This is a genomic window from Dyella sp. 333MFSha (genome assembly GCF_900102405.1).
Lineage (GTDB): Bacteria > Pseudomonadota > Gammaproteobacteria > Xanthomonadales > Rhodanobacteraceae > Luteibacter > Luteibacter mycovicinus.
This window is the reverse complement of the sequence record NZ_FNBR01000002.1, coordinates 400,512-456,522: the sequence shown is the minus strand read 5'-3', so window position 1 is coordinate 456,522 and position 56,011 is coordinate 400,512. Positions and strand designations below refer to the sequence as shown.

At 63.9% G+C, this 56,011-nt stretch carries 56 protein-coding genes and 1 tRNA gene (2 of these 57 only partly in view); 28 read left to right on the top strand and 29 right to left on the bottom strand.

All coding sequences use genetic code 11. The annotated features are described in order from the left end of the window. From BLT40_RS09395 to BLT40_RS09385, 3 genes are all read right to left on the bottom strand, one after another. A protein-coding gene (locus BLT40_RS09395) for a M20/M25/M40 family metallo-hydrolase (protein ID WP_043696059.1) crosses the window boundary here: on the bottom strand, positions 1–700 show its beginning. The gene continues 743 nt to the left of window position 1, outside the view; the window shows 700 of its 1,443 coding nt (coding positions 1–700); the start codon lies at positions 698–700; its stop codon lies beyond the left edge, outside the window. A gap of 107 nt (positions 701–807) precedes the next feature. Beyond that, positions 808–2,178: an ATP-binding protein gene (locus tag BLT40_RS09390; RefSeq protein ID WP_052191523.1), complete on the bottom strand. Its 1,371-nt coding sequence runs from the start codon at positions 2,176–2,178 to the stop codon at positions 808–810. Positions 2,179–2,222: 44 nt separating this feature from the next. Then, entirely contained in the window at positions 2,223–2,936 is a 714-nt protein-coding gene (locus BLT40_RS09385; protein ID WP_036117065.1) for a response regulator, read from the bottom strand. A 146-nt stretch (positions 2,937–3,082) separates the two neighbouring features. Between BLT40_RS09385 and BLT40_RS09380 the strand changes: the two genes are divergently transcribed. From BLT40_RS09380 to BLT40_RS09370, 3 genes are all read left to right on the top strand, one after another. Further along, positions 3,083–3,382, top strand: a complete 300-nt coding sequence (locus BLT40_RS09380; protein WP_090352752.1) for a hypothetical protein — start codon at positions 3,083–3,085, stop codon at positions 3,380–3,382. A gap of 23 nt (positions 3,383–3,405) precedes the next feature. After that, on the top strand, positions 3,406–4,392 hold the full coding sequence (locus BLT40_RS09375) for a helix-turn-helix domain-containing protein (RefSeq protein ID WP_176809136.1): 987 nt from the start codon (positions 3,406–3,408) through the stop codon (positions 4,390–4,392). A gap of 187 nt (positions 4,393–4,579) precedes the next feature. Next, complete coding sequence (locus tag BLT40_RS09370; protein WP_255363982.1) at positions 4,580–7,576, top strand: outer membrane beta-barrel protein; 2,997 nt, start codon at positions 4,580–4,582, stop codon at positions 7,574–7,576. A 186-nt stretch (positions 7,577–7,762) separates the two neighbouring features. On the opposite strand, the gene mscL is transcribed toward BLT40_RS09370, so the two are convergent. Continuing rightward, positions 7,763–8,173 (bottom strand): large-conductance mechanosensitive channel protein MscL, encoded by a 411-nt coding sequence (gene mscL / locus BLT40_RS09365; protein WP_036110199.1) that lies wholly within the window; start codon positions 8,171–8,173, stop codon positions 7,763–7,765. Between the two features lie 73 nt (positions 8,174–8,246). Next, the gene (locus BLT40_RS09360) at positions 8,247–8,933 is read right to left on the bottom strand and encodes a fumarylacetoacetate hydrolase family protein (protein ID WP_036110202.1); all 687 of its coding nucleotides are present in this window, start codon (positions 8,931–8,933) and stop codon (positions 8,247–8,249) included. Positions 8,934–9,055: 122 nt separating this feature from the next. Between BLT40_RS09360 and BLT40_RS09355 the strand changes: the two genes are divergently transcribed. From BLT40_RS09355 to BLT40_RS09340, 4 genes are read left to right on the top strand one after another with little or no spacing between them, the layout of a single operon-like run. Then, positions 9,056–10,312, top strand: a complete 1,257-nt coding sequence (locus BLT40_RS09355; protein WP_079520392.1) for an efflux RND transporter periplasmic adaptor subunit — start codon at positions 9,056–9,058, stop codon at positions 10,310–10,312. Positions 10,313–10,332: 20 nt separating this feature from the next. Beyond that, on the top strand, positions 10,333–11,019 hold the full coding sequence (locus BLT40_RS09350; protein WP_090352750.1) for an ABC transporter ATP-binding protein: 687 nt from the start codon (positions 10,333–10,335) through the stop codon (positions 11,017–11,019). 14 nt (positions 11,020–11,033) lie between these two features. After that, on the top strand, positions 11,034–12,200 hold the full coding sequence (locus BLT40_RS09345) for an ABC transporter permease (protein WP_079520394.1): 1,167 nt from the start codon (positions 11,034–11,036) through the stop codon (positions 12,198–12,200). Positions 12,201–12,211: 11 nt separating this feature from the next. Further along, positions 12,212–13,534, top strand: a complete 1,323-nt coding sequence (locus tag BLT40_RS09340; protein ID WP_176809135.1) for an ABC transporter permease — start codon at positions 12,212–12,214, stop codon at positions 13,532–13,534. A gap of 4 nt (positions 13,535–13,538) precedes the next feature. Here the strand turns inward: BLT40_RS09340 and BLT40_RS09335 are convergent, their stop codons facing one another. The 4 genes from BLT40_RS09335 to BLT40_RS09320 form a co-directional block, all read right to left on the bottom strand. Continuing rightward, positions 13,539–13,808 (bottom strand): hypothetical protein, encoded by a 270-nt coding sequence (locus tag BLT40_RS09335; RefSeq protein ID WP_143025862.1) that lies wholly within the window; start codon positions 13,806–13,808, stop codon positions 13,539–13,541. A 122-nt stretch (positions 13,809–13,930) separates the two neighbouring features. Continuing rightward, positions 13,931–14,845: a drug/metabolite exporter YedA gene (gene yedA, locus BLT40_RS09330; protein WP_090352749.1), complete on the bottom strand. Its 915-nt coding sequence runs from the start codon at positions 14,843–14,845 to the stop codon at positions 13,931–13,933. 94 nt (positions 14,846–14,939) lie between these two features. After that, the gene (locus tag BLT40_RS09325; protein ID WP_043696033.1) at positions 14,940–15,818 is read right to left on the bottom strand and encodes a methylated-DNA--[protein]-cysteine S-methyltransferase; all 879 of its coding nucleotides are present in this window, start codon (positions 15,816–15,818) and stop codon (positions 14,940–14,942) included. 73 nt (positions 15,819–15,891) lie between these two features. After that, a complete protein-coding gene (locus BLT40_RS09320; RefSeq protein WP_036110224.1) occupies positions 15,892–16,179 on the bottom strand; it encodes a hypothetical protein in 288 nt (95 codons plus the stop codon). 79 nt (positions 16,180–16,258) lie between these two features. Here BLT40_RS09320 and BLT40_RS09315 point away from each other — a divergent pair, with 79 nt between their 5' ends. Beyond that, a complete protein-coding gene (locus tag BLT40_RS09315; RefSeq protein ID WP_036110227.1) occupies positions 16,259–16,600 on the top strand; it encodes a Rieske (2Fe-2S) protein in 342 nt (113 codons plus the stop codon). Between the two features lie 26 nt (positions 16,601–16,626). On the opposite strand, the gene BLT40_RS09310 is transcribed toward BLT40_RS09315, so the two are convergent. From BLT40_RS09310 to BLT40_RS09285, 6 genes are all read right to left on the bottom strand, one after another. Then, complete coding sequence (locus BLT40_RS09310) at positions 16,627–18,444, bottom strand: SLC13 family permease (protein WP_090352748.1); 1,818 nt, start codon at positions 18,442–18,444, stop codon at positions 16,627–16,629. A 196-nt stretch (positions 18,445–18,640) separates the two neighbouring features. Beyond that, entirely contained in the window at positions 18,641–20,374 is a 1,734-nt protein-coding gene (gene poxB / locus BLT40_RS09305; RefSeq protein WP_079520401.1) for a ubiquinone-dependent pyruvate dehydrogenase, read from the bottom strand. 60 nt (positions 20,375–20,434) lie between these two features. Continuing rightward, a complete protein-coding gene (gene trmB, locus BLT40_RS09300) occupies positions 20,435–21,151 on the bottom strand; it encodes a tRNA (guanosine(46)-N7)-methyltransferase TrmB (protein WP_079520402.1) in 717 nt (238 codons plus the stop codon). Between the two features lie 2 nt (positions 21,152–21,153). Continuing rightward, positions 21,154–21,954 carry a thiazole synthase gene (locus BLT40_RS09295; protein WP_036110236.1) on the bottom strand — a complete coding sequence of 267 codons (801 nt, stop codon included), beginning with the start codon at positions 21,952–21,954 and terminating at the stop codon, positions 21,154–21,156. A gap of 27 nt (positions 21,955–21,981) precedes the next feature. Then, entirely contained in the window at positions 21,982–22,182 is a 201-nt protein-coding gene (gene thiS, locus BLT40_RS09290; RefSeq protein ID WP_079520403.1) for a sulfur carrier protein ThiS, read from the bottom strand. Between the two features lie 19 nt (positions 22,183–22,201). Continuing rightward, positions 22,202–22,906: a hypothetical protein gene (locus BLT40_RS09285; RefSeq protein ID WP_079520404.1), complete on the bottom strand. Its 705-nt coding sequence runs from the start codon at positions 22,904–22,906 to the stop codon at positions 22,202–22,204. 135 nt (positions 22,907–23,041) lie between these two features. On the opposite strand from BLT40_RS09285, the gene BLT40_RS09280 reads away from it, so the two are divergent. From BLT40_RS09280 to BLT40_RS09270, 3 genes are all read left to right on the top strand, one after another. Beyond that, positions 23,042–23,115 (top strand) — tRNA-Gly (locus tag BLT40_RS09280). A gap of 52 nt (positions 23,116–23,167) precedes the next feature. Beyond that, on the top strand, positions 23,168–24,496 hold the full coding sequence (locus BLT40_RS09275) for a hypothetical protein (protein WP_090352747.1): 1,329 nt from the start codon (positions 23,168–23,170) through the stop codon (positions 24,494–24,496). 44 nt (positions 24,497–24,540) lie between these two features. Next, positions 24,541–24,780: a hypothetical protein gene (locus BLT40_RS09270; protein WP_139382624.1), complete on the top strand. Its 240-nt coding sequence runs from the start codon at positions 24,541–24,543 to the stop codon at positions 24,778–24,780. A 3-nt stretch (positions 24,781–24,783) separates the two neighbouring features. Here the strand turns inward: BLT40_RS09270 and BLT40_RS09265 are convergent, their stop codons facing one another. Next, positions 24,784–25,503 carry a FadR/GntR family transcriptional regulator gene (locus BLT40_RS09265; protein ID WP_079520407.1) on the bottom strand — a complete coding sequence of 240 codons (720 nt, stop codon included), beginning with the start codon at positions 25,501–25,503 and terminating at the stop codon, positions 24,784–24,786. Between the two features lie 229 nt (positions 25,504–25,732). On the opposite strand from BLT40_RS09265, the gene BLT40_RS09260 reads away from it, so the two are divergent. After that, on the top strand, positions 25,733–26,518 hold the full coding sequence (locus BLT40_RS09260; RefSeq protein ID WP_090352746.1) for a hypothetical protein: 786 nt from the start codon (positions 25,733–25,735) through the stop codon (positions 26,516–26,518). 48 nt (positions 26,519–26,566) lie between these two features. Here BLT40_RS09260 and BLT40_RS09255 read toward each other — a convergent pair whose 3' ends face one another. The 5 genes from BLT40_RS09255 to BLT40_RS09235 all read right to left on the bottom strand — a co-directional run bounded on the left by BLT40_RS09255 (position 26,567) and on the right by BLT40_RS09235 (position 30,380). Next, positions 26,567–27,595: an aldo/keto reductase gene (locus BLT40_RS09255; protein ID WP_079520409.1), complete on the bottom strand. Its 1,029-nt coding sequence runs from the start codon at positions 27,593–27,595 to the stop codon at positions 26,567–26,569. A gap of 3 nt (positions 27,596–27,598) precedes the next feature. Then, complete coding sequence (locus BLT40_RS09250; RefSeq protein ID WP_079520410.1) at positions 27,599–28,222, bottom strand: hypothetical protein; 624 nt, start codon at positions 28,220–28,222, stop codon at positions 27,599–27,601. A 170-nt stretch (positions 28,223–28,392) separates the two neighbouring features. Beyond that, positions 28,393–28,899: a demethoxyubiquinone hydroxylase family protein gene (locus BLT40_RS09245; RefSeq protein ID WP_079520411.1), complete on the bottom strand. Its 507-nt coding sequence runs from the start codon at positions 28,897–28,899 to the stop codon at positions 28,393–28,395. A gap of 37 nt (positions 28,900–28,936) precedes the next feature. Further along, positions 28,937–29,551, bottom strand: coding sequence for a TetR/AcrR family transcriptional regulator (locus tag BLT40_RS09240; protein ID WP_079520412.1), 615 nt, complete (start codon positions 29,549–29,551; stop codon positions 28,937–28,939). 43 nt (positions 29,552–29,594) lie between these two features. After that, the gene (locus BLT40_RS09235; protein ID WP_079520413.1) at positions 29,595–30,380 is read right to left on the bottom strand and encodes an aldo/keto reductase; all 786 of its coding nucleotides are present in this window, start codon (positions 30,378–30,380) and stop codon (positions 29,595–29,597) included. 108 nt (positions 30,381–30,488) lie between these two features. Here BLT40_RS09235 and BLT40_RS09230 point away from each other — a divergent pair, with 108 nt between their 5' ends. The 3 genes from BLT40_RS09230 to BLT40_RS09220 are packed head-to-tail and all read left to right on the top strand — an operon-like array spanning position 30,489 to position 31,961. Continuing rightward, positions 30,489–30,794 carry a putative quinol monooxygenase gene (locus tag BLT40_RS09230; RefSeq protein WP_079520414.1) on the top strand — a complete coding sequence of 102 codons (306 nt, stop codon included), beginning with the start codon at positions 30,489–30,491 and terminating at the stop codon, positions 30,792–30,794. After that, positions 30,775–31,536 carry an SDR family NAD(P)-dependent oxidoreductase gene (locus tag BLT40_RS09225; RefSeq protein WP_217699731.1) on the top strand — a complete coding sequence of 254 codons (762 nt, stop codon included), beginning with the start codon at positions 30,775–30,777 and terminating at the stop codon, positions 31,534–31,536. The genes BLT40_RS09230 and BLT40_RS09225 overlap by 20 nt, the downstream gene beginning before the upstream one ends. Before the next feature lie 11 nt (positions 31,537–31,547). Then, a complete protein-coding gene (locus BLT40_RS09220) occupies positions 31,548–31,961 on the top strand; it encodes a GlcG/HbpS family heme-binding protein (protein WP_079520416.1) in 414 nt (137 codons plus the stop codon). Between the two features lie 17 nt (positions 31,962–31,978). Here BLT40_RS09220 and BLT40_RS09215 read toward each other — a convergent pair whose 3' ends face one another. Next, on the bottom strand, positions 31,979–32,593 hold the full coding sequence (locus BLT40_RS09215) for a hypothetical protein (RefSeq protein ID WP_079520417.1): 615 nt from the start codon (positions 32,591–32,593) through the stop codon (positions 31,979–31,981). An 85-nt stretch (positions 32,594–32,678) separates the two neighbouring features. Between BLT40_RS09215 and BLT40_RS09210 the strand changes: the two genes are divergently transcribed. After that, the gene (locus tag BLT40_RS09210) at positions 32,679–33,425 is read left to right on the top strand and encodes a siderophore-interacting protein (protein WP_090352745.1); all 747 of its coding nucleotides are present in this window, start codon (positions 32,679–32,681) and stop codon (positions 33,423–33,425) included. On the opposite strand, the gene BLT40_RS09205 is transcribed toward BLT40_RS09210, so the two are convergent. The 4 genes from BLT40_RS09205 to BLT40_RS09190 form a co-directional block, all read right to left on the bottom strand. Beyond that, a complete protein-coding gene (locus tag BLT40_RS09205; protein ID WP_090352744.1) occupies positions 33,415–34,131 on the bottom strand; it encodes a FadR/GntR family transcriptional regulator in 717 nt (238 codons plus the stop codon). The two genes, BLT40_RS09210 and BLT40_RS09205, sit on opposite strands and share 11 nt — an antisense overlap. Positions 34,132–34,214: 83 nt before the next feature. Next, the gene (locus BLT40_RS09200; protein ID WP_090352743.1) at positions 34,215–35,576 is read right to left on the bottom strand and encodes a metal-dependent hydrolase family protein; all 1,362 of its coding nucleotides are present in this window, start codon (positions 35,574–35,576) and stop codon (positions 34,215–34,217) included. 18 nt (positions 35,577–35,594) lie between these two features. Then, positions 35,595–36,374 carry an alpha/beta fold hydrolase gene (locus BLT40_RS09195; RefSeq protein WP_079520421.1) on the bottom strand — a complete coding sequence of 260 codons (780 nt, stop codon included), beginning with the start codon at positions 36,372–36,374 and terminating at the stop codon, positions 35,595–35,597. After that, positions 36,371–37,444: a fumarylacetoacetate hydrolase family protein gene (locus BLT40_RS09190; protein ID WP_255363981.1), complete on the bottom strand. Its 1,074-nt coding sequence runs from the start codon at positions 37,442–37,444 to the stop codon at positions 36,371–36,373. The genes BLT40_RS09195 and BLT40_RS09190 overlap by 4 nt, the downstream gene beginning before the upstream one ends. Before the next feature lie 124 nt (positions 37,445–37,568). Between BLT40_RS09190 and BLT40_RS09185 the strand changes: the two genes are divergently transcribed. Further along, positions 37,569–40,271, top strand: coding sequence for a beta-glucosidase H (locus BLT40_RS09185; RefSeq protein WP_176809134.1), 2,703 nt, complete (start codon positions 37,569–37,571; stop codon positions 40,269–40,271). Positions 40,272–40,394: 123 nt separating this feature from the next. On the opposite strand, the gene BLT40_RS09180 is transcribed toward BLT40_RS09185, so the two are convergent. Both BLT40_RS09180 and BLT40_RS09175 read right to left on the bottom strand, forming a co-directional pair. Further along, positions 40,395–41,114 (bottom strand): SDR family oxidoreductase, encoded by a 720-nt coding sequence (locus BLT40_RS09180; RefSeq protein ID WP_079520424.1) that lies wholly within the window; start codon positions 41,112–41,114, stop codon positions 40,395–40,397. A gap of 22 nt (positions 41,115–41,136) precedes the next feature. Next, the gene (locus BLT40_RS09175; protein ID WP_176167692.1) at positions 41,137–42,405 is read right to left on the bottom strand and encodes an MFS transporter; all 1,269 of its coding nucleotides are present in this window, start codon (positions 42,403–42,405) and stop codon (positions 41,137–41,139) included. Here BLT40_RS09175 and BLT40_RS19960 point away from each other — a divergent pair. The 3 genes from BLT40_RS19960 (at position 42,404) to BLT40_RS09145 (ending at position 46,296) form a co-directional block, all read left to right on the top strand. After that, positions 42,404–43,288, top strand: a complete 885-nt coding sequence (locus tag BLT40_RS19960; protein WP_176167693.1) for a LysR family transcriptional regulator — start codon at positions 42,404–42,406, stop codon at positions 43,286–43,288. The two genes, BLT40_RS09175 and BLT40_RS19960, sit on opposite strands and share 2 nt — an antisense overlap. 272 nt (positions 43,289–43,560) lie before the next feature. Then, positions 43,561–44,454, top strand: a complete 894-nt coding sequence (locus BLT40_RS09160; RefSeq protein ID WP_176809133.1) for an alpha/beta hydrolase — start codon at positions 43,561–43,563, stop codon at positions 44,452–44,454. 1,350 nt (positions 44,455–45,804) lie between these two features. Next, entirely contained in the window at positions 45,805–46,296 is a 492-nt protein-coding gene (locus tag BLT40_RS09145; protein WP_079520429.1) for a DUF4265 domain-containing protein, read from the top strand. Positions 46,297–46,366: 70 nt separating this feature from the next. On the opposite strand, the gene BLT40_RS09140 is transcribed toward BLT40_RS09145, so the two are convergent. Continuing rightward, positions 46,367–46,597 (bottom strand): AMP-binding enzyme, encoded by a 231-nt coding sequence (locus BLT40_RS09140; protein ID WP_036110247.1) that lies wholly within the window; start codon positions 46,595–46,597, stop codon positions 46,367–46,369. 98 nt (positions 46,598–46,695) lie between these two features. Here BLT40_RS09140 and BLT40_RS09135 point away from each other — a divergent pair, with 98 nt between their 5' ends. The 8 genes from BLT40_RS09135 to BLT40_RS09100 all read left to right on the top strand — a co-directional run. Further along, entirely contained in the window at positions 46,696–46,899 is a 204-nt protein-coding gene (locus BLT40_RS09135) for a hypothetical protein (protein ID WP_139382625.1), read from the top strand. Between the two features lie 221 nt (positions 46,900–47,120). After that, a complete protein-coding gene (locus BLT40_RS09130) occupies positions 47,121–47,786 on the top strand; it encodes a response regulator (protein ID WP_043695902.1) in 666 nt (221 codons plus the stop codon). Beyond that, a complete protein-coding gene (locus BLT40_RS09125; protein WP_090352737.1) occupies positions 47,783–49,195 on the top strand; it encodes an ATP-binding protein in 1,413 nt (470 codons plus the stop codon). Before BLT40_RS09130 ends, BLT40_RS09125 begins: the two co-directional genes overlap by 4 nt. A gap of 188 nt (positions 49,196–49,383) precedes the next feature. Beyond that, positions 49,384–52,623: an efflux RND transporter permease subunit gene (locus BLT40_RS09120; RefSeq protein WP_090352736.1), complete on the top strand. Its 3,240-nt coding sequence runs from the start codon at positions 49,384–49,386 to the stop codon at positions 52,621–52,623. Next, positions 52,613–53,800 (top strand): efflux RND transporter periplasmic adaptor subunit, encoded by a 1,188-nt coding sequence (locus BLT40_RS09115; protein WP_079520434.1) that lies wholly within the window; start codon positions 52,613–52,615, stop codon positions 53,798–53,800. Before BLT40_RS09120 ends, BLT40_RS09115 begins: the two co-directional genes overlap by 11 nt. Then, positions 53,784–55,247 (top strand): efflux transporter outer membrane subunit, encoded by a 1,464-nt coding sequence (locus BLT40_RS09110; protein ID WP_090352735.1) that lies wholly within the window; start codon positions 53,784–53,786, stop codon positions 55,245–55,247. The genes BLT40_RS09115 and BLT40_RS09110 overlap by 17 nt, the downstream gene beginning before the upstream one ends. 74 nt (positions 55,248–55,321) lie before the next feature. Then, a complete protein-coding gene (locus BLT40_RS09105) occupies positions 55,322–55,831 on the top strand; it encodes a hypothetical protein (RefSeq protein ID WP_079520436.1) in 510 nt (169 codons plus the stop codon). A gap of 122 nt (positions 55,832–55,953) precedes the next feature. Further along, positions 55,954–56,011, top strand: the 5' portion of a protein-coding gene (locus BLT40_RS09100; RefSeq protein ID WP_090352734.1) for a hypothetical protein. It continues 245 nt past the right edge of the window; only the first 58 of its 303 coding nucleotides appear in the window; it begins with the start codon at positions 55,954–55,956; its stop codon lies beyond the right edge, outside the window.

Sequence of the window (56,011 nt, the reverse complement as noted above, 5' to 3'; positions counted from 1 at the left end):
CATCGGGCAGGGAAAGCGCGGCAGCCGGGATCGCGTCCTTCGGATCCTTGAAGCCGGTGACGCCCGTGTGCGGCGTGCGGCTGTGCGGATCGGTGCCCGCCGACCGCAGCAGGAACGCGGCGGCGCCCATCTTCGCGGCCAGGACCGGGCCGCCCGTGCGCGTGGCTGAGCCCTTGCCGTAGTCGTGGCCGTCCTTCTGCTGCTGCATGTGCGTCGAGACGTAGACGATCTTGCCCTTCACGCTGGCCGGGTCGGCGTTCCTGAACGCATCGAGGTCGTCGAAGCCGACGACTTCGGCCGTGAGGCCACCCTGCGGGGTGCCGGCGGAATAGCCCAGCGCGGTCAGAGCGAGAGGCTGCGGAAAGGGCGACACGACCGCTGCGTGCTCGCTGCGGCGCTGCCAGAGCGGGTAGCTGACCTTCTCGGTGTAGACCTTGTCGAAACCCATGGCCTTGAACTTCGCCACGGTCCAGGCGACGGCGCGCGCGTCGGCGGCGCTGCCGGCCACGCGGGGACCCACTTCCGTGGTCAGGCCGGTCACGAATTCGTAGCCGGTGTCGTCGCTCATCGCGCGATCGCGCAAGGCGGTGGCGGCGGCGATCGCCTTGTCCGGAATGGTCGTCGCCTTGTCGGCGGCATGGGCGGTGAAAGCGAGCGCAAGGCACGCAGCCAGCGTGTGCAGGCGGAAGATATGACGCATGGTGACCCCCGGGACGGTAAAGGTCGATTATGACCATGGCGCGGGGTGCGGCCGCGTAGGTCGAAAGTCATGGTCCAGCCGTCCGGACGGCTGGACGGCTCCCGAAGTTACGGTTGTGGCAGGCTCACCACTACGCGCAGACCGCCTTCCTTGCGGTTGCGCAGCACGATGCTGCCGCCGTGATCGAGCACGATGGCGCGGACGGTGGCGAGGCCGAGGCCGATGCCGCCGGTGTCGCGGTTTCGCGAGGATTCCAGACGGAAGAACGGCGCGAAGACCTGTTGCTGCATGGCCTCGGGAATGCCCGGGCCGTCGTCATCGATTTCGAGCAGGCATTCGCCACGGACGGTGCGCAGGCGCATGCGCACCCTTTGCCCGTACTTGATCCCGTTTTCGACGAGGTTGACGACAGCGCGGCGCAGCGCCACCGGATCGCCGTCGAGCGTCACGGGCGGCCCGGAAAACACCGCCACGTCATGTCCCACGTCGACCAGGTCGTCGCTCACGCTCTCGACCAGCAGCCGGAAATCCAGCGGCTGGCGTTGCGTGCCCAGCGAGCGGTCGCGCATGAAATCGAGCGCGGCGGAGATCATCGTCTTCATCTCCTGGAGGTCGCCGTCCACCTTGGCGCCGAGCGGGCCGGGCAGGCCGTCGAGCCGGAACGACAGGCGCGTCAGCGGCGTGCGCAGGTCGTGCGCGATCGCGGCGATCATGTGCGTGCGCTCGTGGAGCAGACGATTCACGCGCCCCTGCATGCCGTTGAAGGCATCGACCGCACGACGCATCTCGGGCGGTCCCTCACGCGGCACCGGCGGCGCGCTGGTGTCCGCACCCAGACGCTGTGCCGCCTCGGCGAAACGATGGATCGGTGCCGACAGCGCCCGGGCGAACCACCATGCGAAGGGCAGCAGCACCAGCACGCTCACGCCGAACAGCAGGAACAGCTCCTGCTGAAGCATGGAAGGAAAGGGCTCCACGGGCACCGAGGCGACCCGCCATCGGCCATCCGCCTGTCGCCACCCGACCAGCGACCCCGCGCCCATGCTGACGCGCATCGCGCCGGGGTGGCGGTCCATGCCGCTGTCCACCGCATAGACGCGAAGGTCATCCTGGGCGACGCGCAGAAGGCCCGCCAGCCGCGGAAGGAGGTGTGCCGACAGGCGACTGTCGGAACCGTCCGGGGGCGTGGGCGCGTCGGCCTGGGTGCGCACATCGAGGTCGGCGGGGTTGGGCGGCATGAAGTCCATGCCGGGCGGGCCGCGGCGGTCGTCGCCGGGCAGCATGGCCGTGGCCTGGCCGTCGCGTGGCGCGGAGCCGGGCGGCCTCCGGTCGTCGAAGTCGCGCTGGCCGAACGGCGCTCCGTCGTTCCGCAGGGCGGCCGCCACGTCGAAGAGGCTCGCCATGGGCGGCAGCGTCGGCGGACGGAGGACGAGTACGCCCACCCCGATGCCGGAGGCGATCAGCAGCGCGCACACCATCAGCAGAAAGCTGCGGGCGAAGATCGACAGGCCGGAACGTCGCGTCACAGGCGGGTGACCTTCGGCAGGAGCATGTAGCCCTCGTTGCGCACGGTACGGATCATTTCGTCCTGCGCGCGGTCATTCAGTTTGCGCCGCAGCCGGCTGATCTGCGTGTCGATGGCGCGGTCGAACACGTCCGCGCGGCCCCGGTGAACGAGGTCGAGCAGCTGATCGCGGCTCAGGATGCGTTGCGGGTGTTCGACGAAGGCGCGGAGCAGGGCGAACTCGCCATCGGAAAGATTGATGAAGATGCCGGTCGGATCGCGCAGGTCGCGCCGCGTCAGATCGAGGCGCCAGCCGGCAAAACCGTAAGGACGGATCTCCTCGGCGGGTGAAGGCGCGTCCTGGCTGCTGCGCCGCAGGACGGCACGCACGCGGGCCAGCAGCTCGCGTGGGTTGCAGGGCTTGGCCAGGTAGTCGTCGGCACCGACTTCCAGCCCGATGATCCGGTCGGTATCGCTGCCGAGCGCACTCAGGATGATGACCGGGGGACCCTTCTCGGCGGCGAGGCGCCGCGCCGCGCTCAGGCCGTCCTCGCCCGGCATCATCACGTCGAGCACGATGAGGTCCGGTCGCTCACGTTCGATGGAAAGCGACATCTGGGCGACGTTTTCGGCTGCATGCACACGGTATCCGTGACCGCCGAGGAAATCGGTGATCAGCCCGCGCAGTTCGGGATCGTCATCCACGACGAGGATGAGTGACTGAAGGTCCATGGTCATGCTGCTTTAAATACCAGACCAGTCTACGAGGCGTTTGTCCCCGCGGCAAAACAGCCGACACAAAGCGGACACAAAAGGACATTCCCTCGTGACGGAAGCCACTTAGCGTGTGCAGACACCGCACACCACTAAGGATGGCCATGAAACCGTTCAACGCGCTGCCTTCGCTGCTCTTCTCCTTCGGGATCGCCCTGGCCGCCGCGGCGGCCGCCCAGGATCGGCCGCCCGGTCCCCCGGACGGTCGCCAGGCGCACCGCGACCCGAAGGTCGAGGCGGCGCTGGACGATTGCTGGAACGAACTCGGTGGCGAAGAGGACGACCCGGTGCCGCCGGACCTCATGGCTCAGTGCATGGATGAGAAGGGATTCAAGCGGCCTGTCGGGCCGCCCCCCGGCCCGGACGGCGCGCCTCCGCCGCCTCCGCCTCCCCCCGCCTCATAACCGGAATGACCGCCTTGTCGTCCATGTCGTATGCATTTCCTCCGCTGTCGCGCTCCGATGACGGTATCGAAAACAACCGGCTGCTTGCCCGGCGTTTCTGGCAGGCCTTTGTCGAGCGAGCACCCAGCCGCTTCGAAACCAGCACGCTCGTGGACGGCTACGCTGGCGATCGCCTGCGCCTGGGCGCGTTCCGGCACACGCCGCACGTGCTGACCGAGGCGGCGCTTCCGCGCGAGCATCGTCAGGCGGTGCTGCTGACCTTGCAGCTCGACGGACGGGCGCGTGTCGAGCAGCACGGGCGGCACAGCGACCTGGCCGGGGGCGATTTCTGCCTGATCGACCTGTCCCAGCCCTTCCGGCTGGAACTGGGGCGTTGCAGCGTCCAGTCGATCCATCTTCCGCTGTCGGTCCTGCGCGACGCCATCCCACGCCTGGACGATGTGGCGGCGGTCGGCCTGCCCGGACACCTGGGTCCCGTGGGCTACCTGCGTGTCCTCTTCCAGGAAATGTTCGCGCATCCCGCGGGCCTGTCCGAACCGGTAGCCGACCGGCTGGCCGATGCGATTCCCCATATGCTTGCCGCCGCGCTGGAATCCGTGGACGCGAGTGAATCGTCCCCCTCGCGCCTGCGGCAGTACCACAAGCGTCAGGTGCGTCAGTTCGCCCGCGAGCACCTCGCCGATCCCGAGCTGTGCATCGACATGATCGCGAAGGGTGTCGGTCTCTCGGCCAGTCATCTGTTCGAATTGTTTTCCGACGAAGACCTGACCCTCATGCGCTGGGTTCGACTCGAGCGCCTCGCACGGTGCCAGCGCGAACTGTCCGATCCCCGCCTTCGTCATCGCGGCATCGCGCAGATCGCCCACGCCTGGGGCTTCGGCGACATGACCAATTTCAGTCGTTGCTTCCGCGACCATGTCGGTACGTCACCGCGTCGTTTCCGTCAGGCCGCAATGGTCGGGACGTTGCCGCCGGTGGATCGTTCGGACGTCCAAACGTCCGACGAATGACCGAATGATGCGGCAGTTTCCGCCGTATGGATGCAGGTTCTTAACACTAAATTGAAGTCGTGGCCCCGTCGGCCACGCATCGACGAAGTCATAAAACGAATCACACGTCACGGGCAATTGGGGAAGGCGCCTTGCCAGGGTGCCGGCCTCGTGGCGTCGCGCATCCTAAATTTCGGGGAGTTTCCTAGTGAAGAATTCGACATCCATCCGCCTGAGCCGGATCAGCCTCGCGCTGGCCCTGGCGCTGGGCAGCACCGTGGCCATCGCGCAGTCGACCACCGGCAGCATCTTCGGCCAGGCGCCCGTCGCCGAGGGCGAGTCGGTCCAGGTCAAGAGCACCTCGGGTGTGACGCGTGAAGTCGCCGTGGGCAGCGACGGCCGTTACACGGTGGGTTCGCTGCCGCTCGGCAGCTATACCGTATCGCTCATGCAGGGCGGCAAGGTCGTCGACACGCGCAGCGACGTCGGCCTTCGTGTCGGTTCCGGTACGGAAGTGTCCTTTGCCGCGGCCTCGGGCGATGCGACGAGCCTGAGCTCGGTCACCGTGTCGGCCAACGCGCTCCCAGCCATCGACGTGTCCAGCGTCGACGCACGTACCGTCATCACCTCCCAGCAGCTGGCGAAGCTGCCGCTGGCGCGCAGCGCCGAAGCGATCGCGCTGCTCGCGCCAGGCGTCGTTCCGGGTTACAGCGGCTTCAAGAGCGGTACCACGGGTGGCTCGCTCGTTTCGTTCGCCGGTTCGTCGGTCACCGAGAACGCCTATTACCTCAACGGCTTCAACACCACCGACCCGCTCAGCGGCTTCGGCGGCATCAGCCTGCCCTATGGCGCGATCGATCAGCAGGAAATCCTCAGCGGCGGCTACGGTGCGGCTTACGGTCGCTCGGACGGCGGCGTGATCAGTCAGAGCGGCAAGCGCGGTACCAACGAATGGCACTTCGGTGCGCAGGTTCAGTGGACACCGGCGTTCGCGCAGGGCGTGAGCCCGAGCTCGTATTACGTGACCGGTGCCAACGCGGGCAATCTCTACCGTCGTTATTCCGACAACAAGTCCTGGGAAACCACCGAGAGCGCGTATGTCGGCGGCCCGCTGATCAAGGACAAGCTGTTCTTCTTCGCGGCGGTCGAAGGCGACAAGAAGGCCGGTAACAGTGTCGGTCCCGCGACGTCGTCGTACAACACCGATTACGAGTACAACAATCCGAAGTGGTACACCAAGGTCGACTGGAACATCAACGACAACAACATCCTCGAGCTGACCGGCGCGTCGACGAAGACGTCGTACAAGGGTAACGAGTACGACTACGACTACGCGACGAACCAGACGGGCGATCTGAACAGCTTCGACACTTCGACGAAGAACAGCGCCCGGGTCTCGATCGCCAAGTACACGAGCTACATCACCGACGATCTCACGCTGACCGCCATGTACGGTAAGCAGAAGATGACGTACTTCAGCCAGACCCCGGGTTACGACCCATCGCTGGAGTACATCAGTGGTTCGGAGTTCGAGAACCCGGCGATCACCGGCGGCAATTCCATCGTCAATTCTCAGACGGTGCTGACCGCGAACGATCCGAACCACCGCGCCACCAGCAGCAACCTGCGCGTCGATCTGGCGTGGAAGATCGGCGATCACACGATTACCGGTGGTATCGACAACCTCAACTCGCACGACGTCGACGATGGGGAGACCGGCTCGGCCTGGATCTACGGTTACGGCGATCCGGCGACCAACATCAGCGACAGTCCGTACGTCGCCGCGCCGAGCACCGGTGCGGGCGGTCAGGACGGCTACTACGTATCGAAGTACCTCTACAGCACCTCGGCGTCGGTGCGCGTGAAGCAGCGCGCCCAGTACATCGAAGACAGCTGGCAGGTGGACGATCGCTGGCTGGTGAAGATCGGCCTGCGTAACGACCAGTTCACCAACTACAACCCGAGCGGTGAAGCCTTCCTGCGCATGACCAAGCCGCAGTGGGCGCCGCGCCTGGGCTTCAGCTGGGACGTGAACGGCGACTCGTCGCTTAAGGTCTACGCGAACGCCGGTCGTTACTACCTGGCCATGCCGGCGTCCGTCGCGCTGCGCGCCGCCGCCGGTTCGCTGTACACCAACGAGTACTACACCTACACGGGCATCGACGCTAACGGCAATCCCACCGGCCTGACCCAGCTGGCCTCGTCCACGGGTGGCGCGGTGTCGGCCAATAACGAGTACGGCACACCGCCGGACGCGAAGACCGTGGCCTCCAGCAACATCAAGTCCGAGTACCAGGATGAATACATGCTGGGCTTCACCCAGCAGATCAACGCGGACTACGTCTGGGGCATGAAGGGTCAGGTGCGCAAGCTGCGTAACATCCTGGACGACATCTGCGACACCACCACGATCGCGAGCAAGGCGCAGTCGCTCGGCTACGACGTCGACGCCTCCACGCTCAACGGTTGCTACCTGTCCAATCCGGGTCGTAGCAACACATACCGCATCGTCAACCCGGCCGGCGGTTACTACAGCGTCTCGGTCTCCGCGGCCGACTTCGGCATGCCGAGCGCCAAGCGTAGCTACTACGGTCTGGAGACCTTCCTCGAGCATCCGTTCGATGGCAAGTGGCAGGCCAAGATCGACTACGTCTACTCGAAGAGCTACGGCAACACGGAAGGCCAGGTGCGCTCGGACATCGGTCAGACCGACGTGTCGGCGACGGTCGACTGGGACTTCGGCAAGCTGATGGAAAACTCCAACGGTCTGCTCTCCAACGACCGCACGCACCAGCTGAAGATCTACGGTTCATGGCAGGCGGCACCGGAGTGGATGCTCTCGGGCAACATCGCGCTGATGTCGGGCACACCCAAGACCTGTATCGGTTACTACGGCGCGGATGAGAGCAACCCGGTCGGTTACGGCAGCTATTACCACTACTGCGGTGGCGTCGCCTCGGCACCGGGCGACGCGGGTCGCCAGCCGTGGCAGCACATCATCTCGGTCTCGGCGGAATATCGCCCGATGTGGGCCGACCAGAAACTTGGCTTCAATGTCATGGTCTATAACCTGCTGAACGAGTCGGTGCCGACGTCGACGTATGCGATCTATGGCAGCAGCAAGGCGCTGAACACCAACTACGACCGCATCAACTACTTCAGCACGCCGCGCTACGTCCGCTTCGGTATCAATTACGACTTCTGATCGACCGATCCAAAACCATTCCAACAATAAGCGCCGTGAGTCTCCCGACTCATCTCCCGCGGCGCAACGTTCTCCCCGGATCAGGCCGCCGAGCTCCCACTCGGCGGCCTCTTTTTTTTCCAGACAGCAAAAAGGGACGAGGCAAGCCGGACATGCCGGTCACCTCGTCCCTCCGAAAGCGCGGAATCAGACGCGCGGCGGCTGCTGCCTGAGCAGGTCGCGGATTTCCGTCAGCAGCACCACGTCGGCGGCCGGTGCGGCCGGCTTGGCCTCTTCGCGATGCGTCAGGCGGTTGATCGCCTTGACCACCATGAAGATGGCGAACGCGATGATGACGAACTGGATCAGTACGTTGATGAACACGCCGTACTGGATCGCCACTTCGGCGGTCTTGGTCGCGGCGTCGGCGGGTTTGAGCACCCACTTCCAGTCTGAAAAGTCGATGCCGCCGATCAGCCAGCCGATGGGGGGCATGATGATGTTGTCCACCAGCGAGGTGACGATCTTGCTGAACGCCGCACCGACCACAACACCGACCGCGAGGTCGATGACGTTGCCGCGTAGTGCGAACTTCTTGAATTCCGCGACGATGCTCATCGTGGGTTTCTCCTTCTGGGTCTGGGCGTCGAACGTAAAAAACTAACGTTCCGGATGTCAGGACTTTGCGAAGTCAGACCACGCGACCTTCGAGCGTGGCGACGCCTTCGAGGGTCGCACGGAAACGATCGCCGCGCAGCAATGCCGATACACCGGCCGGTGTACCGGTGTAGACGATGTCGCCCGCCTTGAGCTCAAACAGCTTCGACAGCGCCGAGAGGATCGCCGGGACATCGAGCAGCATGTCGCCGAGGGTGGCCGCCTGCCGGGTCTCGCCGTTGATCTCCAGCGAGATCCGCGTCGCAGCGGTTGGCGTGACCTCCGAGGCGGGAACCAGGGCGGAGACCGGTGCCGAATGGTCGAAGGCCTTGGCGACGTCCCACGGCGAGCCCTTGGCCTTGGCCTGGGCCTGCAGGTCGCGGCGGGTCAGGTCCAGACCCACACCGTAGCCCCAGACCGTGGCGGCGGCCTGCTCGAGGGTCAGGTCCGTACCGCCCGATCCCAGCGCCACGACCATCTCCACTTCGTGGTGCAGATCGTGGGTGACGGAAGGGTAGGGCACGTCGGCTCCGTCGGTGACGAGGGCATCGGCGGGCTTGGTGAAGAACATCGGATTGGCCGTGTCGACCGACGCGCCCATCTCTTTGGCGTGGTCGGCGTAGTTACGGCCGATGCAGAAGACGCGACGGACCGGGAAACGCTCGCTGCGCCCGGCGACGGGGATGCTCGGCTGGGCCGGCGAAGGGATGACGGTATTCATGGGCGCCAAGACTATCAGGTGACACCTGTCACGGCAGATGACTGATGGGCGGAAGTGGCGCACGGTCCGCCCGGATCGCATGATCTTGCCGACGATCCGTATCGCCAGGGGACCACGGGGACATGAACTCGAACGCCGAACTGCTGCGGCAGCTGAAGATCGACAAGTCGCACAGGGAATCCCCAAGGGGTGGGAACGGCGGCGCCACGAAGATGGCGCTGATCGTGCTTGCCGTTCTCATCGTTCTGCTCGCCCTGGGCGGAGCGGCCTGGGCTTGGCTGGTGCATCGGCCCGTCGAGGTGACGGTAGCGACCGCGATCGCGCCGGCCGGTGCCGCGGAAGCCGGGGCGGTGCTGCAGGCCACGGGCTATGTCACCGCGCGGCGCCAGGCCACGGTCTCCGCGCAGATCACCGGCACGCTCACGGAGGTGCTGATCGAGGAAGGCGACCGGGTGAAGAAAGGCCAGGTGCTGGCGCGCCTGGAAGACAACGCCCTGCGCGCCGGCCTCGACGCCAACCGGGCGAACGCGGCGGCGGCGCGCGCCAGCGTGGTGCAAAGCCAGACCCAGCTCGAGCAGGCACTGCGCGACGCCGATCGGCAGGAGGCGCTGGTCGGCCGGGGCCTGGTCTCCAGACAGATCGCCGAGCAGGGACGTACGCAGGCCAACACCTATCGCGCCCAGCTCAACACGGCGCGTCGCCAGGCCGACGCCGCGGACGCTCAGGTCAGTGTCGGCCAGGTCAACCTCGACTACACGGTGGTCCGTGCGCCGTTCGACGGCGTGATCACCGACAAGGCGGCGCAGGTCGGCGAGATCGTGTCGCCGCTTTCGGCGGGCGGCGGTTTCACCCGTACCGGTGTCGGCACCATCGTCGACATGGATTCGCTGGAGATCGACGTCGACGTCAACGAGGCCTATATCGGCCGGGTCAAAGCCGATATGCCCGCCGAGGCGTTGCTCGACGCCTACCCGGACTGGAAGATCGGCGCGCATGTCATCGCCATCGTGCCCGCGGCGGATCGCGGCAAGGCCACGGTGAAGGTACGCGTCGCCCTGGAATCGAAGGACGCGCGGATCGTTCCCGACATGGGCGTGCGCGTGTCGTTCCTCGAACGCCGGGCGGAGCCGGTGGCCGACGCACCCAAAGGCGTGCTCGTCCCGGCCGGCGCGCTGGCGCGTCGCGACAACCGCGATGTCGTCTTCGTCGTCGCGAGCGACAAGGCGATGCGTCACGACGTCACGCTCGCCGCACGCAACGACGGCGAGCAGCGTCTGGTGACGCAGGGCCTCGCCCCCGGTGACAGCGTCATCGTGACTCCGCCCGACTCGCTCACCGATGGTGCCGCCGTCCGCGTCGCCACCCGCCCTTCGCCCTGATACGCAAGGAGACACGTCCCATGGCTACCCTGATCGACATCCAGGATCTTTCCAAGGTCTATGAGCGCGGCCGGCAGAAGGTCGAGGTACTGCATGGCGTGAACCTGAAGATCGAGGAAGGCGACTTCCTCGCGCTGATGGGACCGTCGGGCTCCGGCAAAACCACGTTGCTCAATCTCATCGGCGGTCTCGACACACCGTCAGGTGGCAGCATCGCGGTGGCCGGGGACCGCATCGACCGGCTGGGTGCCGGTGCGCTGGCGCGCTGGCGCGCGGCGCACGTGGGCTTCGTTTTCCAGTTCTACAACCTGATGCCGATGCTGACCGCGCAGCGCAACGTGGAACTGCCGCTGCTGCTGACCCGACTTTCCGCCGCGCAGCGCAGGCAGAACGCGTCGATCGCGCTGCAGCTGGTCGGTCTCGCGGATCGTTCGTCACACAAGCCGTTCGAACTCTCCGGCGGTCAGCAACAGCGCGTCGCGATCGCACGCGCGATCGTTTCCGATCCCACGCTGCTGGTCTGCGACGAGCCGACCGGCGATCTGGATCGCCAGTCGGCCGAGGAGATCCTCGGTCTTCTGCGCGAACTCAATCGCGAGCACGGCAAAACGATCGTGATGGTGACGCACGACCCGAAGGCGGCCGAGTACGCCAACCATACCCTGCATCTCGACAAGGGCAGCCTTGTCGGACAAGCCATGGCCTGACCGAGGACGCCCGCATGAAATACATGCATCTGATCTGGGCCGCGTTGTTCCGGCGCAAGACGCGTACCTTCTTCACCCTGGTGTCGATCCTGGCGGCATTCCTGCTGTTCGGCATGCTGGACGCGACACGTGCCGCGTTCGCCTCGGGCGACAGCGTCGTCGGCGTGGATCGCCTCATCACCACGTCGAAGTATTCGATCATCCAGTCGCTGCCGGCGAGCCTGTCCACACGCATACAGGCGATTCCCGGGGTGAAGGCCGTGGCCGCCGCCAATTGGTTCGGCGGCATCTATCAGGATCCGAAGAATTTCGTGCTGAGCTTTGCCGTCAGCGAGAATTACCTCGACATCTATCGTGAGATCGAACTGCCCGCGGACCAGCGCAAGGTCTACGAAAACACGCGTACCGGCGCGGTGGTCGGTGAAGCGCTGGCGAAACGCTTCGGTTGGAAGATCGGCGACAAGGTGCCGCTGCAGTCGACGATCTTCCCGCAGCGTAACGGCGACAAGACCTGGCCTTTCGATATCGTCGGCATCTACAAGCCGGCCAAGGGCGCGGCGAACGGTACGGACCAGCAGTTCTTCTTCCATCACAAGTATTTCGAAGACGCCAACGCATTCCAGAGCGTCGGTACGACGGCAGGCTGGTACGCGGTGCAGCTGACCTCGGCGGACAAGGCGGACAGCGTCGCCAGGGCCATCGACGCGCTCTCCGCCAATTCCGACCACGAGACCAAGACGCAGACCGAGCAGGCGTTCAACGCATCGTTCGCCAAACAGCTCGGCGATATCGGGCTGATCGTGTCGGCGATCATGGGCGCGGTGTTCTTTACGCTGATCCTGCTTACCGGCAACACGATGGCGCAGGCCGTGCGCGAGCGGACCCATGAGCTGGCCGTCCTGAAGACCATCGGCTTCTCCAGCCACAGCGTCCTCGGCATGGTGCTGGCGGAAGGCATCCTGTTGCTGGTGCTCGGCGGCGTGCTGGGTCTGGCACTGGCCGGCATCGTGGTCCCCATCGTGGCCAAGGGCAGCGGCGGCATGCTCAATCTGCCACCCATCGGTACCCAGACCTGGATTCTCGGCCTCGTGCTGATGGTGGTGATCGGCGCCCTCGTCGGTGCCTTGCCCGCCCTCCGTGCCATGCGCCTCAACATCGTCGACGCGCTCGCCGGGCGCTGAAGGAACTCACCATGAAACGCATGAAGAAGTTCGGGTTCGGCCTGCTGACCCTGCTGATCGTCGCCGCGTTCCTCGTCGTCTGGATCGCGTTGCCCTGGCAGGGCATCGTCGCCATCGCCGTCGTATTCGCGCTGTGGATGGCGCTGACCCGTCGCGGACGACAGACCTGGCAGGTGACTCGCGTGGGACTCGCCACGGTGGTTCAGCGGCTCGGCTCGTCATCGGTGGTGGTGGTGGGCATCGCGGGCGTGGTCGGTGTACTCGTCGCCATGCTGGCGATGAGCGATGGTTTCGCCGAAACCCTGCGCTCCACGGGTAACGACCGGACGGCCATCGTCTTGCGCGGCGGCTCGCAGGCGGAGCTCAATTCCATCCTCGATCGTGACAGCGCCAACGTGGTGATGCAGGCGCCCGGTGTGAAGAAAGATGCCCAGGGCCGGCCGATCGCCTCGGGCGAACTCGTCGTCGTCGCCAACCTGCCACGCAAGAGCGATCCCGGCAGCGATTCCAATGTGCCCATCCGTGGCGTCAGCGCGGACGTGTGGTCGCTACGCGATCAGGTGAAGATCGTCGAGGGGCGCAAGTTCACTCCGGGGCTGCGTGAGCTCATCGTCGGCAAGGGCGCGCGGGGGCAGTTCGCGGGCCTCGATGTCGGCAGAAGCATCCGCCTCGCGGGACAGACCTGGACCGTGGTGGGCGAGTTCGTGTCGAACGACGTGCTGGAATCGGAACTGTGGGGCGATACGCAGAGCGTCGCATCGGCCTACCGGCGTGGCAGCAGCGTGCAGTCGGTGACGGTCATGCTGGATTCGCCCGCGGCATTCGACACTTTCAAAGCGTCGCTGGCTGGCGATCCGCGCCTGAAGGTCGACGTCAGCACGACGCAGGAATACTTCAGCAAGCAGTCCGAAGGCCTGACCAGGGTGCTGCGCGCCGTCGGTATCACGGTGGGCATCATCATGGCGATCGGTGCCGTGTTCGGTGCGCTCAATACGATGTTCGCCGCGATCCAGGCCCGGGCTCGCGAGATCGCCACGTTACGTGCGATCGGCTTTCGCGGGATACCGGTCGTGGTGTCGGTGATGCTGGAGACGATGTTGCTGGCGTTGCTCGGCGGCGTGATCGGTGCGGGCATCGTGTGGATCGTCTTCAATGGCTACACGGCGTCGACGCTCGGGGCGAACTTCAGCCAGGTGGTGTTCCGGTTCCATGTGAGCACCGCGCTCCTGTGGACGGGGATCAAATGGGCGTTGGCGATCGGCTTTATCGGCGGCCTGTTCCCCGCCTTGCGTGCCGCCCGGGTGCCCGTGACCACCGCGTTGCGCGAGCTCTGATTTCTCACGGCGCATCCGGTGGAAGCGCGTCGTCGGTCAGTTGCGGGTGGTCCGCCAGGACGACGTCGATCGCGCAGCGAGCGCGGTCGACGTCCCAGCGGCCGCCCCGTTCCTCGCAGGTGTCGAGATCGGCGTACATCGATTCGGTGTCGGCCCGGAAGCGCTGGCATGACGCGATGGCGGCCACGCCGATGCCCAGTACCGTCGCGCCGCGCGCCATGCATAGCCGCCGCCGATGGGTTCGTTGTGTCGGATTGGTCAGACTGCCCGTCATACCGCGCTCCCACCTAAGAGAAAAGCAGCCTAGGTGGGCTTGAGATTCGCGGACATCGAATAATTCTCAAAAATCGGCGCGCAGGCCCGGGACGAGACCTGCGTCACACTTGCCAGGGCGTCTCAGGCCTTGCGGGTCCGCATCATGGTGATGATGCCGACACCGACGAGGATGATCGCCATGCCCGCCAGGTCGAACGTGCCCACGTGCTCACCGGCGATGGCGACGCCGAACAGCACCGCCACGGGCGGATTCACGTAGGCGTAGCTGGTGGCCAGGGCGGGACGAACGGTCTTGAGTACGTAGAGATACGCGCTAAAGGCGATGATCGAACCGAACACGATCAGGTAACCCAGCGCGAGGGTGGCGCCCAGTTGCGGGTGCGCGGGGAAGCGCTCGCCATGCAGCATCGCGATGATCGCCAGCGAGACGCTGGCACAGAGCATCTGCGCGGCGGTGTTCATGGGGCCGGCCGGCATGTCCTGACGCTTGGACCACACCGAGCCGAAGGCCCAGGCCATGGCGGCGCAGATCAACGCGATCGCGCCGATCGGCGAGCCCGACAACCCGGCGCCAAGGTTGAGCACGACCACCCCGACAAAGCCCAGCAGCAGACCGACGGTTTCGCCGCGCGTGGGCCATTCACGATAGAGGCCGCCGAAGACCGCGGCGAACAGCGGCATGCTGGCCACCGCGACGGCGGCGATGCCCGAGCTGACCGACTGTTCGGCGAAACAGACCAGCCCGTTACCGCCGGCGAGCAACAGCGTGCCGACGATGGCGGCGTTCCGCCACTGTCGCGGGGTCGGCAAGGCGACACCGCGCACGCGCAGGACGGTGAACATCAGCACGCCGGCGATGGCGAAACGGATCGCCGCCATCAGGAACGGCGGATAGCTGACCAGCGCATAGCGGATGCCCAGATAGGTGGAACCCCAGATCAGGTACATCGACATCAGCGACAGCGGCACCAGCCAGCGCGCGGCGGCCAGCGTGGTGGCGGGGACTTTTTTTTCGGTACACACGGCGTCGGACATGGGGAACCCGGGGGCAGGCACGCGTCGCAAGATGCGGCGCGAATCACGAACGATATCGCCGCCGTCGTGGCCTTGGTAGCGAAACCTTCGAGGGTCAGCCTTGAGCGGCGCTCATGGCACGTTCGGTGGCGAGCAACTGCTGCTTGATCTCCATTCCCCAGCGCCACCCGCCGAGGCTGCCGTCTTCGCGGATGATGCGATGGCAGGGCACCAGCAGCGCCAGCTTGTTGCTGCCGCAGGCGCGTCCGATCGCACGTGCCGCCTTCGGCACGCCAAGTCTGGCGGCGAGCTCGCCGTAGCTGAGGGTCTCGCCGAGCGGTATCCGGGTCAGCGCTTCCCAGACGCGCCACTGAAAGGCGGTCGCGGCGATATCGAGTGGCGGCATGTCGGGGGCGGCGCCCCTTTCCCAGCCCAGCTCGCGGGTGACCCGGCCGATCACGGCGTCCAGCCATTCGTCGCGTCCCTCGTCGACGCGTTCCCGGTCGGCGAGCGGGAATTCTCCGGCCAGTCGCGTTTCCAGCGCCTCATCGTCGGCACCGAGCGTCACGGCGCAGATGCCCTTCGCCGTGGTGGCGACGAGCAGCCGGCCGAGCGGGGTACCCGTCGTGGTGTAGCGAATGGAGGCGCCCGCACCGCCGGCCCGGTAGCTCGCCGGGGTCATGCCGAGCCGGCGGTCGCTTTCCTCGTAGACGCGGCTGCCCGAGCCGAAACCGGCCTGATAGACCGCATCGGTCACGGCCGATCCTTCGCGAAGCGCATCGCGGAGCTGGCCGAAACGGCGGGCACGGGCGTACTCGGCCGGGCTGACGCCAAACCGGCGCCGGAAGGCGCGTTGCAGATGCGTGGGGCTGAGCCCGGCGATCGTGGCCAGACTGGCCAGATCGCTGGGCGCGTCATCTCGCTCCAGCGCGGCCCGGACACGGTCGAGCGGATCGTCGGCGGCGGGGCGGATGGTCTGGACCTGGGCTTTCATCGGGGCCTCCTGTCGTTGAAGGCCAGCGTAGGCGGACGCGACGACCGTCACCATCCGTTTCTTGCGCAGTGGCTCAGTGGTGAACCGGATCGCCCTGACGGATCACGACGAACTCGCCTTCGAGCACGTTCGGATCGTGCGTGGCGCGCGCCGCGGCCGGACGCGGCGCCGGGCGGACGCCGCCACGGGCCAGCTTCCACTGGCGGACCGCCAGGAACACCAGGCCGCCGGCCAGCAGCACGCCAAGGACGACCACACCGAACACGAGCAGCACCCCGAGCACGGCCAGACCGGCCACGACGGACAGGGCGCGGACCAGCGGGTTGCGAGAGCGGCGGATGGGCGGAAGGACGAAGCGCATTGGTTAAAAATCCGTGTGGCACAATGACATGCGTGGTTCCCCTTTACCTTGGGGCAACCCATCCCCACAGACAAGTGCCATGACTCCTACCGCCGACACCGCTCCCCTCTGCCTGCTGGCGGACATTCCCGATGGCAACGCCGTCGAAACCGAGGCCGTCATCCAGGGCGAGGTCGAGTCCCTGCTGATCTACCGCTCGGGGGAGGAGGCCCGCGCCTACCTCAACGTCTGTCCTCATGCGGGTCGGCGGCTGGACTATGCGCCGGGCAAGTTCCTGGTGCGCAATGGCACGATCATCTGCGCGGCGCATGGGGCGACGTTTACGGCGGAGAGTGGTGACTGCACCAACGGGCCATGTCGGGGAGATCGCCTGCGTGCGGTGCCGGTGTCGGTCGTCGACGGGGAAGTCCGACTGGCCTGAGAAATGCCGTAATCGCGGTGCGTCGCTCAGCGATACATCAGGTTGACGACCACCAGCGTAATCGCCAGAACCAGGAACGTCAGCGGCAGCCCGACTCGCAAAAAGTCCTTCGAACGATAACCGCCCGGCCCCGCGACCATCATCAACGCCGGATGCCCCGAAGGCAGCAGGAACGTATTGGACGACGACACGGCGACGATCAACGCGTAAGCCGAAGGATTTCCCCCCGTGCTCACCGCCACGCTGATCGCCAGCGGCACCATCATCACGGTGGCGCCCACGTTCGACATGACCTGAGAGAACATCAGCGTCAGCACCGCGATGCACAGCTGCAGCGTCCATTGCGGCGCCCCGCCCATGATCGCCAGGACTTCCTGCGCCAGCCACGACGCGGTGCCCGTGGAATCCATCGACCAGCCGAGGGGAATCAGGCAGGCGGTAACGAAGATCGTCTTCCAGTTGATGGCCTTGTAGGCCTCGTCCATGTTCAGCACGCCGGTGAGCAGCATGCCGACCGCGCCGGTCATCATCGCTACCGACAGGTCGAGGTGGGTGAACAGGGCCAGGCACTTGGCCAGCACGAAGAAACCCACCGCCTGCCAGATCTTGCCGGGGCGCTGCTCTTCCTTGGGGATGTCGGTGACCACGACGAAGTCGCGGTCTTCCTCGGCCAGCATCAGGTCGCGCCACTTGCTGTGCAGCACGAGGGTGTCACCGGCGCGCAGGCTGACCGCGCGCACGTCCTCGCGGTACACCTCGTCGCCACGGTTGACCGCCAGCACGGAGATGCCGAAGCGCTTGCGCAGGCGCAGATCGCCCACGGTCTGCTTGATGAAGCGCGAGCCGGGCGGCACGACGGCCTCGGAAATACCCGCACGCGTGGTGTTGAACTGTTCGCCCAGCTGGCGCATGCGCATGGAGACGCGGCACAGCTGGTTATTGGCGAATGCCAGGATGGCGTCCTTTGGCGCGAGCACGCCGAGCACCGTACCGACCCAGATCATCTGGTCCGATGGGGGGGCGACGCGGCTCTCGTTGCCGTTCTTGATCGCCAGGATCAGCGGGGCACCGTGCAGCTGCTCCGCCTCACCGATGCTCATGCCGACCAGCGGGCTCTCCGCCGTGACCGTAAGCTCGGCGGTCTCGCCGGCGATGCCGTAGGTATCGGCGAAGTAGCTCTCGGTGCGGCCGGGGGTGACTTTCAGGCGCTCGTCTTCGCGCTCGGGCAGCAGCTTGCGGGTGAAGAAATAGAAGAACAGCACGCCGACCAGGGCCAGCACGAGGCCCACGGGGGTGACGCTGAACAGGCCGAATCGGGGGATCGTGTGCGCGCCGGGCGGCAGATTGCTGTTGGCGCTGGCGATCAGGTCGTTCAGCACGATCAGCGGCGAGTTGGCGATCAGCGTGGTGTTGGTGGCCGTCAGGATGCAGAAGGCCATCGGCAGCAGCAGACGCGACATCGGCACGCCGGTACGCGCGGAGAGGCGGCTGGTCACGGGAATCATCAGGGCGGCCAGGGCCTGGCTGGGGATCACGGCGCTGAACAGGCTGGTGACGCTGTTGATCACGACGCCGAGGCGGGACTCGACACCGCGCGCCATGCGCATGACGAAGGCCGCGGTGAGGTTGAGCACGCCGGCGCGGTCGAGGCCGGCCCCCATGATCATGATCGCGATGATGGCGATCACCGCGTTACCGGCAAAGCCGTTGAAGACCTGGTCGCCGGGGATCAGGCCGGTGAGGCCGATCGTGACCACGACGAGCAGGGCGACCATGTCGGCCCGGATCCACTCCAGAACGAGCATGAGCATGGTGAAGCCCACCAGGCCCAGCACGAGGATCATTTCAGGAGTGAGGGTCAGTGCCACTGGCCGGCGGTTCCGATCCGGTCGTTGGAGACGTGCGGTGGCATGCTCTTGCCAGGCGGCTATCGTTGCCGCAGGAGTATACGCGCTGGGGGTGGCTCCCGGCTGAAGAAAAGCGCACGAATGGGTTGCGCCAGCGCACGCTCCCGCGCGGAGCGTGCGCTGACGGGTCCGATCAGCGGCTGAGGTTGCTCAGCGCGAGGTCGACGATCGAGTCGCCGCGCCCGCTCATCACCGCCTTCAGCGCGTACAGGCTGAAGCCCTTGACCTGCTCGCCGCTGATCTTCGGCGGCATCGACAGCTCGAGCCGGTTGCTGACCACATCGAGCAATGCGGGGCCGTCGTGCGACAGCACCTCCGCGATGGCCGAGGGCAGGTCGCTGGCGCGGGCGACGCGTCGTCCATGAATGCCCATCGCGTTGGCCATGGCCGCGAAATCCGGATTCTTCAGCTCGACGCCCGTTTCGAGCAGCCCCGCCGCCTTCATCTCCAGCTCGACGAAGCCCAGGGTGCCGTTGTTGAGCACGATGACCTTCACCGGCAGGCCCTGCTGGGCCAGCGTGATGAAGTCGCCCATCAGCATCGTGAAGCCGCCATCGCCCGACAGCGAGATCACCTGCCGTCCCGGGTGGGAGGCCTGCGCGCCGATCGCCTGCGGCATGGCATTGGCCATGGAGCCATGGACGAAGGAGCCGAGCAGGCGGCGCTTGCCGTTCATCGTCAGGTAGCGCGCGGCCCATACCGTGGGCGTGCCGACGTCGCAGGTAAAGATCGCATCGTCCTCGGCCAGCTCGCTGACCAGGCGGGTGACCTGCTGCGGATGGATGAGGTCGTGGCCGGGTTCGATGCGGGCGAGCTGGTCGAGGTCGTCGCGGGCCCGCGCATAGTGAGCGAGGCAGCGGTCCAGGTGGCCGCGTAACCGCTTGGGCTCGATCCGCGGCAGCAGGGCGCGGATCGTTTCACCCACATCGCCGACCACACCGAGTTCGACACGGCAGCGACGACCGATGTTGCCGGGGCGGATGTCGACCTGCGCGATCTTTGCGTCCTCGGGGTAGAACTGACGGTACGGAAAATCGGTGCCCAGCATCAGCAGCGTGTCGCAGTCCTCCATCGCGTAGTAGCCGGAGCTGAAGCCGATCAGGCCGGTCATGCCCACGTCGAAGGGGTTGTCGTATTCCACATACTCCTTGCCACCCAGCGCATGCACGATCGGCGACTGCAGCGCATCGGCCAGGGCGATCAGGTCGTCATGGGCGCCGGCCGTGCCGCGGCCGCAGAGCAGGGTGACGCGTTTGCCCGCGTTGAGCAGCTCAGCCAGGGCGTCCAGCTCACGCTCGGCGGGGATGACCTTCGGCAAAGGCGGCAGCAGCCCGGCCGCGGGCGTCACCTTCTTCACCGGCGACTTGCGCATGGCCACGTCGCCGGGAATCACCACCACGGCCACGCCGCGTTGGCCCACGGCCGCGCGGATGGCCGAATCCAGCACGTGGGGCATCTGCGACGCATCGGAAACCATCTCGCAGTACACGCTGCACTCGCGAAACAGCTCGGTCGGATGCGTTTCCTGAAAATAACCGCTGCCGATTTCGGCGCTGGGAATATGCGCGGCGATCGCCAGCACGGGCGTGCGCGAGCGGTTGCAGTCGAACAGGCCGTTGATCAGATGCAGGTTGCCGGGTCCGCAGCTTCCCGCGCAGACGGCGAGCGCACCGGTGAGCTGCGCTTCCGCGCCGGCGGCAAACGCGCCGGCTTCTTCGTTACGGACATGGACCCAGTCGATGCGCTGGCGCTCGCGCAGCGAATCGGTGATCGCATTGAGGCTGTCGCCCACCAGACCGTAGATCCGGCGAACGCCGGCTTCTTCGAGGGTTTCGGCGATCAGGTCGGCAAGGCTGGCGATGGACATGGGCAACTCCGTGAACACGAATCCCCAAGTTATGCGCCGCCCGCGGTCAACGGATTGTCGTTATCGACCCTGCCATTCGTACAGATAATCCCAGACACCGTGGCCAAGGCGCGTGCCGCGGCGTTCGAAATGGGTCTCGATGCGCCACGCGGGACGCTCCGCCGACTCGCCCGGACCGACACGGTTACGCCAGCCCGGGGCGGCTTCCATCGTCTCGCGCATGTGCTCGGCGTAGGCTTCCCAGTCGGTGGCCAGATGCAGCAAGCCGCCCGGCGCCATGCGCGACGCCAGCAATTCGACGAACGCCGGCTGCACGATACGACGCTTGTTATGGCGCTTCTTGTGCCACGGATCGGGGAACCAGATGCGTACTTCGGACAGGCTGGCCGGGGGGATCTCGTTTTCCAGTACTTCGACGGCGTCGTGCTTGTAGAGGCGAACGTTCCGCGCATCGCGTGCGGCCAGCGCGTTCATCAGGCGGCCGACACCCGGGCTATGCACTTCGACGCCGATGTAATCGCGCGACTGATCGTGCTCGCTGGCCCAGGCCAGTGCTTCACCGTTGCCGAAGCCGATCTCCAGCACGCGTGGCGCGCGATGACCGAAGGTGGCGTCGAGGTCGCGCCCGGTGCCGTGGTAATCGAGGCCGAAGCGAGACCAGTGATTGTCGAACGCACGTTGCTGCGCGGGCGTCATCCGGCCTTCGCGCAGCACGAAGCTGCGGATGCGGCGGTGGAACGGCGCGTCGCCGGCGTTGTTGTCGTCATCGGTGGTCATGCTCAGCCCACCAGTCCGTCGACCGGGCTCGAGGCCGAGGCGAAGCGCTTGCGCGGAATACGACCGGCGCGGAACGCCGCGCGGCCCGCTTCGACCGCGAGCTTCATCGCATGCGCCATCAGGACCGGATCCTTTGCGCCGGCGATCGCGGTGTTCATCAGCACGCCATCGCAGCCGAGCTCCATCGCGATGGCGGCATCGGACGCGGTGCCGACGCCGGCATCGACGATCACCGGGACCTTTGCGTTCTCGACGATCTCGAGCAGGTTGTAGCGATTCTGGATGCCCAGACCCGAGCCGATCGGCGCGGCCAGCGGCATGATCGCGGCGCAGCCGATCTCTTCGAGACGGCGCGCCAGGATCGGGTCGTCCGACGTGTAGACCATGACGTCGAAGCCATCGGCCACGAGCTTCTCGGCGGCGACCAGCGTCTGCACCACATCCGGGTAGAGCGTGCGCTCGTCGCCGAGGACTTCGAGCTTCACGAGGTTGTGGCCGTCGAGCAGCTCGCGCGCGAGGCGACAGGTGCGCACGGCATCGTCGGCCGTGTAGCAACCCGCCGTATTCGGCAGCAGGGTGAAGCGATCCGGCGGCAGCGCGTCGAGCAGGTTGGGCTGGCTCGCGTCCTGGCCGATGTTCACCCGGCGAATGGCGAGGGTGACGATCTGCGCGCCGGCGGCCTCGGTGGCGCGACGCGTTTCGTCGAAATCCTTGTACTTGCCGGTGCCCGTGAGCAGCCGCGAGTGAAACGTGCGACCCGCGACGGTCAGGACGTCATCGGCGGCAGGGGAGAAGTGGTTCATGCGGGCGATTTCCTGGAGGGGTGCGGCTCAGCCGCCACCGATGGCATGGACGATCTCGACACGGTCGCCTTCGGCGAGCACGTGCGTCGCGTGCGCGCTGCGCGGCACGATCTCGAGGTTGACCTCGACCGCCACGCGCTTGCCGCCGTAACCGGCAGCGTCGAGCAGCGCAAGAACCGAGGTGCCGGGCGCGCAATGGCGCGCGTCGCCGTTTAGAGTGATTTGCATCCGCCCATTGTAACGGGGCTCAGCGGCCGTTCCACCCATTGCCGCCGCGGACCGGTGTGCCGATGCCGGGCTGGGTCACGCGGTTGGTCACGCCAGAGCGGGGTTGCGTGGGGGTGCGGCTGCCGAAGCCATCGTTCCAGCCGTTCTCGCCGCGGTTGTTGCCGCTGTCGCGTGGACCGCGCGGGCCGTTGCGGTCCGGGGCGAGGTTCATGGCCGGGCCTGTGGCGCCGGCATGGGCCGAGCCGGGCGACTGGGCGACGGTGGTCGAGTTTCCGGGTGGGCGTCGGTCGTGGTCGCGGCCGCGACCGCCGTTGCCGGGCTGGCCGTGATCGTGATCGTGGTCCCGGACGCCGCGACCGTAGCCATAGCCGTCATCCCGGCCGTAGCCATAGCCGCCGCCGTTACCGCCACCGTAGTAACCGCTGCCGTAGTAACCGCCGTTGTTATAGCTGCCGTTTTCCGGGGGGTAGTTGCCGCTGTCATACCCGTCCTGCCTGGACGAGGCGCCCGTGCCGCCCTGACCGCCCGCGTACAGCCGTGCCGGCTGGGGCAGGGTGCCCGTACTCACGGTTTCCTTGCGGACCGGGGTCGAGGGGCCGGCGATATAGCTGACTCCCGGCTTCGGCATATTGGCCGTGGATACCGTGCGCGACTGCGCCAGCGTAGCGCCGGTTGCGCATAGCGCGAGCCCGGTAAAGATGGAAAGCGAAAGCGCACGACGCATGTTCCGGCCCTCGTAGGGATGCCCCGGCAAGATTATGCGCCTGCGACTGACCCGCCGCGCGGTGGGTGGCCGGCGCGTTCAGCCGGCCGCCACCTTTCGCCGGTGGGCGATCTCGTATTACCATCCGGGGCCTATGCGGGTGTAGCTCAATGGTAGAGCTGTAGCTTCCCAAGCTACTGACGAGGGTTCGATTCCCTTCACCCGCTCCAGCTTTCTTTCGTCGTTGCGTAACTTGTTGACGATGTTGAAGAAGCTGGCACGATGCCGAAGCACGAGACCGTTCCCTTGGGTATCGTTTCGGGTATCGTTTCCATGGCTAAGGCCCTCTTGCTCGACCGTCCTTCTGGCACTTTTGCGCGCTTTTTGGTGCCGCAGGATTTGCGTGCGAGCGTGGGGCGGCGCTACCTCGTCAGACGGCTTCCACCCAGCGACCGCGACCGCAGCCGACTCATCGGCGCGTGCATGAGGTACGCTTTGGGTAAAGCGTTTCTGAAGCTGCGGAAGGACCCCGTGAGCGACCCAAAAAAATTGATCGACGATGTGCTCAAGGCCGCGCAAGAAGGCCGTGTGCAGGAGTACATCATCCAAGGCCCCAACGGTTTCATGCTCAAGGTCGATGACGCCGCCGACCACGCGCGGGCAATGGAAGCCTTGCCGGTCATCCTGGAGAGTCTAGCGCCCGCCTCCGCGAGCACCAATGCATCGCCAGCGCAGAGTGCGCCTGCGAAAGCGGCGCCGATGTTGCACGCCTCTATCGCCCTTTTCCTGACGCAATTCGCTGAAAAGAACCCGGCGGCTGCAACGCTGCTGGAGACCCGCCACAGTGTGGAACTCTTCCGTGACCTGACCCGGGACAAGCCGCTGGCTGAGGTCGGGGTCGAGGAGTGCGATGCCTTCCGTGCCGCGCTCTCACTTTGGCCCGCTCGGGCAAGGGTGCTGCCGGATTACAAAGGCCTGACCCCGCGCGCGATCATCGCCAAGGCCAAGAAGCTCAAGCCGCCTGGCCTCAATGTGCGCACTAAAGAAAAACACTTGGACCGGCTCCGGGTGTTCTTTAACTGGGCCGTGCAGCGCAGGTGGATGAGCACCAATCCGTTGACGGGCGTGCGATTGCAATCCAAGGCGCAGAAGTATGCGCCAAAACGCCGTGGTTTCACTCGCGATGAGCTGAAGCGTTTGTTTGACCCAGCGTTGCGCCGCGAGCATTGCCTCACGGAGCCTTCCAAGTTCTGGCTTCCCTTGCTGGCAATCTATACCGGCGCACGCTTGCGTGAATTGGCGCAACTCCGGGTGGTCGACGTTCGGCAAATCGCGAACGTATGGGGCATTGATATCACCGCGGACGCCGGCTCACTCAAGAATGCGGCGAGCCAGCGGTTTGTACCCCTGCCCGATGCGATCTTCAACGCGGGCCTGTTGGACTACGTCCAAGCACTTACAGAGAGAAGCTTTGATCGTCTGTTCCCCGACGGGTCGTGGGACGCCAAGAACGGCCCGGGCGACCGCACCAGCGGGCGCGCACTCTTGCCTGGTGCGATCGCTACCATCGAACATCGGACGCGCATCAAACGTCACCGATTTGGGCTCTGAAGGGCTCACGAACCTGCCCATTGCGGAGCGAGATGATCGCGCCCATGCTGCAGCTGATCGCATCCGTAACGATCAGCGCAGGGCTGCGATTCGATTCATCCCGTGTCGAACTCTATATCCGCGAAATAAACCAAGCAGCGAGCAGCTATTCTTTTCTCATTGAGCAAGCTAGGGAGAAAACGAGATCCAGCGTGATTGATGGCGTGCACGCGCATCTTCTGCGGCGGCTCATTTGCGGCGCATTGGTCCGTCGATGTTCGAGCCGCCAGGATGTACTCGATTAATGCCTAGCTCCCAGTCATGCCTGCTTTGACTTCGAGCAGGTGATCGCGCACCGCCTGGCTCGCCGCAGAGGCGTCGCGCTCCAGGAGGGCTTTTACGATCGCGCGATGCTGCGCCATGTATCGTGCCTTGCGATCCGGGGTGAGGCTACGCTGCTTCAAGGCTTCCCATTCGGGCTGCTTGCGCACCCCGTTGATCGCCTCGTAGAGATCGATCAAGAGATGATTGTGCGATGACGCGAGGATGGCGTGGTGAAGCATCCCATCCCAATGCTCGAAGTCGAGCACGGTGTCGGCACGTTCGCTTTGTTCGAGGCAGTGCACGATCTGCTGTAAGTCTCGGCCGGTGGCGCGCGTGGCTGCGTTCTCGACAAAGGGCGGTTCGAGCACGAGCCGAAGCTCCATCACATCTGCCGGACTCGCCCCATAGATTCGCGCCAGCAGGCTTTCCGCAGCCGACTCGTCGGCCGGCTGGGAGGGCAACCGGGCGATGAAGGTGCCGCGGCCCACGTGCTTGACGATGACCCCATCCTCTTCAAGCTGGATCAGAGCTTTCCTGAGCGTGTTGCGGGCCATGCCAAACATGCCTACCAACTCACGCTCAGGCGGGAGCCGGTGCCCCACGGGCCAGCTGCCATCGTCCATCCGCTTACGGATGTGCTGCAGCAGCGCTGCGCTCGCGTGCTGGGCACGAATGCGCCTGTTTGGATTTGAACCGTCGCCCATTGCGCCTCCTTTGTGATCCAATTCTAGTCCATTTGAGCGTCGTTTGACAATGGCACAGCTGCGCGCTTGTGCAGCGCAGAATGACACTGTCAGCCAATTCACTATATTGGTTCACGTAGGGGCACTATTGGATCATGAGTGGATCACCATTGGCGGCGACCCGACGGGCGCGGCACGGGATCGGTTTGACCTTTTTCGGGCGGCGACGCCTATCACGCGGGGTGGATACATGCGCATGGGACGTTTGGCAACGCTCGCAGCGACAGCAGCTCTGGCCGGGCTGGGGGCATCGACGGCCGTGGCACAAAATTTTGCCTTGAATAATTTCAATCTGATGGTGACCAACCAGGCAAAGCCCGATCCCGTCTTTGGCTACGGCACGCCGGATCGGGATCTACAGATGTTTCAGTTCGAGCACTTCAGCACTCATGACTGGGGTGATGTGTATTTCGACGCAGAGCTGTATCACGGGCGCGACGTCGGAGCGCCGTTCGAGCTAGGCAACGACACGCAGAACTTGTTCGTGCTCAATCCGCGGTTGAGCATCGGCAAGCTCGCCGACACCCCCATCCATTGGGGGCCATTGAGCGATCTTTCGGTCATCGCCCGCTGGGAATCGGGAAGTTACCCGTCGAACGACCGGTTTCATTCCCAGAATTACGGCCTATCGGCCAACTTCGATGTCGGCGGATTCGCATGGTTCGAGTCGGGGCTGCTGTATCGGCACACGAACTTTGATCGCCGCACTTGGCTTTGGCGCTCCGTGCTCCTGTCCAAGCCCATCAACATCGGTGGCCAGGCGTTCCACTTCAACCTCCTGTCGCTCGTCAACGGCAGTGACCACCAAGGCACCGAGGTGCTCGAGCGCGCGGATGTGCTGTGGGAAGCAGGACACCATTCCGAAGTCCAGTTGGGTCTTCGCCTCGAATACGCGCGTTACGACCACAATCCGGTGGCGAGCGGTGGGGAATATCATCGCTTCACGCCATTTCTGATGCTGAAGTTGACCCCCTGACTTCCAAGGTAGCGCGGGAAGAGCCCACGCTGCCTTGGATGGCGCCTATCAGACCGGGCCGGGATTTCGCTCAGCGAAGCCGGCCTGGTGCCAGTAGGGGTAGGCGGGCTGGCGCTTGCTCGCCTTGTCCAAGCGTGCCACCTGTTCGGGCGAGAGATTCCAGCCGACCGCGCCGAGGTTGTCGAGAAGCTGGCTCTCGGTGCGCGCACCGATGACCACACTTGCCACCGTTGGCCTCTGCAGCAGCCAATTGAGGGCCACCTGGGGGACCGACTTGCCCACCTCATCCGCCACGCCGATCAGTGCATCGACGACGTCATACAGATATTCCTCAGGGACTTGCGGCCCCATGTCAGCAGTCGCGTGCAGCCGACTGCCCTCCGGTAGCGGCTGGCCGCGACGAATCTTGCCGGTCAACCGCCCCCACCCCAGCGGACTCCAGACGATCGCGCCCACGCCTTGATCGACGCCCAACGGCATCAACTCGCTTTCATAGTCGCGGCCGACGAGCGAGTAATAGGCTTGATGGGCGACATAACGCGCATAGCCGTACCGTTCGGCGACCGCCAGGGACTTCATGAGGTGCCAGCCGGAGAAGTTCGAGCAACCGATGTATCGGATCTTTCCGGCGCGCACCAGGGTGTCGAGCGTTGAAAGGGTCTCCTCCACGGGTGTCAGTGCGTCGAAGCCATGCAGCTGGAACAGGTCGATGTAATCCGTCCCGAGGCGCTGAAGCGCTGCGTCCACGGCATTGACCAAGTGATACCTCGAGGAGCCCACGGCGTTTGGCGCATCAGAAAAGCGGAATGTCGCCTTGGTGGAAATGATCAGGCTATCTCGAGGTCTGCCCTTCAGAGCAGCGCCCAAAATTTCCTCGGCGGCGCCGGAGGAGTAGACATCGGCGCTGTCGAACATGTTCACCCCGTGCTCGAGGCACACGTCGATCATCCGTCGGGCCCCGTCAACGTCGGTGGAGCCCCACGCGCCGAAAAATTCTCCCTTTCCGCCAAAGGTGGCGGTGCCGAAACTGAGCGCCGGCACGGTGAAACCGGAATGACCGAGTCTGCGAAAGTCCATGGGTTATCTCCTGCAGTTGGGAAAGGATGAAGTATCGGCAACGGCGGCACTGACGACTTGCGCAATGACCTTGGCTTTGCGCTCGCGCAGCGCTCGCGGTCTGCTTTCCGATTCGGACGGCCATGTTGCGGTGAGCACCGCCGAATGGTGCCGTTCGTTCGTAGGCAGCGAAGCGTAGGTGGCAGCCAGCTCGCTCAATGCGTGCTGGGCGGCTCGTTCGACGCCCACCTGCCACGCACCTCGAGCGCACAGGTGGATAGTGCGACCCGGTGTCTCCGAAACCATCCACGCCGCGGCATTCTGTGCAATCGCTGAGGTCTGGGTGAGTAGCGCCATGAGTTCGCTCGAACGATGAGTCAAGACAGGAATTTCGTCCATCGCACGCACGTGGACGACGATCGTCGGACGATCCACCCGACTCACCGCGCGCTCGAAGACATCATCAATGGACCGCTCGTCGCCGGGTTGGAAGGAGAAGCTTGCAAGGCGGCGTGTCACAGTGCGAAGAAGCGCCACGAGGGGAGCAGCCGCCATGTCCTTGGGGTGGATCAGCACGACACTTTGAGCACGCCTTGCGACCTGCATGGCGATGGTCGAGCCTGTCACGCTTCCATCGATAAACACCATTGCGACATGCGAATTTTCACGCGGCGGAGGGGCCTGGGTGACCTCGACGGCGCGCCGAAGCCAAGCGCCGAAGTCCCAGGGAAACACCCCAAAGGGGTCGTCCCACGGTGTATCAAGGGGTGGTTGTCTATGGGGGACAGTCATGTCGGATCAACTTGATCGAGGGTGCGCTACAGCCGTTCGCTGAGCCAGATGGCCGCGCGGCACAGGCGGCTGACCCCACCGTAGATCACCGCGTAGCCCAACGCGCCGCGTGAGCCGGACGATATCGCCCAGTCGCGGTGCTCCAGTTCGTCGTTGCGAACGGTCGTTACGGCGGCCCTGAGCGATGCGTCGCTCGGAGGAATCCATGCCAGCTGACCCGCATAGTGGCGCTCGACGACATCTTCCACTGCTTCGGTGCATGCCATCGCCGCTGCGTTGCTCCATCGAGCGGTCAGCACGCCCAGCGCGTAGGCACCCACGTGCCAAAAGGGCAACAGCACGGTGGGCCGTACGGCACGCTCCTGCAAGGCGTGCGTGAAGTAAGTCAGGTGCTCGACTTCCTGCGCACGCATCCGGCGCAGCATCAATGCGCTGGGGCTTCGTCCCAGCACAGCAAGCTGCCCTTCATAAATGCGGACGGCACCATACTCGCCGGCGTGATTGACACGAATGGCCCGATCGATGCGGCTCATGATGCATCTCCGCCCAGAGCCTCAGGGACGCTTCGCGTTAATCCGAGCCGTACTGTGCGAGAAACATGTCGACGGCCGCAGTCACCGCTGCATCGCGCTGCCGTACGGTGGGTGCATTCTCCACGCCGATCACACGAGCCCATAAGAGCGGCTCGTTGATCAGGCCGAGAAACTGGCGTGTGGCCAAGTTGCGGTCGTCGATATGCCGAAGTCCCTTGCCTTCCAGCTGCTTCAGGAAGTCGGCAACCGCCCGCAAGGTCGGGGATTTGCCGGCTGCAAAGAAGCGCTTGGCCAGATCCGGGAAGCGCTGCCCTTCGCTGATGACCATGCGCATGAGCGACACCGTCTCCGCGGGCGTCCAGAAATCGGCGACGGCCTGACCCAGCACCATCAGTCCAGCGCGTGCCCCCCTGGCGGCCGCCTCCCGACCGGTGATGGCGGGAACCTCCATGCGTTCCCAGAGTGCTTCCACCGTGGCTTCGAAGAGCGCCTCCTTGCTCTCGAAGAGGTTGTAAATCGTGCGGCGCGCGGCCCCCGCGCTGCTGGCGATCGTTTCCAGCTTCGTCCCTTCGTAGCCGTCGGCAAGAAAGGCCTGGGTTGCGGCGGCGATAATGGCTTGGCGCTTGGATTGCGCGGGCTTGACGGAGCGCATGAGGACTACGGTGCGATGGGAGGCTCATTACATCACACCTTCTTCACTGCCGCAGCTTCAGTCGCGACAACGCCAGTCGATCCTCGTCGTCCAGGTGGATGTCGTAGATGGAGAAATTGGCCAGCAAGCGGTCAGGTGAGGACGCCTTGGGAACGACCGCGACGCCCTGGCACACCACCAGATAATGCAACGCAATCTGCGCGGCACTGACGCCATGCTTGGCTGCGATCCGCTTTACGGCGGACTGATTGTTCACTGCGCCTTTGGCTAGCGGCGAATAAGCGGTAATGGAGCAACCCACGCCGCGTGCCGTTGTGACCACGTCGGGCAAAGAAGCGCCAACGTGGTATTCGATCTGGTTGTTCGCGATGGTTTGGGTCGTGAGGGAGGCCGCTTGCGAGAGCAGCTGGGAGCCGAAGTTGGACACCCCGATGTGCCGTGCCAGACCCTCGGCTTTGGCCGCGTCGAGCGCTCCCATGGTTTCCTTCAATTCCACCGAGGCATTCGGCCAATGCAAGAGCAGAAGGTCGATGTAGGGCGTCTTTAGATCGCGCAGCGATTTTTCAACGGAAGATCTTAGGTCGCGCCGACGAAAATTCGAAGGCCAGACCTTTGTCGTGATGAACACCTCCTCCCGAGGGACACCGCTTGCCAGCACGGCAGAACCGACCTCGCGCTCGTTGCCATACATCTGCGCGGTATCGATATGACGGTAACCGATCGCCAGTGCTTCGGTTACCGCCCGGACGCAAGCGGCTCCGGAGAGCTGCCAGGTTCCGAGACCTACAGCGGGAAGGCCAGCGTGATCGGGTAGCGCAATCTCAAACACGGTCGTCGCCTAAAGTGGGGCGCCGTGTGTGCATCCGGTGTTGAATGCACAAACGAGTGCAATGTAGGATGTCGGCATCCTACTCCCCATGCCAAAGGTCCACAAGCGATGGCCGAACCTCTGATCATCTTCGCGTTCCCGACCGTTGCGCTCGAATGGCGCGAGCGCTTCCTGGATGTGTTCAAAACCCTCACCGCCGCCACGCGCGACGAGGAGGGTTGCCTGGGCTTCCAATTGCACGCGCACGCGACGGATCAATCGCGCTTTGCGGTTTATGAGGTGTTTGAGAACCAGGCAGCCTTCGATGCCCACGTCGCCGCGCCGCACACCAAGGCGTTCCTTGAGTTTGTGACCCAGAGCGGCACACGCCTCGAGCACGAGCCGTGGACCCCCGTTGACTTTGCATCCCGCTGAGGAGCTTCCGATGTCCATCCAAGATCGCATTGCCCTGGTGACGGGCAGTTCCCGAGGGCTCGGCCTTGAAATCGCACGCGGCCTGGCCCGGTCAGGCTGTGCCGTCGCCATCAACTACGTTCGAAGCAAGGATGAGGCGGAGCAGGCGGCGGAAGCCATTCGAAACGAGTTCGGCACCCGTGCGATCGTCGTCGGCGCCGACGTGTCGATTGCCGACGAGGTCGAGCGACTCGTGGCGACCATCGAGCGGGAGTTGGGGTCAGTCGATATTCTCGTCAACAATGCAGGCATCAACCCGCCGGCATCCCTGGATGCGGTGACCAGCGAGTTGTGGGCAAAGACCCTAGCCGCCAACCTCACCTCGGCGTTTCTCGTGACACAGCGCGTCCTGCCGGGGATGCGCGCCAAGCAGTTCGGCCGCATCGTGATGATGTCGTCGGTCGCCGCCCAGCTGGGCGGGGTCATCGGCCCGCATTATTCGGCGAGCAAGGCCGGCATGCTGGGCCTGATGCACAGCTATGCCAGCCAGCTGGCGAGCGAGGGCATCACCGCCAACGCCATTGCGCCGGCGTTGATCGAAACCGACATGATCAAAGGCAACCCGAACATCCGGGCCGACCTGCTGCCGGTCAAGCGCTTCGGCAAGCCTTGGGAGGTGAGCGATGTCGCCGTCATGCTCGCCGCGAACGGCTTTCTCACCGGCCAGACGATCAACATCAACGGCGGCTGGTACCAGTCATAAGGAGTACGAACATGCGACAGCAATGGCATGTCGATTTTTCAGAGGCCACGGCGATTCTTCAAGCGGCCGTAGCGCACGCCAACACGTTGGGCGTGCCGGTCAGCGTCGTTGTGCTCGATGGCGGTGGCCATCTGGTTGCCGCGTCGCGGCTGGACGGGGCCTCGTTTCAAGTCTTCGAGGTTGCCTCAGCAAAAGCGCTGGGTTCAGTGATGATGCGTGCGCCGAGCAAGGCGCTGGAGGACGCAGCGCTGGCTCGCCCGACGTTGGCAACGTTCAACGACGGTCGGCTTCCCATCCAAGGCGCGGTGCCTTTGATGGTGGAAGGCCAGTGCATTGGCGCTGTCGGTGTATCGGGGGGCACGCCCGACCAGGACGAAGCCTGCGCCAAGGCGGGTGCCGCCGCGCTGCCGGCTAGCTCTCCCTAGGCCTACCCGCATCCCACTCACGCTGGGTGGGATGCCCGCGCTGGATCGTCGACCGCTCCGAGGACGCCCGCAATGGCGTCCTCGCTCCATTGGTGCGTGCGAAGAATCATTCCGAGTCGAACCTGCACAGACTGATTCAGTGCGCCGTGCGCCAGGTCCGCCGCTTTCATCACGCGGCGCGACGCCGCGCCCGGGCGCAGGGCTTCGGGGTGCGCTTGGGTGCCGAGTGTCGTGCCAGCGAGCTGGGCCAAGGCGCCGGCCATCAGGACGCTGTCGGGGCCGGGCTCGCTTTGCAGCAGCTCGTCCACCACGACGGCCTCGCGCAAGGCCAGCCGTTCGCCCCGGATATCCCCGCGGCTTAGGCGGCGAAGCAAGGCGCGCAGTAGGTCGTTGGGGCGAAAGGTGCAAGCGAAGGGGGGCAGCCGACGGGCGGCTTCGATGGACAGCCGCACGGGCACTGCCCGCGGCGTCCGATGCATGGCGATTAGCGCGAGCGGACGCGGAATCCAGGCCACATAGCCAGGCGGCACCACCAGCCAGTGGTCGCCTTGGCGAAATTCTAGGACGGAATCTAGCAGCCACAGTTCACGCCCTCGACCCATCCGCACCTGACTGGCGAGTGATTTTTGCACGGCAACTCCTTCGGCTTTACATCCTATCATCCTACCTATTAGTATTTGCGAATGCGATAGATTCGCAATAAACACAGGTGACGCCATGCACAGGTTCGATGCCCCCGGAGAGCCGCGCTTCCCGCCCTATGCCTATCGGGACCTCGAAGTAGTCTCAGTTCGTAAGCATCGAGGCTTGATTCGCGTGGTGCTGGGGGGCAAAGCGCTCGCCGACCTCACGGTGCCGCTCCCTGCCGCTTGGGTAAAAGTGTTTCTACCTGGGCCTTCGGGCGACGTTGGGCGGGCCTACACCGTGCGGCGTTTCGATCCAGTTCGCCAACTCCTAGAAATTGATGTGGTGCGCCGCCGTCAGGGAGGAGCCCTGTCCAACTGGATTTATGAGCGCCTTGCCGTCGGCGACCATCTGCACGTCGCCGGGCCCCGGGGAGGCGTGGAGCCCACGGCGCAGGCGGACTGGCACCTGCTCCTCGGCGACGAAACCGCGCTGCCGGCGATCGCCAGCATGGTAGAGGCCGGCCTTCCGGGACGTTCGATCGCTTTGGTGGAAGTGCCCTTTCCAGACGATGCCTACGACGAGAATCCGTTGATCCAGTTCCTGTTCCGGGGCCGTGCCGCAAACGACGAGCCGTCCTACCTGGAGACGGCACTGGACTCACTGCCGACGCTGCCCGGCCGGGGAAGGGTCTGGATCGCCGGCGAGGCCGCGGTCGTCAAGCGCTTGAAGCGTGCAGCAGTCGACCGATGGGGACCATCCGGCGTCACCGTTCATGCCGCGGGCTACTGGAAGATGGGGCAGACTGACTACAAGGATGACGCGCTGGTCACCGGCTGAGCCGTCGCGCGGCTGGTCGCGTTCGCGTGGACTCACCAGAGGCGGTGGTCAGCATCATGGTGGTGATGGCCTTGGCTACCTTGACGGCAGCCTTGGAATCCTGGGCGCGGACAGCATCGACCAAGGCCCGATGCAGCGCTTCGGCAGGGGCGTGGGCCTCGACCGCGGAAACGTGCTCGGCGAGTTGGGTGCGCACCGATCGCGCGAACAGGCCGTAAAGCTCCTCCAGCGCGACATTGTGCGACGCGCGCGCCAGAGCTAAGTGGAAGGCAAGGTCGTCTGCAGTGAATTTCGCGTGGCCTGGGGCGGGAGCGGCCGCGTTCCGCTTGCGAAGGGAAGCATCCAACTGCTTCAGATCCGCATCCGTGCGTCGCTCGGCGGCGCACCGCGCCACTTCGGCCTCGAGTAGCGCGAGCAGCTCCACGTGATCGCTCCATCCCGCCATTTCAATCCGGCGAAGCACGGCCGAGGAATCTTCGCGACTCCGGACGATGGTGCCGTGGCCTTGCCGCACCTCCAGCATCCCAGCATGGATTAGCACCTTGATCGCCTCTCGGAGCGTATTTCGACCCGTGCCAAAAATGGCGCAAAGCTCAGCTTCGATCGGAATTTTTTCCCCGACCGCCCAGGTGCCATCGACGATCGCCTCACGCAGCGCTTCCAGCACACTATCGACGAGCGACGTACGGCGTATCGGGGCAGGCATGGCAGGATCTCGGTTAGATATGCCGCGAGATCCTACCATGGGATGTTTCTTTCCGAACCACGGCGTGGTCGACGGCCCTGAGCTTAGCGCGCCGTACTTGAGTTCATCGCGGGCTTGGGCTTGACTCGTTTTACTCCAGCGTCAACGAGTGGGTCGCCGCCGCTGACGGAGCGGATGATGCCGCGCTCCGGCAGGATCGTGCGGGTGTTCTTGTGGATCTCGCCGTCCTTCATCACCAGCAGGATTTTCTCGGGATCCTGAAGCACCGACAGATCCTCCAACGGGCTGGATTCGACCAGCACCAAATCGGCGAAGCACCCTTCGCGCACCTCGCCGATCTTTCCTTCCATCATCATGATATCGGCTCCGCCGCGGGTGGCGGACATGAGCGCTTCCTTGGGGGTCATGCCGATGTATTTGACGAAGTACTCGAGGTCGCGCGAGTTGGTCCCGTGCGGCATCCACGCGAAGCCGTAATCGCCACCGGGAAGAATGCGGATGCCGCGCTTGTGCATCTTGGCAAGCGTCTCGGAAGCGACTTCCAGCTCACGGAAGTACCCCATCTTCTCGGCGACATCGCGGGTGATGCCGTACTCTTCCGCGTTGTAGCAGGTGTTGACGAGCCAGCCGATCCCAGGCGCCACGATGTGTTTATCCTTGGCGGCCTCGAGCATGTCGAGCGCTTCGGAGTCCGCGAAGCTGGCGTGGAACACCAGCTCCAAACCGTGTCGAACGCACTGCTTCACGGATTCGCTGGACCGGGCGTGGGCCGCTACGCGCTTACCGAAGCGCTTGGCTTCCGCTGCAAGCATCGCCACTTCTTCCTCGGAGAATGGCGTCAGTTCCGCATCCATGCCGGCGATGTACTCGCCCGACAAGTTGATCTTCAGGTGGTCCACGCCATACTTGATGAACATGCGTGCCGCCTTGCGCACCTCCTCCGGGCCGGACACCACTTGGCCAAAGTTGAGTTCGGGGTAGGGCAGGTGCGGGAGGGTGTTGTCGCCCAGACCGCCGGCCGTGGTGATCTCCTGACTCCCGGCGAGGTAGCGGGGGCCCGGAAAAGCGCCGGCGTTGATGACATTGCGCAAGACCACGTCCAACCGCGCCTTGGCCGCCGCGGCGCCGAGCGCTGAGGTCCACCCCATTTCCAGATACCGCTTGGCCACGCGCACGCACCACAGGATGTGTTCTTCGGGCGGCATGAACTGAATGGCGGCCAGGCTGGGCTGGTCGTTCCACGAGAAATGGGTGTGCGCCTCGGTCATTCCTGGCATGAGGAACGCCCCATTGCCGTCGATGTGTTGCGCGCCGTCGCCGTTCACCTGCGCTCCATCGCGGGCCACCGACACGATGCGGTTCGCCTTGACCAGGACCTCCCCCGGGTAAGGGTCGGCACCGGATCCATCGAAAATTACAACATTCGAAATAACCAACTTAGTCATATGACCTCCACCGGGGCATCAGTGCGCGTAAAAGCCCCGCAGCGCGTCGATGCATTCAAAGGGCTTTTCGAGCGGCGTCCAGTGGCCGCAATCGTTCACGATGACCAACTGGGCACGGCTGAACCGGGCGGCCAAGGCCTTGTTGCCGTCGGGTGATCCGACGCCGTCTTCCGAACCGGTAACCAACAGCACCGGCGCTTCGACGTTCTCGATGGCGGCGGGAGTCGCTTCTGCCAGGGCCTCGCAACTTTGCGCGTAGCCTTCCGGAGGCTGGCGCATCACCATCTCGCGGATGGCAGCAATCACCGCAGGTGATTGCGACTTGGTCGCAGCACTCGTAGCGGCCTTCGTTATGGCATCCGCGATGTCCTGCATCGCCGCGATTCCCTGGCGAGCGGCTTCCGCGCGCGCCCGGGTCGCCACCTTCGCCGCATCCGGTTGAGCTGCCAGTGCGCCGAACAACGCGAGGCTCAGCACACGATCAGGATGAGCGACTGCGAGGTGCTGGGCCACGATGGTCCCCATGGAATGGGCGGCCACGTGCACCGACGGGAGATGAAGCGCATCCAGGACGGAAACGACCGACGCGACGAATTTCTTGATCGACAGCGGTGACGACAATAGATCAGATCGTGCGCTGCCTGGCAGGTCGATGCGCACGATTCGCTTGCCATCGAACGCGGGGATCAGAGGGGTCCACAGATTCGAGCTTCCGCCCAAGCCATGGATGCACAGAATCGTTTCGTCGCCTTCGCCATTGAGTTCGACCGCAAGCCCGTGAATCACCTGCGTGCTCATGCACCCACCTCGTTTTCCAGCACGCCAATCCCAGAAATCTCGATGCGCATGCGGTCGCCGACCTTCAAGAACCGTGGCGGATTGAATCCGATGCCCACGCCCTCGGGCGTGCCGGTCGCGATGATGTCGCCCGGATGCAAGGTGATCCCCGCGGAAATCGTTTCGATCAGCGTGGGAATGTCGAAAATGAGATCGCGGGTATTGGCTTCCTGGCGAAGTTCCCCGTTGATCCAGCAGCGCACATCGAGGTTTGCCGCATCGATGTCGTCTGCCGTGACGAGCACAGGACCCATGGGCGCAAAAGTGTCGAATGACTTGCCGAGGAACCACTGCTTGTGGCGCTTTTGCCAGTCTCGCGCCGTAACGTCGTTGAGGATGGTGTAGCCGAAGACGTGCTTGAGCGCGTCCGCCTTGGAGATCCCACGCCCCCCCTTGCCGATGACCACCGCCAGTTCGGCCTCGTAGTCCAGGGCCTCTGTCACCCCCTCCGCTGCCCATACCGGCTCGCCGTCGGCGATCACCGTCTCAGGAGATTTCGTGAACACGATCGGTGATTCAGGAATGGCGTCGGCGGGGTTGGCATGCCCCGCATCGAAGCCGCTCTTGGTGAATTCCTGTGCGTGGTTGATGTAGTTCTTTCCAACGCAAAAGATGTTTCTTGACGGACGAGGGATCGGCGCGAGGAGACGCACGTCCGTGAGGGCCACCGGCTCACCCAAGGCCAAGCTCGCGGTTGCCTCACCCGAACGAATCAACGCAAGCACATCGGTTACGGGAGTCCCGCCCTGCGTCAGCGGGGCCAGGGAGGCGCCGTCTGCGCTCAGCGCTCCGACGCCTTGCTGATGGTTGTGAATGAAAGTTGCCAGTTTCATGAGTGCTCCATTTGTAATCCAATCGCGGATTATTATGAACCAATATAAACCGCCGTGAGCCAATGTCACCTTGCGATGCACAAAAATCGATACAGTCAACGTTCGGCGGAATAGCATTGGTTCAATTGGTTGGCGCGTGCGGCGGTCGACATCGTTGATCTCGCCCCAGTCCTCGGCTCCTTGAACTGCGATCGGCATCTCACTTCGCGCATTCCGTAGATGGGCCAAGGCCACGACGCCTTCCTCACAACTGCATATGGGATCATCCTATGAATTCGGGCGACAGGGGTTGCCCATCGTTGAAACGTTGCGGAGGTCATCCATGAATCGGTATTTGATGGCTGCGGCGATTGCCGCAGCGCTTACGTGCAGCATCGCTGAGCCCATCCATGCGCAGGCCGCTGCAGCGGCCAATAACGCCGCTGGCGTCGGGGGCGCGGTCAGGGGCGGTGTGATGGCGGGCAGGGGTGGCGCGGCGTTTCGCACACTCCGTGGCCAGAACGCGGTGCGCGGGCATGCGCCTGACTTTCTTCGGGAGTGGATTGCGGACAACGCAGCCGACCAAATCGTTCGGCGCATGACGCTTTCGGAAAAACTGAACTACATCGGCGGAACGGGCGCATGGGACATCAAGCCCCTGGACCGGTTCAACCTGCCGCAGATCTACGCCACCGACGCCTCCCTCGGCGTACGTCTTTCCAGTCCCGCTGGCGTGAGCTATCCCGCAGGTCAGGCGCTGGCTTCGACGTGGAACACTGCGCTTGCGAGAGACTTCGGTGCGTCGCTCGGTCGCGATACCCGCGAACTCGGCTTCCAGAATGTCCTCGGACCTGGGTTCAACATGTATCGGACCCCGTATGCGGGGCGTGCATTCGAATATATGTCCGGGGAGGACCCGTATCTTGGCGCCGCGCTCGCACCTGACATCATCGACGGCATCCAACAGCAGGGCGTCTGGGCAACGCTCAAGCATCTGGTCGCCAACGACGAGGAAGAAAATCGTCTGAAGATCAACGTCAAGGTCGACGAACGGACGCTGCGGGAACTGTACCTCGTGCCGTTCGAGTCGGCGGTCAAGATTGCCAAGCCGGCGAATATCATGTGCTCGTTCAACCACATCGATGGCGACCAGGCCTGCGAAAGCGCCCACGTCGAGAGCGACATCGTGAAGAAGCAATGGGGTTACAGCGGCTTCATCGAGTCCGACTACAACGCGATCATCGACGGTAAGAAGGCTGCATTGGCAGGCACGGACATCGACATGCCCCAGGGCATTGGGATGAATGAAGCGAACCTGCGCCCATTGGTCGAGAATGGGACGATCCCACAGTCTGTCATCGACGACAAGGTCCACCGCATCGTCAAACAGCTCCTGCTGTTCGGGTTCACCGAAGGCAAGACGTCGACGGATAACACGCAGACTGCGGACGAGCGGCTGCGCAGCGAGGGGATCGCTCAGAAGGTGGCAGAAGAGGGCATCGTGCTCCTCAAGAACGCCGACAGTAACCTTCCGCTGTCGAGCCGGCCGCTGCGCATCGGCGTCATCGGGCAGCGCTCGGTGAGTGCACCGCCCGCAGGATTCGGCAGCGCCAACATCGACCCGTATGAATACGTCAACGACATCGACGGCATCCGGGCGGCCGCTCCCTCCGGGTCAACGATCACCTACATTGACCGGATGTCGCTCGATCCGGGCTTGACGCCAAGCGTCTCGGGGTTCACGGGCGCCTATTCGTATGCCGGCAACACGGTCACCCGCGACGACAGCCTCATCAACCTCAACTGGAATCAGGGCGCCTCACCGTTTGGCGGCAATTTCCCGGATGCTGCCGTATGGTCCGGGCAGATTCGGCCGACGGTCAGCGGCGACCATGTGTTCAAGATTCGCGCGGACGGTGCCGTTCGGGTGCAGATTAATGGAAAGGAAATCATCAACAACGGGGCCGGGACGGTCATCACCCCGACGATTCCGCCGACGCTGCCCGTGAGCGGCACCATCTCGCTCAAAGCAGGACAGGTGTACGACGTCAGCATCCAGTACGAGCGCAAGCCCGACTACTTCAGCACCCTCGGTGGCTTCCAGGGCGTGCAATTCAGCTGGGCCCAGCTTGTTCCCACGCCCGACCTGGCAAGCTATGACGCGGTGGTCGTGGTCGGTGGCCTGGGCTCCGAATACGAGGGGGAGGGCTTCGACCGCCCCTTCAAGCTGCCCGAAGCACAAGACGAACTCATTGCGAATATCGCAGCGGCCAATCCCCATACGACGGTGGTGATGCACGCCGGCGGCGGCGTCAGCATGCGGCCGTGGGTCGATAAGGTGGCCTCGGTGCTCTATGCGTGGTATCCCGGGGAAATGGGTGGCAAGGCGCTTGGCAACATCCTGTTCGGTGCCGTCAACCCATCGGGAAAGTTGCCGATCACAATCGAGAAGTACGAGTCGGATAACCCGACGTTCGCCAACTATCCGTTGCCGCAGAACAGCCTGCAAAGCACCGATATCGACTATAGCGAAGGACTGCTCACCGGTTATCGCGGGTTCGAAGCCAAGGGCATCGTTCCGGAGTTCGCCTTTGGCCACGGCCTGTCCTATTCTACCTTCAACTACGGCAACGTACGCGTCACTATGGGGAACATCCCCTTCCTTGACGACCGCAATATCGTGGGCACCGTTCGTTTCCGGATCACTAATACCAGCAAGCGTGAAGGTGCGGAGGTCGCGCAGGTCTACGTTGGCGAGAATTCGCCCTCCGTGACGCGGCCGAAGAAGGAACTGAAAGGCTTCGTCAAGGTTGACCTGAAGCCGGGCGAGAGCCGTGAGGTGGCCGTCCCGCTGAACGCTCGCGCATTTGCCTGGTTCGATACCTCGGCTACCGCGTGGCGCGTCGACCGCGGCGCCTACACGGTGTCCGTCGGGGCGGCGTCTGATGCCATCAAGGGTTCGGATCAGGTGTTCCTACCGAGGGGCCAAACCCTGTCGGTGCACGACAGCCTGCCGATCGTGATGCCGGACTGGGCGCGGCGTTAATGCCGACTTGGGGGAGCCCGACGGAAGTCGTGGCTCCCCCGTTTTTGCGGATTGGAAACCGCGTGCAAAACAATGGCCCAGGTCGCTTGACGGCGACCTGGGCCATTGCTGTGGCTCGAGCCTTTATGCGATGCGTCCGCCTCCGTCGACGTGAATCACCGTCGCATTGATAAACCCGTTGGTCATCACGGACAACACGGCTTCAGCAATGTCGTTAGCCTGGCCTACCCGGCCCACGGGAAGCTGGCTCGCCATCGAGTCGAACATCGCCTGCCGATCTTTGGCCGACAGGAAGTCCCACGTTGGAGTGTCGATGACGCCGGGGGACACCACATTTACGCGCACCGGCTTCAGCTCGAGTGCAAGGCCCATCGCCATCCCTTCCAACGCCGCGTTGAGCGCAGCCACGATGGTGGCGCCCGGCCCCGGGCGATAGGCAGCCAGACCAGAAAGAAACGTAATGCTGCCCCCGGCGCGCAGCAACGGTGCGGCGTGTTTCGCGGCGAACAGCGGGCCCCAGAACTTGGAGGCAAGCATGTCCTGGATTTGCGCCGTGCTCACCTTGTCGATGGGTGCGAAGGTCAGGCTTGCCGCGGTGCTGACCACATGATCGACGCCATCGAGGGTGCTGAACGCACGACGGACCGAGTCCTCGTCGCCGATGTCCACCGATTTCCAGGAGGCTTGCCCTGGGATGGTCTCCGCGGCTTGCTTCAGTTTTGTCTCGTTGCGTCCCAGCAGCACGACCTCGGAACCCGCTGACGCGGCCTGGCGTGCCACTTCGAGACCCATGCCGGATCCGCCCCCGATCACGACGACCTTCTTCTTCGATAATGCGTTCATGCGTGTACTCCTGCTGTAAACATCATGGAATCAACCTGCGTATCTGGCGCTTGCTCAGAATGAGGGGGATGAAAGCGAGAACGGCCCATGCTCCGGCGACGGGCGCCAGCCACGCGAGTCCCGCGTGCGCAATGACCGACCCGCCAGTGAACGAGCCCAGCACGATACCGAGATTGAACGCAGCAATATTGAGCCCCGAAGCCACTTCGGCCAGATCGGCCGCGACGTGACCGGCCACATCGATGATTCGCGACTGGAACACGGAAACGGCAGCGAAGGCCGCAAACCCGAGCGTGGCAACGACCGCGTAGGCAAACCACGAATGTCCGGTCCATGCTGCTGTGCCGAGCAGCGCGAGGATGAGGATGGCAAGCACCATCAAGGAGGCGCGGTAGGCACCCAGTCGGTCGCGGAGAATGCCGCCTGTACCGTTGCCAATCACAGCCGCGGCTCCGAATGCCAGAAGTGCTGCGCTGATCTCGTCGCCGGACATGTCGACCGTCGCCTTCAGCAGGCTCGCGATGTACGTATAGACCGTGAACAACGCGGCATAAGTCGCGGCGGTGACGGCTGCGGTCAGCACGATGGGGGAGGACGCGAGTGCCCGCTCCAGCGGCGTGAAGGCTGGTCCGGTAGACGCAGGTGCGTCTTCGTGCGCGAGCTGGGATCGAAGCGCTGCCCATCCGGCGCCAGCCAACACGGCGATGGCCAGCAAGAGGGCGCGCCAACCCGTCAGCCCGTCCAAGAACGTGCCAAGAGGCACGCCGAGAACAAGCGCCACAGTCAGTCCGCTGAAGACCAGTGCAACCGCTCGCCCGCCTTTTGCGGGCCCGGCGGCCGTGGCTGCAGCACTGGACGCGACGGCGAGGAAGAGGCCGTGCGCCAGGCCGCCGGCGAATCGGGTCAGCACCACCAGCCAGAGCGTTGGCGAGACCGCCATGGCAAGGTGAGCCATGGTGAACAGAGCAAGGCTCGCCAGGAGCCGGCGGCGACGGGTCCAGGATGAGAGCCAGCCGGTCAAGAGTGCGCCGCCCACGCAAACGCCGAGCGCATAGGCCGTCACGGTGGTGCCCACCTCGGGGATCGTCACGCGGAACGACGCAGCCATCGATGGCGCAAGACCGATGACGATGAATTCGCTCAGGCCCAATGCGAAGGTCGAAAGCGCAAAGGCATAGATGACAAAAGGCACGGCGTATTCGCTTTTAAAAGCCTCAAGGGCAGAGGTTTTATCGTAGGGACGACCCTTGGTTGCTACTATGGTTAAAACAGCAAGGCGGCTTTTCACCATGGCAAAGCTCCCCCCGTTCGAGGGCATGCTGGAATTCGTCGCAGCGGTCGATGCCGAAAGCCTTTCTGCAGCCGCTGAGTCGCTGGGGGTTTCCGTCGCCCACGTCAGTCGCAAGGTGTCGGCCCTGGAGCGAGACCTGGGACAGCAGTTGCTTTTACGCACTCCTCGGGGCTGCGTTCCGACGGATGCGGGACGCTCGTTCCATGCGCAAGGCAAGGTATTGCTCGCGGGTCTGGAGGAAGCGCGCGATGCTGTGCGTTCCGGCGGCGCGACCGTCAGCGGCTTGATCCGGATCAGCATCGGTGGCTATTTCGCCGAGCGGCAGATCTTGCCGTTGCTCACCCGGTTTGCGGCCGCTCATCCCGCGGTCGACCTCGATATCGGGGTGGTGACGCGCAATGTGGATCTGGTGGCCGAGGGATACGATCTCGTCATCCGAGCTGGCCCGCTCGCCGACTCCCGGATGCGCGCGAGCAAGATTGCCGTCTTCCAGGGACACACGCTCGCAGCCCCCGCCTACTTGGCATCCCATGGCACGCCTGCGCATCCTCAGGAACTCCATCCATCACAATGTTTGGTCTTGGGGCACCGCGAGTGGGTGTTCATGCGCGGAGACACGCGGGTAGCCTTCGCGCCAGCAGGCCGCGTGCGCGGCGACAGCGGCCTGACGATGCTGACTGCTGCGCGCGCCGGTCTCGGGATCGCGCAGGTGCCCAGCTATTACGGTGAGGAAGACCTGGCCCAGGGGACGCTTGTGCGGCTTTTCGATGGCTGGCAGAGCGCCGGTGTCTTCGAGTTCTTTGCCGTGCTTCCCCCTGCCAGCTATACGCCCGGTCGCGTCCGTCAGTTGGTCGACTTTTTGCACGCCGAGCTGTCGCTCTGACGGGCAAGCGCAATGTGCGCATCGCAATCCGCGATGCGCGGGCCGCCGTCGGCGACACCTAGACGGAAAATCGTCGGCGACTGCGCATCCTCACGACCGGGCGTAGCCGATGCGGAATGACCGCGCAGCCACGCAGCGCGACCACATCCTGTTCCTGAAGGTTTTGCGTCATTCGTGATGCCGCGGATGCGACACCGTTCGGTGCTTCACGATCATTGCACTCGTGTGTGCATAATTTCCCCTCCGTGGCTTTCAAAGACCGGAGAAGCTCAGTGACTACCGAAACGATCCAATTCATCAGCGAAGGCATTCCCTGCGCGGGGACCCTGTATCGGCCGGTCGGGGACGGCCCGTTCCCGGCTGCGGTGCTCTCGCACGGGTTTGGCGCAGTAAGAGGGATGCGCAACATTCCTGAACTTGGCACCGCATTGGCAGAGAGCGGTGTCATCGCACTCGCCATCGACTACCGCTATCTGGGCGACAGTGGGGGCACGCCTCGACAGCAGGTCATCCCGCACGCGCAGCGGCAGGACTTGGTCAATGCCCTGTCTTACCTTGAGACCCGCAAGGATGTGGATGCCGCGCGTTTGGGGCTGTGGGGAACCTCGTTCAGCGGTGGCCAGTCGATCCAGGTGGCAGCGTTCGATCGCCGCGTGAAGGCACTTGTGGTGCAGGTCCCGGCGACGGACCTCTATCGACAGATCCAGTTCGAAGCGCCGTCAGAGCAGCGGGATCTGATCAACAGCACGATCGCGTCCGAGCGCCCGCGTCACTTTGCGGGGGAGGAGCCGGCCACGATGAAACTCGCAGACACTGCGGAAAACCCGTCCGTGTTTGGTCCTGAATCGTTGGACTGGGCAACACGCAATGAGCAGGAACACGCCCAGTTTCATAATTACGTGACGGTGACGTCGCTGGAGCAGGCTGTCCAGACCGCTCCTGGGGATTACATCGCGTCGGTATCGCCGACACCGCTTTTGCTGATCCTCGCCGAGCCGGATAAGACCGTTGTCACGAAGCTGACGCGCCAGGCATTCGAGCGTGCGCGTGAGCCCAAGCAAATGCTGGTCGTCGAGGGGCTTCACTACGACGCCTACGATGTGCCGGAAACGCTCGCCAAGGTCACGGCAGCCGCGCGGGACTGGTTCGTGTCCCACCTTCGCTGACCCATTCACGCCCGGCCAAGCCCGCGGATCAGCCCAGCAGGGCTCCGGCTGGTCGGGCATGACTTTGGCAGCACCCGCTGGCCCCATGGAGCGCCGTGCTGACCCAATCGCCCGGCGAGCCAGCCCGATCGGGGCAAATTGCCGGTTCGTCCCTGCCTTCAATGAGCCATCTCCACAGTAGCGCCTGGGGACCGAGTGATGTATCGTTCAAATGCTAGTCGTCCGCCACAAACGTGATCTAAAACAACGTGTTGTGACCGGCTGACGTGGTCTCCCTTCACCCGCTCCACTCAGTGCCATCATTGCGCTAAGTGCCTTTTCTGCAATGTTTTTATCGGCTTCGTCAGCGGACCCGGGCGACCTCCCCCGAGGTATCGTCTGAGGTATCGTTTTGTGCCCAAGCCTTTGCTGTTGTCCCGACGCAGCGGTTTCTATGTCCGCTTTCTGGTCCCCGAGTCGCTGCGCCCGGCTATTGGTTCGCGGTTCTTGGTGCGGCCATTGCATGGGATGACTAAAGAGGCGGTCCGGCTGGCTGCGGCGCTCTTAGATGTGGCTCTCTCGCAAGCGTGTTTCAGACCAGCCATTGCGCGTCGCGGCTTTCGTCGGCAGGGCTCGATGTCGGGCACGTGGAGAGTGTCGTAGGAAAGAAGTCAGTGGGACACTGAGGAGTGCCTCTGAAGGTACTACGGTTGGCCCCTTCAGCGGCAGATTAAACGTGAACGAAGTACCCCTCGAATTCCGTGCATTTCCACTTCAGGACGGAAAGGTAAATGTCGGAACAATCTTTCCATTGCAGTAGGCGCCAAGATGCGAAAATTGACGCAGTCCGAATCGTCTGTAGTCCGAACGCTCGGAAATCTGATTACAGATGACGTGCTTCGGAGTCAGTTCCTACTAGATATCAATGAAGTTGAGGTCACGGACGAATCGCCAGACGGATCTCGGTTGCTCTTTCACCTGCCCGATGTGCAGCTCCCACCTTATCGAGGTCAAGATAGCTTCCGCGGTCGCGACGGATTTCCCGTCGAAGGAAAATTGTTGGATGCAGATGGCGAGTTCATTGACGTCTATTTTTACCATGTGAATGGACGGATGTTCGAACTCGAACTTCTGCGGCCAGATGGTCAATCTATTTTGAATCCCAATTGGACATCGTTCACCGCGGAGTAAAGAGCGTGTTGCATCGAGATATCACGGGGCGGCCAATCAGGCCGTCCTCCGTGTTCATTGCGAGACTATATTCAATACCGGGTGTCGCAAAGAGTGAACGCGGCGTTACTCCGCCCGGAAATGAGGTTAATGTGGACCACGTTATCCCAAGGTCCAAGGGCGGAGACGGATCGTTAAACAATGGTCAACCTGCCTGCCGAAACTGTAACCTCGATAAGAGCGACAAAATCAATGCCTGGATTGGTGAAGGTATTCTTTTCTATCCAACCGGACGAGGACGGCTATCCAGACGTTGGCAGTGAGTCGGTCTGGGCAAGACCAGCAGGATCGCCAGATACCTACACCATCGATAACATCCCGTTCTTTGCGCGCCAGGCCGGCCTCGGCGATACCGTCCGCGCACCTCTTCAGGATGGCGTTCGATGGTTCGACCGAGTGCTGGTGGAATCGCCGAACTCTTTATTTCGCGTGGTCTGCTTCGATGAGAACAGTGTCGATGCCGTTGCCGATGCGCTCCGGTCCTTGGGCTGTGTGACGGAATACTTTAAAGCGCGCAACCTGTTGGCGGTCAGCGTGCCTGGCGGCGATGTGCTGGAGGCGGCAGAGGCATATCTCAACCGGCAGGAAGGCGCGGGAGTGCTCGACTTTGAGGGTGCGATTTATCGCGAATAAAGCGCCTCGTTCGGAATGCTAGGGCTGGCCGTGAGCGCGTTGACCAAGCTGCCGGTTGGGAGTGTCGGTATCACGTGGATATGGGCAGGGACATATACCCTTGAAAAGGCGTCGTACGCATATTGCCGTAGGGCGCCGACTTCAATCGTATGGCCCCTCGGGCGACAACAAATGCCACAGGTACCTCGCCCAGGTCGGTGTCGTCGATTCCGACCACGCAGCATTCTTTGACGGCGCGATGTCTCTCAAGGTAGCTCTCGATCAGGCCGGGTGAGAGGTCTTCGCCACGGCGGATGATCACATCCTCGATCCCTACACCAACACCTATGCGACCGACCCGCTCTACACCACCTCGATGCGGCGCGGCCTCGTCGAACAGAACGGGGCGGAATGGCCCTCATGAATATTCTCCACCATGCGCGCAATGCGCTGGAGCGGGAGGGCGATGTCGGGGTCCGCGGGCACCCGATAGACCAGGTCCCCAACTCGCACTGGAGGGCGGCGATGGCGATCGAGCGCAGCCAAGGGTCGTCATTGCGCGCAACAGCCTCGATGGCGTGGTTCAGGGTGGTGAGCAAGGCGGGCAGGGGGTTGGTCATGTGAATCCGCAGCGGTCGATCGATGGAGAGCCCAATCGGCCGGTCAGGGCGGGGCAAGCGTGGCCCGGGGGGCTGCGGTCCAGACGGAGTTCGGGCTCCTGCAAGAGCCTGTTGAGACCAGACATCGCGTCACTGCCCTGGCGTAGACTGGATGCCAGGGCACAAAAGGTTGGCAAAAGACTCTCCGGCGATCATGGTCGCTTTCGTTCCTCGAGCCCGTACCGCATGCACATCTTGCTACTTGAAGACGACATCGAGTTGGGCGAGGCCATCAAGCATGCGCTTGAGCACCAGTCTTACGCGGTAACGTGGCTGACCGACGGCAGGCAAGGCGCGGCGTCGTTGTCTGACACGGGCATCGACTTGATCTTGCTCGACCTGGGCCTGCCTGGGAAAGACGGCTTGGAAGTGCTGCTTGAAGCACGCCGCGCGGGGGTGAAAACGCCCATCCTGGTAATGACCGCGCGGGATGCGACAGAGTCGCGCATCAAGGGCTTGGACCTGGGCGCAGACGATTACTTGGTCAAGCCGTTTGACCTGGGGGAACTGGCGGCACGTATTCGCTCGCTGACCCGCCGCGCGCAGGGCCTGGTGGACAATCGAGTGGAGGTGGGCAGTCTGGTGCTGGACCTGGCTACGAATGGCGTTACCTTTCGAGGTGAAATGGTAACCTTGACCCGGCGGGAGTTCGCGGTGCTGCGCATCCTGACCGAGCGCGCCGGCCGCATCGTTCGCCGCGAAACGCTCGAAGGGTCGGTCTACGGATATGACACAGTGGTGGATCGCAACGCCATCGAAGTGCATGTGCACTGGCTGCGCCGGAAGTTGAGTCCCGAGGTCATCCACACGGTGCGCGGCATTGGCTACATGATGCCCCGGGAACCCAAGTGACCTCCAGCAGCCTGCGCGCGCGACTCACCTGGCTCATCATCCTTGTCCAGGTGGCCGTGCTCATTCCGCTGGGGACCATCAGCTACCAGCGCGAACTCCACGAGATGAATCAGTTGCTCGATGGGCGTTTGGCCCAGGCCGGGCGAACGCTGGGCACCTTGATTGCCTACGGGCATGGCAACTACGGAGTACAGGATCCGGCGAAGACGCTGCAGCTCGCGACCGAGGCGCAAAAGGGTACCGTCGTCGTATCGGTCCATCCACGCAACTACGAGCCCGAAGTCGGCTTTCAGGCGTATGACCCCCAGCGCAAACTGGTCGCGGCAACCGCCAATCTGGCGGACCTGCCCTCACCGGCTCCTGGGGAACGCGGGTTTCATGAAGCCGAATATAACGGGGTCAAATGGCGACTGTTCACCCTCACCAACCGCTTCGACCTGACGGTGCGGATTGGGGAGCGGGCAGATAACCGGTCGGACATCACCCGCGGTCTCATCCTTGAGCACGCGTTGCCGCTCATCATCGGGCTGCCTCTGCTCGCCGTGTTGGCAGGACTCGCGGTCAAACAGGGACTCAAGCCTCTGGGTGTGCTGACTGCAGTGCTCGCGCAGCGCGAACCGGGCAGTCGCAAGCTCATCTCCATCGACCGCTCTCCCGACGAGATCAAGCCACTGATCGAGACGCTCAATCAGCAACTCGAGCGGTTGGAAGATGCGGTCGAACGAGAGCACCGATTTGCTGGCGATGTGGCGCATGAGCTGCGCACACCGCTGGCAGCCACCATGATTCACATGGAAAGCGCGCTCATTGCCAACGACCCGGCCGAGGTTCAATACACCGTCGGTAACGCGCGGCGAAGCCTGGTCCGCCTGGGACGCCGCATCGAGCAAATTCTTGCGATTGCGCGCTTGGAAGCCGGGGCCGCCTCACAACACCGCGTCCCTCTGGACCTGGTCATGTTCGCCACCGAGGTCATCGAAGAGTTGGCCCCCGTCATCGCCGAGAAAGACATCTCCCTGAGCCTCAACCACGAAGAGCCCGAATTGTGGGTGTCGGGCCATGAGGTCGCACTCACGGCGATGTTTCGCAACCTGATTGAAAACGCACTCCGTTATACCCCGGAGTGTGGCCAGGTCGATGTCGCTGTATGCCGCCTGGACGGCAAGATCCTGATTGCGGTCTCCGACGACGGCCCCGGCATTCCCAAGGACCGCAGGGAGGCTGCCTTTCAACGTGGCTACCGTGGTGCGGACATGAAAGAGCCGGGCTACGGCCTTGGGCTCAGCATCGTCCAGCGCGCGGTAGAGCTGCACGACGGGTCCATCGCGCTTCTGGAGGCCCCGTCGGGCAATGGACTTCTGGTGCACATCCTGATGGATCCGCTGACCGACGACGCCAGTAAACGCTGAGCGCCGAGCGCCAGATTCGAAACACAAAAGATTCCCACAAGAATCGGTTCGGATAATGACCCAGGGCACTTCTGCCCGGGTCAGATCCGAGCGATACCGCTGATGAAACCTTCCGCGCCACGGCGCCATGCGCAGCGACCCGTCCGCGTCATGATGCCGCCATCTCTATTGGCTCAGGGGCTCGCCGCATGCTAGCCCTCGTTCGCATCGCCCTCTCGCGCCCATACACCTTCATCGTGCTGGCGCTGTTGATCCTCATCGCCGGTCCGCTGGCTGCCTTGCGCACACCGACGGACATCTTTCCGAATATCGGCATCCCCGTCATCAGCGTGGTGTGGACCTATAACGGCCTGCCGCCGGACCAAATGTCGGGCCGCGTGATCTATTACTACGAACGCCAGTTGACCACCTCGGTCAACGACATCGAGCACATCGAGTCGCAGTCGTTGCCGGGCGTTGGCATTGTCAAGATTTTCTTCCAGCCGGGCGTGGACATTCGCACAGCCACGGCTCAGGTGACCTCCATCTCGCAAACGGTGGTCAAGCAGATGCCGCCAGGCATCACACCGCCGCTCATCCTCAATTACAACGCCTCGACGGTGCCGGTGCTGCAGATGGCCCTGTCGAGCCCGGTCTTGTCGGAAGCCACCATTCGCGACATCGCGCAGAACTTCATGCGCCCGACGCTGATTTCCGTGCCCGGCGTGGCCATTCCGACGCCTTATGGCGGAAAACAAAAGCAAGTAACGCTGGACTTGAATCCGCGCTCGCTGGCGGCCAAAGGCCTTTCGGCGCAGGACGTGGGCAACGCGTTGGCCGCACAGAACCAGATTATCCCCGTGGGCACGGCCAAGATTGGGACTTACGAGTATCACGTCCAACTCAATAACAGCCCAACGGCCATCGATGAGCTAAACAACCTGCCCATCAAGACCGTCAACGGCGCGACGATCACCATCGGCGATGTGGCCAATGTGCGCGACGGTGCGCCGCCGCAAAACAATGTGGTCCGCGTGGACGGCAAACGCGCCGTGCTGATGCCCGCGTTGAAGAACGGCAATGCGTCCACCCTGGATGTGGTGGCCGGCATCAAGAAGCTGTTGCCGCTCATTGCCGAGACCCAACCCAAGTCGCTGCAGATGCATCTGCTGAGCGATCAGTCCATCTTTGTCAAAGCCGCCGTGGCCTCGGTGGCTCGCGAGGGCGTCATCGCAGCTCTTCTGACTTCCGTGATGATTCTGCTGTTCCTCGGCAGCTGGCGCTCGACGGTCATCATCGCGTTGTCCATCCCGCTGTCCATCCTGTCGGCCATTGCCTTGCTGTCGCTGTTAGGACAGACCTTGAATGTGATGACCCTGGGCGGCCTGGCGTTGGCGGTGGGCATTCTGGTCGACGACGCCACGGTGACCATCGAGAACATCAACTGGCATCTGGAGCAAGGCAAGGGCGTGATGGACGCCATCATGGACGGCGCCAGGCAGATCGTGACGCCGGCCTTCGTGTCGCTGCTGTGCATCTGCATTGTCTTCGTGCCGATGTTCATGCTCGACGGTATCGCCGGCTTCCTGTTCCGCCCGATGGCTTTGGCGGTGATCTTCGCCATGGTGTCCTCCTTCATTCTGTCCCGCACGCTGGTGCCGACGCTCGCGATGTTCTTGCTCAAGCCTCACCATGTGGAAGGCGGCGAGGGTGCGCATCCCGAGGACGCCTATCTCAATCATCACGAGGGCGATCAGCACGGTCGCAAGCGCCGCAGTGCCGTAGTGCGCGGGCTGCTGCGGTTTCAGATGGGCTTTGAGCAGCGCTTCACGCAGGTCCGCGACGGCTACTACGGCTTGCTGGCGGTGGCTCTCGACAGCCGGAAGCGCTTTGTCGTCGGCTTCCTCGGGTTCGTCGTGGTGTCCTTTGCGCTGATTCCTGCATTGGGTCGGGATTTCTTCCCGACCGTGGATTCGGAATCGATCTCGATGCATGTGCGCGCGCCCATGGGCACCCGGGTCGAAGAGACGGCGGCCGAGTTCGATCACATCGAACGCGCCATCCGCGCCGTCATTCCGCCCGATCAGCTCGACACCATCATCGACAACATCGGCCTTCCGCTGAGCGGCGTGAACCTGGTTTACAGCAGCAGCGGTACCATCGGCTCGCAGGACGGCGATATCCAGATCGCCTTGAAGGAAGGCCATCGGCCGGCGGCCGATTTCATGAAGCAATTGCGCGAAAAGCTTCCGCGCGAATTCCCCGGCACCCAGTTCGCGTTCCTGCCGGCCGACATGACCAGTCAGATCCTTAACTTTGGTTCGCCTTCGCCGCTGGATGTCTCCATCGCCGGACGTGATCGCGTGGCCAACGAAGCCTACTCAGAAAGAATTATGAAGGAGCTGCGCAAGGTGGATGGCATCGTCGATGTCCGCTTGCAGCAAAGCTCGAGCTACCCGCAGTTGAACGTCAAAGTGGACCGGGTACGGGCGGATGGGTTCGGCATCACCGAGCGGGATGTCACCAATAGCATGGTGGCGTCTCTGGCAGGCAGCTCGCAGGTCGCCCCGGCCTTCTGGCTCAATCCGAAAAACGGCGTGTCCTACGCCATCGTGGCTTCCACGCCGCAATACCTCATGGACTCGATGTCGGATCTCAAGGCGCTGCCGGTGACCTCCTCAGGCAACGGTGCCACGCAAATTCTGGGTGGTCTGGCGAGCTTCACCCGTGGGCCCAGCGATGCGGTGGTGTCTCACTACAACATCATGCCGTCTTATGACATCTATGCGTCCATCCAAGGCCGGGATTTGGGGGGCGTGGCCAGTGATGTGGAAAAGGTTCTGGCGCAGTTTGCAAGTCAACGGCCAAAGGGCACCCTGGTCAGCCTGCACGGGCAGGTCGGCACGATGAACGAAGCCTTCAGCGGTCTGTTGTTCGGTCTGGTCGGGGCTGTGGTCCTCATCTACCTGCTCATCGTGGTCAATTTCCAATCGTGGATGGACCCGTTCGTCATCATCACCGCCCTCCCGGCAGCGCTTGCCGGCATCGTCTGGATGCTGTTTCTCACGCACACCAGTTTGTCCGTGCCCGCGCTCACCGGGGCCATCATGTGCATGGGCGTGGCCACTGCGAACGCGATCCTGGTGGTGACCTTCTGCCGCGAGCGGCTGGCCGAGCATGGGGACCCGGTCAAGGCGGCGCTCGAGGCCGGCTTTACCCGCTTCCGTCCGGTGTGCATGACGGCGCTGGCGATGATCATCGGCATGCTGCCCATGGCGCTCAGTCAGGAACAGAACTCCCCGCTGGGTCGCGCGGTCATCGGTGGCCTCATGTTCGCCACGCTTGCCACCTTGCTGTTTGTGCCGGTCATCTTCGCAATCGTCCACGGCCGGCCCGCTCCCGCCCCTTCCAAACAGCCGCTTATCGGAGATCACTCCCATGTCGCATGAAGCCATCGCCGCGATACCCGGGCGGCCTCCCCGTGTCCGTTTGATTCTGGCCATCGGCTTAGGCCTGGCCTCCGTTGGGGTGATTGCGGGTCTGTCTCTGCGGTCCGTGGAGTCCCACGAGCTGACGACGTGGACCCAGGCGCAACTTACGCCGAGCGTGCAGGTCATTTCTGCCTCTGCGCTCAGCGCCAACCAGGGTCTGACGCTGCCGGGTCACCTCGATGCATGGATTGCCACCCCCATCCACGCACGGGTCGGAGGGTATCTGAAGCAGTGGAATGTCGACATCGGCGAAAAAGTCAAAGCCGGCCAGGTTCTGGCGCTCATCGACACGCCGGAACTGGATCAGCAGTTCGAACAGGCCAAAGCCGAACTGGTGCGCGCCCAAGCCAATGTGCGCCTGGCCGACACCACCGCCAGGCGCTGGCAGAACCTGCTCGCGTCGCATTCGGTGTCCAAGCAGGAGTCGGATGAAAAGTCGAGCGAAGCGGAGACGGCGCGCGCCAATCAGCTGGGCGCCCAGGCCGATGTAGACCGCCTGGCCGCGTTGGAATCATTCAAACGCATCGTCGCGCCGTTCGACGGGACGGTGACGGCGCGTAACACGGACATCGGCGACCTCATCACGGCGAACACCAGCGGGGGCGAGCCGCTCTTTTCCATTGCCGATACCAGCAAAATGCGCCTGTACACGCAGGTGCCGCAAAGTTACGCGTCCTCCATCGTCCCCGGAATGAAGGTGAAGTTGCTCGTGCTGGGCCATGGCGGCGAGACGGTCGACGGCACGCTCATCGGGACGTCCCGGGCCATCAACCGGGCCTCCGGCACGTTGCTGGCGCAGTTCAAGGTCGACAATCCGCGCCAGGATCTGTTGCCGGGCGACTTTGCCGAGGTGCAACTCTCCACACACGCAGACGCCCACACGGTGACCGTTCCGGCCACGACCCTCCTGTTTCGCGCGCAGGGGCCGCAGATCGCGGTGCTCGGCAAGGACCACCATGTGGTGCTGCGCGATGTACACATCGCGATGGACCTGGGCGACAAGCTGGAGATCGACCAGGGCCTTCAGCCGGACGACCGCATCATCGATCATCCTACCGATTCGCTGAGCCAAGGCGATCTGGTCCAGTTGGCCCCCGCTGCCACCGACGAGAGCCACCATGCCAAGAAAGCATGATCTTGCCATCCGTGGCGGAGCATTGGTCTTGTTCATGGCGCTGGGCGGCTGCTCGCTGGCGCCGGACTACGTGAAGCCCAACGCCGGTGCCCTGCCGGAGGCCTTTAAGGGCGCCGCTAATCCTGAAGGTTGGACGCAGGCCGACCCCAAAGATGCCACCGCGCGCGGTCCGTGGTGGAAAGTCTACGGCGATCCCACTCTCGATGGCCTCGAATCCAAACTGGACGCCAACAACCCCGACATCGGCGTAGCCCTGGCTCGTCTGGATGCATCGCGGGCCTATCTCCAGGAGCTTGGGGCACAACAGTCGCCCCACGCAGGCATCGACGCCACACCGACCAACGCGCGGCAGTCCGATAACCGGCCGCTTCGGGGCTCCAGCCAGCCCAACGAGTACGACACGCGGACGGTCGCCTTCAGTGCTAGCTACGAGCTGGATTTATGGGGTCGGATTCGCAATGAGGTGGCCGAAGGCAAGGCGCGTAGCGTTGCGGCGGAGGCGGACCTGGCCTCCGCCCGCCTGAGCCTCCAGGGGCGCCTTGCGGACTTGTACATCGCATTGCGGGGGGATGACGTGGAGCTGCGCATCGTCCAGGACTCGTTGGCCGCGTTCGGCAAGGGCCAGTCGATCACGCAAAGGCGCATGGATGGGGGTGTGTCGTCGGGGCTGGATCTTGCCCGCGCGAACGCGCAATACGCCGATGCCCAGGCCCAGGAAACGGAGCTGCGTGTGCAGCGGGCACTCACCGAGCACGCCATCGCGGCGTTGGTCGGCGAATCCCCGTCGACCTTTTTGCTGCCCGCCCAGACCACGGCTCTGACCCTGCCAAGCATTCCGCTGGGTGTGCCTTCGACCTTGTTGGAGCGCCGGCCCGATATTGCTGCCGCCGAACGCCGTGCGTTCGCCGCCAACGCTGGCATTGGGGTCACGCGCGCGGCGTTCTACCCGACCATCAGCCTGGGTGCCGCCTTGGGCTGGCAGGACGTGGGTCACGGCAATCTCCTGGCGGCCAGCAACCAGTTTTGGAGCCTTGGGCCGTTGGCCTCGCTCGAGCTATTGGACGGCGGCGCGCGGCGCGGCCGCGAGGCGGAAGCCAAAGCGGAGTTTGCTGCGGCCTCAGCGCAGTACCGCGGCCTGGTGCTGCACGCATTCCAGCAGGTCGAAGACAACCTGTCCTTGCTCCAGGAGCTAGGCCGGGAAGGCCAGCAGGAGACGGCAGCGGCCGACGCCGCCAAGCAGTCCGAGACCTTGGCGACCAACCGATACAACGAGGGCGTCGTCAGCTACCTAGAGGTGGTCACGGCGCAGACCGCGGCGCTCAAGGCCGAACGCACGGCTGAGTTGGTGCGCACGCGACAGCTGCAGGCGAGCGTGGATCTGATCCGTGCTCTGGGTGGCGGATGGCGCGCCGCTGCTCAAGACGAACCGCAGGTCAGCGCACGCTGACCCGAGGCGCTTATCACTGTTTAGCGTGATGTTCTGACGGGCTCGCGCATCGTCCATCCGAGGAGATCTATCCGATGCAATTCAGACTCACGACTGTGCGCAGTGCTCTGGCTGTGTTCTTGGTGATGAGTGTCCTGACCGGCTGTGCTGCAGTCACCGAGACCAGCACGGTCAAGGAAAAAGACACCTACGACCTGTGGGACAAGCGGATGGACCACATTCCGTTCGTGTTTCACGATGCCGACGGCGCCGTGACCGCCTTTGACAACCGCGGCGACATTTTCAGCAAGGCCGCAACGGCTGTCGAGGCCGAGCGCGGGCGCCGCGTGGAAATTTGGGTGGGGCATTTCAGCGGCCCGCTCAAGACCTTGTGCTCAGGTGCCCCCGCGTCGGTGCCCGACGCAAAGGGTCCAACGGTCGTGTCCGCGCTGTGTGATCGCGATCGATCCGTCGTCTCATTCGCTGATCGTGCGCGGGAGCGCGTGATTGCCACACGACCGGTTTACATCGCTCGTGCACGCAAACTGCTGCTCAACGGCATTTGGGAAAGCGTTGCGCAAGAGCCAGATCCGCTGCCGTACTGAAGCGGTAGCGGCAGGTGCAAGACCTATGGCCGGAGCGCTCGCGCTCTACCTGGTCGTGCTGGCGCCGTCATCTGTTCCGCTGCCGCTGGAGAGAGAAACCATCGTCGTAGGAGATTCCTTGTATGCGCCTCGCGCTAAGCACGCTGCTCCGCCCCATTGGGTTAGCGGCGATCGCTGTGG

Bases quoted from the DNA above. Each gene is read 5' to 3' on its own strand.
- BLT40_RS09240 (WP_079520412.1), bottom strand. From the start codon at position 29,551: ATGCGCTCCGTCAAGCCCGCGCAATCCAAGCGCCAAGCCATTATCGCC.
- BLT40_RS09390 (WP_052191523.1), bottom strand. From the start codon at position 2,178: ATGGTGTGCGCGCTGCTGATCGCCTCCGGCATCGGGGTGGGCGTACTC.
- BLT40_RS09175 (WP_176167692.1), bottom strand. From the start codon at position 42,405: ATGGTGAAAAGCCGCCTTGCTGTTTTAACCATAGTAGCAACCAAGGGT.
- BLT40_RS09185 (WP_176809134.1), top strand. From the start codon at position 37,569: ATGAATCGGTATTTGATGGCTGCGGCGATTGCCGCAGCGCTTACGTGC.
- BLT40_RS09315 (WP_036110227.1), top strand. From the start codon at position 16,259: ATGACTCCTACCGCCGACACCGCTCCCCTCTGCCTGCTGGCGGACATT.
- BLT40_RS09310 (WP_090352748.1), bottom strand. From the start codon at position 18,444: ATGATCCTCGTGCTGGGCCTGGTGGGCTTCACCATGCTCATGCTCGTT.
- BLT40_RS09220 (WP_079520416.1), top strand. From the start codon at position 31,548: ATGCGACAGCAATGGCATGTCGATTTTTCAGAGGCCACGGCGATTCTT.
- BLT40_RS09230 (WP_079520414.1), top strand. From the start codon at position 30,489: ATGGCCGAACCTCTGATCATCTTCGCGTTCCCGACCGTTGCGCTCGAA.
- BLT40_RS09285 (WP_079520404.1), bottom strand. From the start codon at position 22,906: ATGCGTCGTGCGCTTTCGCTTTCCATCTTTACCGGGCTCGCGCTATGC.
- BLT40_RS09200 (WP_090352743.1), bottom strand. From the start codon at position 35,576: ATGACTAAGTTGGTTATTTCGAATGTTGTAATTTTCGATGGATCCGGT.
- BLT40_RS09360 (WP_036110202.1), bottom strand. From the start codon at position 8,933: ATGAATACCGTCATCCCTTCGCCGGCCCAGCCGAGCATCCCCGTCGCC.
- yedA (WP_090352749.1), bottom strand. From the start codon at position 14,845: ATGTCCGACGCCGTGTGTACCGAAAAAAAAGTCCCCGCCACCACGCTG.
- BLT40_RS09180 (WP_079520424.1), bottom strand. From the start codon at position 41,114: ATGAACGCATTATCGAAGAAGAAGGTCGTCGTGATCGGGGGCGGATCC.
- BLT40_RS09350 (WP_090352750.1), top strand. From the start codon at position 10,333: ATGGCTACCCTGATCGACATCCAGGATCTTTCCAAGGTCTATGAGCGC.
- BLT40_RS09295 (WP_036110236.1), bottom strand. From the start codon at position 21,954: ATGAACCACTTCTCCCCTGCCGCCGATGACGTCCTGACCGTCGCGGGT.
- BLT40_RS09335 (WP_143025862.1), bottom strand. From the start codon at position 13,808: ATGACGGGCAGTCTGACCAATCCGACACAACGAACCCATCGGCGGCGG.
- BLT40_RS09105 (WP_079520436.1), top strand. From the start codon at position 55,322: ATGCAATTCAGACTCACGACTGTGCGCAGTGCTCTGGCTGTGTTCTTG.
- BLT40_RS09325 (WP_043696033.1), bottom strand. From the start codon at position 15,818: ATGAAAGCCCAGGTCCAGACCATCCGCCCCGCCGCCGACGATCCGCTC.
- BLT40_RS09115 (WP_079520434.1), top strand. From the start codon at position 52,613: ATGTCGCATGAAGCCATCGCCGCGATACCCGGGCGGCCTCCCCGTGTC.
- BLT40_RS09190 (WP_255363981.1), bottom strand. From the start codon at position 37,444: ATGCCGATCGCAGTTCAAGGAGCCGAGGACTGGGGCGAGATCAACGAT.
- BLT40_RS09195 (WP_079520421.1), bottom strand. From the start codon at position 36,374: ATGAGCACGCAGGTGATTCACGGGCTTGCGGTCGAACTCAATGGCGAA.
- BLT40_RS09145 (WP_079520429.1), top strand. From the start codon at position 45,805: ATGGTCAACCTGCCTGCCGAAACTGTAACCTCGATAAGAGCGACAAAA.
- BLT40_RS09205 (WP_090352744.1), bottom strand. From the start codon at position 34,131: ATGCCTGCCCCGATACGCCGTACGTCGCTCGTCGATAGTGTGCTGGAA.
- BLT40_RS09260 (WP_090352746.1), top strand. From the start codon at position 25,733: ATGCGCATGGGACGTTTGGCAACGCTCGCAGCGACAGCAGCTCTGGCC.
- BLT40_RS09375 (WP_176809136.1), top strand. From the start codon at position 3,406: ATGTCGTATGCATTTCCTCCGCTGTCGCGCTCCGATGACGGTATCGAA.
- BLT40_RS09265 (WP_079520407.1), bottom strand. From the start codon at position 25,503: ATGGGCGACGGTTCAAATCCAAACAGGCGCATTCGTGCCCAGCACGCG.
- BLT40_RS09270 (WP_139382624.1), top strand. From the start codon at position 24,541: ATGCTGCAGCTGATCGCATCCGTAACGATCAGCGCAGGGCTGCGATTC.
- mscL (WP_036110199.1), bottom strand. From the start codon at position 8,173: ATGAGCATCGTCGCGGAATTCAAGAAGTTCGCACTACGCGGCAACGTC.
- thiS (WP_079520403.1), bottom strand. From the start codon at position 22,182: ATGCAAATCACTCTAAACGGCGACGCGCGCCATTGCGCGCCCGGCACC.
- BLT40_RS09340 (WP_176809135.1), top strand. From the start codon at position 12,212: ATGAAACGCATGAAGAAGTTCGGGTTCGGCCTGCTGACCCTGCTGATC.
- BLT40_RS09250 (WP_079520410.1), bottom strand. From the start codon at position 28,222: ATGGTGTTTATCGATGGAAGCGTGACAGGCTCGACCATCGCCATGCAG.
- BLT40_RS09320 (WP_036110224.1), bottom strand. From the start codon at position 16,179: ATGCGCTTCGTCCTTCCGCCCATCCGCCGCTCTCGCAACCCGCTGGTC.
- BLT40_RS09245 (WP_079520411.1), bottom strand. From the start codon at position 28,899: ATGAGCCGCATCGATCGGGCCATTCGTGTCAATCACGCCGGCGAGTAT.
- BLT40_RS09380 (WP_090352752.1), top strand. From the start codon at position 3,083: ATGAAACCGTTCAACGCGCTGCCTTCGCTGCTCTTCTCCTTCGGGATC.
- BLT40_RS09210 (WP_090352745.1), top strand. From the start codon at position 32,679: ATGCACAGGTTCGATGCCCCCGGAGAGCCGCGCTTCCCGCCCTATGCC.
- BLT40_RS09275 (WP_090352747.1), top strand. From the start codon at position 23,168: ATGCCGAAGCACGAGACCGTTCCCTTGGGTATCGTTTCGGGTATCGTT.
- trmB (WP_079520402.1), bottom strand. From the start codon at position 21,151: ATGACCACCGATGACGACAACAACGCCGGCGACGCGCCGTTCCACCGC.
- BLT40_RS09135 (WP_139382625.1), top strand. From the start codon at position 46,696: ATGAATATTCTCCACCATGCGCGCAATGCGCTGGAGCGGGAGGGCGAT.
- BLT40_RS09345 (WP_079520394.1), top strand. From the start codon at position 11,034: ATGAAATACATGCATCTGATCTGGGCCGCGTTGTTCCGGCGCAAGACG.
- BLT40_RS09120 (WP_090352736.1), top strand. From the start codon at position 49,384: ATGCTAGCCCTCGTTCGCATCGCCCTCTCGCGCCCATACACCTTCATC.
- BLT40_RS09130 (WP_043695902.1), top strand. From the start codon at position 47,121: ATGCACATCTTGCTACTTGAAGACGACATCGAGTTGGGCGAGGCCATC.
- BLT40_RS09355 (WP_079520392.1), top strand. From the start codon at position 9,056: ATGAACTCGAACGCCGAACTGCTGCGGCAGCTGAAGATCGACAAGTCG.
- BLT40_RS09110 (WP_090352735.1), top strand. From the start codon at position 53,784: ATGCCAAGAAAGCATGATCTTGCCATCCGTGGCGGAGCATTGGTCTTG.
- BLT40_RS19960 (WP_176167693.1), top strand. From the start codon at position 42,404: ATGGCAAAGCTCCCCCCGTTCGAGGGCATGCTGGAATTCGTCGCAGCG.
- BLT40_RS09385 (WP_036117065.1), bottom strand. From the start codon at position 2,936: ATGGACCTTCAGTCACTCATCCTCGTCGTGGATGACGATCCCGAACTG.
- poxB (WP_079520401.1), bottom strand. From the start codon at position 20,374: ATGTCCATCGCCAGCCTTGCCGACCTGATCGCCGAAACCCTCGAAGAA.
- BLT40_RS09255 (WP_079520409.1), bottom strand. From the start codon at position 27,595: ATGGACTTTCGCAGACTCGGTCATTCCGGTTTCACCGTGCCGGCGCTC.